The 55,774-nt window shown below is 69.3% G+C and carries 50 protein-coding genes (1 of these 50 cut by a window edge); 25 read left to right on the top strand and 25 right to left on the bottom strand.

Annotation, left to right across the window (positions count from 1 at the left end; genetic code table 11):
- On the top strand, positions 1–585 hold the 3' portion of the coding sequence (locus VKQ35_RS06890; RefSeq protein WP_324359891.1) for a nitronate monooxygenase family protein. 411 nt of this gene lie to the left of the window's left edge; 585 of the gene's 996 nt are visible here — the last part of the coding sequence; its start codon lies beyond the left edge, outside the window; its stop codon occupies positions 583–585.
- Positions 586–730: 145 nt separating this feature from the next.
- Here VKQ35_RS06890 and VKQ35_RS06885 read toward each other — a convergent pair whose 3' ends face one another.
- The 5 genes from VKQ35_RS06885 to VKQ35_RS06865 all read right to left on the bottom strand — a co-directional run bounded on the left by VKQ35_RS06885 (position 731) and on the right by VKQ35_RS06865 (position 8,052).
- Positions 731–3,862: a TonB-dependent receptor plug domain-containing protein gene (locus VKQ35_RS06885; protein WP_324359890.1), complete on the bottom strand. Its 3,132-nt coding sequence runs from the start codon at positions 3,860–3,862 to the stop codon at positions 731–733.
- 366 nt (positions 3,863–4,228) lie between these two features.
- Positions 4,229–5,236 (bottom strand): beta-eliminating lyase-related protein, encoded by a 1,008-nt coding sequence (locus VKQ35_RS06880; RefSeq protein ID WP_324359889.1) that lies wholly within the window; start codon positions 5,234–5,236, stop codon positions 4,229–4,231.
- Between the two features lie 8 nt (positions 5,237–5,244).
- Positions 5,245–6,228, bottom strand: a complete 984-nt coding sequence (locus tag VKQ35_RS06875; protein WP_324359887.1) for a threonine ammonia-lyase — start codon at positions 6,226–6,228, stop codon at positions 5,245–5,247.
- Positions 6,229–6,244: 16 nt separating this feature from the next.
- Positions 6,245–7,393: an epoxide hydrolase gene (locus VKQ35_RS06870; protein ID WP_324359885.1), complete on the bottom strand. Its 1,149-nt coding sequence runs from the start codon at positions 7,391–7,393 to the stop codon at positions 6,245–6,247.
- A gap of 59 nt (positions 7,394–7,452) precedes the next feature.
- Entirely contained in the window at positions 7,453–8,052 is a 600-nt protein-coding gene (locus VKQ35_RS06865; RefSeq protein WP_324359883.1) for a TetR/AcrR family transcriptional regulator, read from the bottom strand.
- A 100-nt stretch (positions 8,053–8,152) separates the two neighbouring features.
- On the opposite strand from VKQ35_RS06865, the gene VKQ35_RS06860 reads away from it, so the two are divergent.
- On the top strand, positions 8,153–9,544 hold the full coding sequence (locus VKQ35_RS06860) for a carotenoid oxygenase family protein (protein ID WP_324359881.1): 1,392 nt from the start codon (positions 8,153–8,155) through the stop codon (positions 9,542–9,544).
- Here the strand turns inward: VKQ35_RS06860 and VKQ35_RS06855 are convergent.
- The gene (locus VKQ35_RS06855; RefSeq protein ID WP_324359879.1) at positions 9,541–9,747 is read right to left on the bottom strand and encodes a hypothetical protein; all 207 of its coding nucleotides are present in this window, start codon (positions 9,745–9,747) and stop codon (positions 9,541–9,543) included. The genes VKQ35_RS06860 and VKQ35_RS06855 overlap by 4 nt on opposite strands.
- Positions 9,748–9,835: 88 nt before the next feature.
- Here VKQ35_RS06855 and VKQ35_RS06850 point away from each other — a divergent pair, with 88 nt between their 5' ends.
- On the top strand, positions 9,836–10,183 hold the full coding sequence (locus tag VKQ35_RS06850; protein ID WP_324359877.1) for a TfoX/Sxy family protein: 348 nt from the start codon (positions 9,836–9,838) through the stop codon (positions 10,181–10,183).
- 4 nt (positions 10,184–10,187) lie between these two features.
- Here VKQ35_RS06850 and VKQ35_RS06845 read toward each other — a convergent pair whose 3' ends face one another.
- The 3 genes from VKQ35_RS06845 to VKQ35_RS06835 all read right to left on the bottom strand — a co-directional run bounded on the left by VKQ35_RS06845 (position 10,188) and on the right by VKQ35_RS06835 (position 14,332).
- Entirely contained in the window at positions 10,188–10,580 is a 393-nt protein-coding gene (locus VKQ35_RS06845; protein ID WP_324359875.1) for a hypothetical protein, read from the bottom strand.
- Between the two features lie 98 nt (positions 10,581–10,678).
- Positions 10,679–13,381, bottom strand: coding sequence for a preprotein translocase subunit SecA (gene secA, locus VKQ35_RS06840; protein WP_414692322.1), 2,703 nt, complete (start codon positions 13,379–13,381; stop codon positions 10,679–10,681).
- Between the two features lie 207 nt (positions 13,382–13,588).
- Positions 13,589–14,332 carry a class I SAM-dependent methyltransferase gene (locus VKQ35_RS06835; RefSeq protein ID WP_324359869.1) on the bottom strand — a complete coding sequence of 248 codons (744 nt, stop codon included), beginning with the start codon at positions 14,330–14,332 and terminating at the stop codon, positions 13,589–13,591.
- A 222-nt stretch (positions 14,333–14,554) separates the two neighbouring features.
- Here VKQ35_RS06835 and VKQ35_RS06830 point away from each other — a divergent pair, with 222 nt between their 5' ends.
- Positions 14,555–15,619, top strand: a complete 1,065-nt coding sequence (locus tag VKQ35_RS06830; RefSeq protein WP_324359867.1) for a S41 family peptidase — start codon at positions 14,555–14,557, stop codon at positions 15,617–15,619.
- 69 nt (positions 15,620–15,688) lie between these two features.
- Here the strand turns inward: VKQ35_RS06830 and VKQ35_RS06825 are convergent, their stop codons facing one another.
- Positions 15,689–16,858, bottom strand: a complete 1,170-nt coding sequence (locus VKQ35_RS06825; RefSeq protein WP_324359865.1) for an acetyl-CoA C-acyltransferase — start codon at positions 16,856–16,858, stop codon at positions 15,689–15,691.
- A 219-nt stretch (positions 16,859–17,077) separates the two neighbouring features.
- Here VKQ35_RS06825 and VKQ35_RS06820 point away from each other — a divergent pair, with 219 nt between their 5' ends.
- Positions 17,078–18,013, top strand: coding sequence for a peptidylprolyl isomerase (locus VKQ35_RS06820; protein ID WP_414692321.1), 936 nt, complete (start codon positions 17,078–17,080; stop codon positions 18,011–18,013).
- Positions 18,010–19,404, top strand: a complete 1,395-nt coding sequence (gene argJ, locus VKQ35_RS06815; RefSeq protein ID WP_324359863.1) for a bifunctional glutamate N-acetyltransferase/amino-acid acetyltransferase ArgJ — start codon at positions 18,010–18,012, stop codon at positions 19,402–19,404. Before VKQ35_RS06820 ends, argJ begins: the two co-directional genes overlap by 4 nt.
- Positions 19,405–19,418: 14 nt before the next feature.
- Here argJ and VKQ35_RS06810 read toward each other — a convergent pair whose 3' ends face one another.
- Positions 19,419–20,303, bottom strand: a complete 885-nt coding sequence (locus VKQ35_RS06810) for a hypothetical protein (RefSeq protein WP_324359861.1) — start codon at positions 20,301–20,303, stop codon at positions 19,419–19,421.
- A gap of 195 nt (positions 20,304–20,498) precedes the next feature.
- Between VKQ35_RS06810 and VKQ35_RS06805 the strand changes: the two genes are divergently transcribed.
- Both VKQ35_RS06805 and VKQ35_RS06800 read left to right on the top strand, forming a co-directional pair.
- Positions 20,499–22,367 carry a PQQ-binding-like beta-propeller repeat protein gene (locus tag VKQ35_RS06805; RefSeq protein ID WP_324359860.1) on the top strand — a complete coding sequence of 623 codons (1,869 nt, stop codon included), beginning with the start codon at positions 20,499–20,501 and terminating at the stop codon, positions 22,365–22,367.
- Between the two features lie 260 nt (positions 22,368–22,627).
- Positions 22,628–23,404: a hypothetical protein gene (locus VKQ35_RS06800; RefSeq protein ID WP_324359858.1), complete on the top strand. Its 777-nt coding sequence runs from the start codon at positions 22,628–22,630 to the stop codon at positions 23,402–23,404.
- Between the two features lie 80 nt (positions 23,405–23,484).
- On the opposite strand, the gene VKQ35_RS06795 is transcribed toward VKQ35_RS06800, so the two are convergent.
- Positions 23,485–24,924, bottom strand: coding sequence for a DEAD/DEAH box helicase (locus tag VKQ35_RS06795; protein WP_324359856.1), 1,440 nt, complete (start codon positions 24,922–24,924; stop codon positions 23,485–23,487).
- 304 nt (positions 24,925–25,228) lie between these two features.
- Here VKQ35_RS06795 and VKQ35_RS06790 point away from each other — a divergent pair, with 304 nt between their 5' ends.
- Genes VKQ35_RS06790 through VKQ35_RS06780 form a run of 3 tightly spaced genes read left to right on the top strand, consistent with a single transcriptional unit; the run spans position 25,229 to position 28,508 of the window.
- Complete coding sequence (locus VKQ35_RS06790) at positions 25,229–26,461, top strand: serine hydrolase domain-containing protein (RefSeq protein ID WP_324359854.1); 1,233 nt, start codon at positions 25,229–25,231, stop codon at positions 26,459–26,461.
- A complete protein-coding gene (mutT, locus tag VKQ35_RS06785) occupies positions 26,458–26,862 on the top strand; it encodes an 8-oxo-dGTP diphosphatase MutT (RefSeq protein WP_324359851.1) in 405 nt (134 codons plus the stop codon). The genes VKQ35_RS06790 and mutT overlap by 4 nt, the downstream gene beginning before the upstream one ends.
- A gap of 38 nt (positions 26,863–26,900) precedes the next feature.
- Positions 26,901–28,508: a M28 family peptidase gene (locus tag VKQ35_RS06780; RefSeq protein ID WP_324359850.1), complete on the top strand. Its 1,608-nt coding sequence runs from the start codon at positions 26,901–26,903 to the stop codon at positions 28,506–28,508.
- Here the strand turns inward: VKQ35_RS06780 and VKQ35_RS06775 are convergent.
- The 3 genes from VKQ35_RS06775 to VKQ35_RS06765 all read right to left on the bottom strand — a co-directional run bounded on the left by VKQ35_RS06775 (position 28,505) and on the right by VKQ35_RS06765 (position 31,673).
- Positions 28,505–29,590: a hypothetical protein gene (locus VKQ35_RS06775; RefSeq protein ID WP_324359848.1), complete on the bottom strand. Its 1,086-nt coding sequence runs from the start codon at positions 29,588–29,590 to the stop codon at positions 28,505–28,507. The two genes, VKQ35_RS06780 and VKQ35_RS06775, sit on opposite strands and share 4 nt — an antisense overlap.
- Before the next feature lie 63 nt (positions 29,591–29,653).
- Positions 29,654–30,640: a hypothetical protein gene (locus VKQ35_RS06770; protein WP_324359846.1), complete on the bottom strand. Its 987-nt coding sequence runs from the start codon at positions 30,638–30,640 to the stop codon at positions 29,654–29,656.
- Between the two features lie 124 nt (positions 30,641–30,764).
- Positions 30,765–31,673: a methyltransferase domain-containing protein gene (locus tag VKQ35_RS06765; RefSeq protein WP_324359844.1), complete on the bottom strand. Its 909-nt coding sequence runs from the start codon at positions 31,671–31,673 to the stop codon at positions 30,765–30,767.
- A 60-nt stretch (positions 31,674–31,733) separates the two neighbouring features.
- Here VKQ35_RS06765 and VKQ35_RS06760 point away from each other — a divergent pair, with 60 nt between their 5' ends.
- From VKQ35_RS06760 to VKQ35_RS06735, 6 genes are all read left to right on the top strand, one after another.
- Positions 31,734–32,450 carry a ComF family protein gene (locus VKQ35_RS06760; RefSeq protein WP_324359842.1) on the top strand — a complete coding sequence of 239 codons (717 nt, stop codon included), beginning with the start codon at positions 31,734–31,736 and terminating at the stop codon, positions 32,448–32,450.
- A gap of 64 nt (positions 32,451–32,514) precedes the next feature.
- Complete coding sequence (gene grxC, locus VKQ35_RS06755) at positions 32,515–32,775, top strand: glutaredoxin 3 (protein ID WP_324359840.1); 261 nt, start codon at positions 32,515–32,517, stop codon at positions 32,773–32,775.
- 146 nt (positions 32,776–32,921) lie between these two features.
- The gene (locus VKQ35_RS06750; RefSeq protein ID WP_324359838.1) at positions 32,922–33,752 is read left to right on the top strand and encodes a carbon-nitrogen hydrolase family protein; all 831 of its coding nucleotides are present in this window, start codon (positions 32,922–32,924) and stop codon (positions 33,750–33,752) included.
- Between the two features lie 11 nt (positions 33,753–33,763).
- Complete coding sequence (locus tag VKQ35_RS06745; protein ID WP_324359836.1) at positions 33,764–34,195, top strand: DUF1178 family protein; 432 nt, start codon at positions 33,764–33,766, stop codon at positions 34,193–34,195.
- Between the two features lie 72 nt (positions 34,196–34,267).
- Positions 34,268–34,720 (top strand): VOC family protein, encoded by a 453-nt coding sequence (locus tag VKQ35_RS06740; protein WP_324359834.1) that lies wholly within the window; start codon positions 34,268–34,270, stop codon positions 34,718–34,720.
- 83 nt (positions 34,721–34,803) lie between these two features.
- Complete coding sequence (locus VKQ35_RS06735) at positions 34,804–36,711, top strand: S9 family peptidase (protein ID WP_324359831.1); 1,908 nt, start codon at positions 34,804–34,806, stop codon at positions 36,709–36,711.
- 7 nt (positions 36,712–36,718) lie between these two features.
- On the opposite strand, the gene VKQ35_RS06730 is transcribed toward VKQ35_RS06735, so the two are convergent.
- Entirely contained in the window at positions 36,719–37,102 is a 384-nt protein-coding gene (locus VKQ35_RS06730; RefSeq protein WP_324359829.1) for a VOC family protein, read from the bottom strand.
- Between the two features lie 145 nt (positions 37,103–37,247).
- On the opposite strand from VKQ35_RS06730, the gene clpB reads away from it, so the two are divergent.
- Positions 37,248–39,830: an ATP-dependent chaperone ClpB gene (gene clpB / locus VKQ35_RS06725; RefSeq protein WP_324359827.1), complete on the top strand. Its 2,583-nt coding sequence runs from the start codon at positions 37,248–37,250 to the stop codon at positions 39,828–39,830.
- Positions 39,831–39,871: 41 nt separating this feature from the next.
- Here the strand turns inward: clpB and VKQ35_RS06720 are convergent, their stop codons facing one another.
- The 5 genes from VKQ35_RS06720 to VKQ35_RS06700 all read right to left on the bottom strand — a co-directional run bounded on the left by VKQ35_RS06720 (position 39,872) and on the right by VKQ35_RS06700 (position 42,928).
- On the bottom strand, positions 39,872–40,237 hold the full coding sequence (locus VKQ35_RS06720) for a hypothetical protein (protein ID WP_324359824.1): 366 nt from the start codon (positions 40,235–40,237) through the stop codon (positions 39,872–39,874).
- 92 nt (positions 40,238–40,329) lie between these two features.
- Positions 40,330–40,893 (bottom strand): hypothetical protein, encoded by a 564-nt coding sequence (locus VKQ35_RS06715; RefSeq protein ID WP_324359822.1) that lies wholly within the window; start codon positions 40,891–40,893, stop codon positions 40,330–40,332.
- A gap of 69 nt (positions 40,894–40,962) precedes the next feature.
- On the bottom strand, positions 40,963–42,081 hold the full coding sequence (locus VKQ35_RS06710) for a DUF3667 domain-containing protein (RefSeq protein ID WP_324359820.1): 1,119 nt from the start codon (positions 42,079–42,081) through the stop codon (positions 40,963–40,965).
- Between the two features lie 45 nt (positions 42,082–42,126).
- Positions 42,127–42,549 (bottom strand): alternative ribosome rescue aminoacyl-tRNA hydrolase ArfB, encoded by a 423-nt coding sequence (gene arfB / locus VKQ35_RS06705; protein WP_324359818.1) that lies wholly within the window; start codon positions 42,547–42,549, stop codon positions 42,127–42,129.
- Positions 42,550–42,583: 34 nt separating this feature from the next.
- Entirely contained in the window at positions 42,584–42,928 is a 345-nt protein-coding gene (locus tag VKQ35_RS06700) for a hypothetical protein (protein ID WP_324359816.1), read from the bottom strand.
- 338 nt (positions 42,929–43,266) lie between these two features.
- Between VKQ35_RS06700 and VKQ35_RS06695 the strand changes: the two genes are divergently transcribed.
- From VKQ35_RS06695 to VKQ35_RS06675, 5 genes are all read left to right on the top strand, one after another.
- The gene (locus tag VKQ35_RS06695) at positions 43,267–43,821 is read left to right on the top strand and encodes a hypothetical protein (protein WP_324359815.1); all 555 of its coding nucleotides are present in this window, start codon (positions 43,267–43,269) and stop codon (positions 43,819–43,821) included.
- A gap of 238 nt (positions 43,822–44,059) precedes the next feature.
- Positions 44,060–44,563 carry a GNAT family N-acetyltransferase gene (locus tag VKQ35_RS06690; protein WP_324359813.1) on the top strand — a complete coding sequence of 168 codons (504 nt, stop codon included), beginning with the start codon at positions 44,060–44,062 and terminating at the stop codon, positions 44,561–44,563.
- A 120-nt stretch (positions 44,564–44,683) separates the two neighbouring features.
- Positions 44,684–45,703, top strand: coding sequence for a ketol-acid reductoisomerase (gene ilvC, locus VKQ35_RS06685; protein WP_324359811.1), 1,020 nt, complete (start codon positions 44,684–44,686; stop codon positions 45,701–45,703).
- A 271-nt stretch (positions 45,704–45,974) separates the two neighbouring features.
- The gene (locus VKQ35_RS06680; RefSeq protein ID WP_324359809.1) at positions 45,975–49,385 is read left to right on the top strand and encodes a S41 family peptidase; all 3,411 of its coding nucleotides are present in this window, start codon (positions 45,975–45,977) and stop codon (positions 49,383–49,385) included.
- 132 nt (positions 49,386–49,517) lie between these two features.
- Complete coding sequence (locus VKQ35_RS06675) at positions 49,518–50,396, top strand: DUF2189 domain-containing protein (protein ID WP_324359807.1); 879 nt, start codon at positions 49,518–49,520, stop codon at positions 50,394–50,396.
- Positions 50,397–50,400: 4 nt separating this feature from the next.
- Here VKQ35_RS06675 and rsgA read toward each other — a convergent pair whose 3' ends face one another.
- Complete coding sequence (gene rsgA / locus VKQ35_RS06670) at positions 50,401–51,516, bottom strand: ribosome small subunit-dependent GTPase A (protein ID WP_324359805.1); 1,116 nt, start codon at positions 51,514–51,516, stop codon at positions 50,401–50,403.
- Positions 51,517–51,720: 204 nt separating this feature from the next.
- Between rsgA and VKQ35_RS06665 the strand changes: the two genes are divergently transcribed.
- Positions 51,721–52,029 (top strand): GNAT family N-acetyltransferase, encoded by a 309-nt coding sequence (locus VKQ35_RS06665; RefSeq protein ID WP_324359803.1) that lies wholly within the window; start codon positions 51,721–51,723, stop codon positions 52,027–52,029.
- Positions 52,030–52,036: 7 nt separating this feature from the next.
- Here VKQ35_RS06665 and VKQ35_RS06660 read toward each other — a convergent pair whose 3' ends face one another.
- Positions 52,037–52,792, bottom strand: a complete 756-nt coding sequence (locus VKQ35_RS06660) for a tRNA1(Val) (adenine(37)-N6)-methyltransferase (protein WP_324359801.1) — start codon at positions 52,790–52,792, stop codon at positions 52,037–52,039.
- A 185-nt stretch (positions 52,793–52,977) separates the two neighbouring features.
- Between VKQ35_RS06660 and VKQ35_RS06655 the strand changes: the two genes are divergently transcribed.
- Positions 52,978–53,946, top strand: coding sequence for a polyprenyl synthetase family protein (locus VKQ35_RS06655; protein WP_324360011.1), 969 nt, complete (start codon positions 52,978–52,980; stop codon positions 53,944–53,946).
- Here the strand turns inward: VKQ35_RS06655 and VKQ35_RS06650 are convergent.
- Positions 53,943–54,191: a hypothetical protein gene (locus VKQ35_RS06650; protein WP_324359799.1), complete on the bottom strand. Its 249-nt coding sequence runs from the start codon at positions 54,189–54,191 to the stop codon at positions 53,943–53,945. The genes VKQ35_RS06655 and VKQ35_RS06650 overlap by 4 nt on opposite strands.
- Before the next feature lie 47 nt (positions 54,192–54,238).
- Entirely contained in the window at positions 54,239–55,630 is a 1,392-nt protein-coding gene (gene fumC, locus VKQ35_RS06645; protein ID WP_324359797.1) for a class II fumarate hydratase, read from the bottom strand.
- Positions 55,631–55,774 lie beyond the last annotated feature (144 nt).

Raw genomic sequence — 55,774 nt, 5'->3', positions numbered from 1 at the left:
GTCGACGCCATCTCCATCGACGGGTTCGAGTGCGCGGGCCACCCGGGCGAGGACGACGTGCCCGGCCTGATCCTGATCCCGGCGGCGGCCGACAAGATCAAGATCCCGATGATCGCGTCCGGCGGCTTTGGCGACGCGCGGGGCCTGGTCGCGGCGCTGGCGCTGGGCGCCGAGGGCATCAACATGGGCACCCGCTTCATGGCGACCGTGGAGAGCCCCATCCACCCGAACATCAAGCAGCAGATCGTCGACAACGACGAGCGCGCCACCGAGCTCATCTTCCGCACCATGCACAACACCAGCCGCGTGGCGAAGAACGTCATCTCGACCCAGGTCGTCCAGATGGAGCGCGAGGGCGCGAAGTTCGAGGACGTCCGCGAACTGGTGGCCGGCACGCGCGGGCGCAGCGTCTACGAGGTCGGCGACAACGACGCCGGCATCTGGTCGGCCGGCCAGATCCAGGGCCTGATCCACGACATCCCGACCTGCGCCGAGCTGATCCACCGCATCGTTCGAGAGGCCGAGGAGATCATCCACGGGCGGCTGGACCGCATGGCCGGGATGCGGGCGATGGCGGACGCGTAAACGGGATTTGGGGTCCTACTCCCACAAGGGGAGGAAGCCCGATGGCCGCGACGCGTTGAGCGACGGCGGTCTCAAAAGGCCAAAAGCAAGGGGGCCGCGGGCTGATCGCCCGCGGCCCCCAGTAACGCCGGCTCGGCGCCCGCCGCTACTGCTTCACCCGCAGGCTGATGAAGCCGGTGGTGCCGAAGATCTCGTACTCGGCGCTGGTCACATCGCCGTGCAGCGGGATCTGGGTGTTGAAGATGTTCTTGATACCGCCCTGGATCTCCATGTTGTAGCCGAAGGACTTCAGCTTATAGGTGACGTCGATGTCGCTGTAGTATTGCGCCGGGATCTGGCACGGCGAAATCGACTCGCAGAACTCGACCCGGGTTCCGTCGCGGACGAACAGCGCGGTGCGGCTGACGTAGCGGCCGCGATAGCCGACCGTCCAGTCGCCTTGGGCGTAGGTCAGGTTGAGCGTTCCCTTTTCCGACGGAATGCCCACCGTCCCTTCGAAGATGTTCTGGATGTTCGGGAATTCCTGGAACGGGATATTGCGGTTGGCCTGCACCCAGTCGACGACCACAGCGCCGCTCAGACGACCGTCAAGATGTTGCAGCACCGGCAGGTTCTGCGTCCAGTCGGCGACGTTGCGGCTGTAGGAGAGCTGGAAGTCCACGCCGTGGGTCCGCACCGCCGCGGCGTTGAGGAACTGCGAGTTGACCGTCGAGATGTTGAGGGGGCGCAGCGGGTCGGTGCTTGGGAGTCGGGTGATCAGGCCGCAGAACTGCTGGTTCAACGTCGGACCGTCGACGCAGTTGTTGATGATGGTCTGGATCGCCGGCAGGGTGATCGCGTCTAGGATGTTGATATTGTAGTAGTCTGCCGAGAAGACCAGCGAGGGAACCCACTGCGGCTGGTAGACGAGACCCAGGGTGTAGGTGTGGGCCGTCTCGTTACGCAGCGTCCCGGTTCCGTTGACCAGGCCACCCGACGTCACCGTGTTGATCGACGCATTGGTGTTCGAGTTGAAGACAGCCGGAAGGCCCAGAGCCGCACAGTTGGCCCGGCGGTTGACGTTCAACCCGATGTTCAGGGAGTCGCACGGGTCGGTGATGTTGGAGAAGCCCGGGCTGATCGGACGGAATGCCTCGTCGATGTTGGGCGCCCGCGTGGCGCTGGAGAGCGTGCCGCGCAGCCGGATGCCGGAGAACGCCGACTTCCAGCCCGACAGGTCCCTGGCGAACGGCTCGTAGAGGAAGTTCAGGTCCCAGGTGTTGACGTTGCCGAACGGGTTGTAGCTGGCCTGCCGCGTGGCGCCGCCGACGCTGAGTTCTTCGGCGAAGGCATAGTGCTTCAGCAGCGGGGCCTGGATTTCGATATAGCCTTCCGAGACGTTGAAGACGCCGGGCGCCGTCGGCGCGGCCGCGGCGAAGGTCAGGCCCTGAAGCGCGAGCGCATCGTTGGCGTTGATGCTCGTTTCACGCCGGTATTCCCCGCCGAAGGCGATGCTGAGCGGGCCGCCTTGCAGGTTGAAGAACCTCGATGTGTCGAACCGGAAGTTGGCGTTGGCCACCTGCTGGGTGATCCTCGCGGACTCGTTCAGGTCCGACTCGGCCCACTTGAAGAAGGCGGCGCTGTTCTGCTGGCCGAACGGGTTGAAGGGCACGCAGTTGGCGGGGTTCTGGGTGATGCCGGTGGGCGCGGCGAAGCCCGTCGGCTGGGCCGAGACGACGTTGATCCGGCAGGCGGCCTTGCCCGTGGCCGGGTCGATCACCGAGTCGAGCGAGGCGCGGAAATTGCCGTCCAGCAGTTCGCCGTGATCGGCGAAGCTGTTCTTGGTTTCGCCGTAGTTGAGCGCCGCGTCGTAGTGGAACTCCGCCAGCGGCAGGTCGAACTTGCCGTTCAGTCCGGTGACGAGACGATAGGTTTCGCGCGTCGTGGTGTCGCCCCGGGCCGGGCCGATGAAGGCCGAATAGGGCAGCGACGTATTGTTCAGGTTCTGGCCGGCGGCGGCGTTGATGAAGGCGTTCAGCGCCGGGGTCCGGAAGGCGTTGTCCGGCGCGATCTTGGTGGTGAAGGTCTTGTTGCTGCCGTCGTTGGGCGAAATGCTGCCCGCCACGAAGCTCGGCTGGAACAGCGTGGTGTCCTGAGTATTCACATACTTGGCGTCGACCGTCAGCTCGATGTTCGGCGTCACCTCGTATCGGAGGTTGGTGAAGAAGCCCTTGCGGGTGATCTCCGGCACGATGTCCTGGAAATCCTGGCCGAAGAAGCAGCTCGTGCAGTTGCTGGGCAGTTGGCCGAAGAGGGCGCTGTTGAAGCCCGTCCGCGCCGGTTGCACCACCGGGTTGCCCGCGCGGTCGAAGCCGATCAGGCTGTTGAGGTTGCCGACGCCGAACGGTGAAAGCACGCCGTTTGGGCTGATGACTTCGCTGCCGACGTTGCTGACGACAAAGGAGTCGGGAATCCCGTCGTTCGGCTTGGGCGTGCAGGACGTAAGGCTGCTTAGCGCCCGGGGCGTGGCGCAGTCGGCGAAGTTTACGATGGTGCCGCCGTTCCTCAGCGTCTTGATCTGGTCCCGCGACACCGCGTCGCTGTGGTCGTAGAGCACCGAGAACACCGCGTTTCCGCGGCCGTCCGCGAAGTTGTTCCCGACGCTGATCGAGATATTGTAGTCCTTGTCGTAGCCCGCAAAGGCGCTGCCCGCGGTGAAATCCGCCTCGACGCCTTGCAGGTTCTTCTTCGTGAGGATGTTCACCACGCCGCTGACGGCGTCGGAGCCGTAGATGGCCGACGAGCCGCCGGTGGTCACCTCGACGCGGTCCACCAGGCTGGGCGGGATCGATCCGAGGTCGACGCCGGCCTGGCCGGCTGTGCCCGCCACGTGTCGTTGGCCGTCCACCAGGGTCAGGGTGCGCTGGGCGCCCAGGTTGCGCAGGTTCGGGATGTCGAGGCCGGAGGCTTGGCCGCCGTTTTCGCTGCCGCGGATCGAGCCGATGAAGCCGAGCGCGGGAATCTGCGAGATGATGTCGCCCAGGTTGGTGACGCCGGAAGCCTGGATGTCGTCGCTGTTGACCAACTGCACCGGTGTAGGCTGGTCGTCGTTCGGCCGCGGGATGCGCGAGCCGGTGACCACCACCTCCCCGACGTCGACGGTCGCCGTCGCCGCCGCCGTGGCGGTCTTGGAGGCGGCCGATTGCGCAAGAGCGAAACCCGGCGCGGCCAGGCAGGCGGCCGTGGCCACGGACGTGAGCAGCACCGATCGAATCGTGGCGCGATTGTGAATTCTCATTCTTGAAGTTCCCCCCGGGGACCAAAGGTTCACACCCGCGCGGCTCTCACGCGGACAACAGCGTCTTCACGCGACCGACGCAGGACCGGCGGCAAAATGTTGCGCCCCCGGCCCGCGCCGCGCATGAAAACGGCGGAAACAGAAGCTGTCACGCGAGCAAAAACTCATCAACGGGGGGTGGCGGCACGAAACGTTTCGTACAACGTATTGTTGCAATCCCTTCGGGAGTGCGCCCTTGTGGTCACAGCGCCGAAATGTTTCGTGCGCTGTATTGCTGCGCTCCCTCCAGGAGTGCGCCTTTGCAGTCACACCCGCGTGGGTTTTAGTGCGGGGGTCGGGCCCCGGAGCCGTCCGTGCGCTGACGCTTCAGGCGATCGCCGCGAGGGCCTCGGCCAGGGAATCGACGCTCTCCGCCGTCGTCGCCCAGGAGCACATGAAGCGGACCGAGTTGTCGAAGACGCGGTTGGCCGCCCAGCCCGCCGCCGTCAGGCGCTGGTAAGTGGCCTCGTCCATCTCCACGAAGACCCCGTTGGCCTCCACCGGGTGGGCGAGCTTGAAGGGCATCTGGGCGGCGAGGCGCTGGGCCATGGCGTTGGCGTGGGCGGCGTGGCGCAGCACAGCGCCTTCGCGCAGCATGCCGATGAACGGCGCGGCGTAGAAGCGTCCCTTCGACGGGAGCTGGCCCGACTGTTTCAGGCGGGCATCCAGGCGCCGCGCGAGGCGCCGGTCGAAGATTGCCAGCGCCTCGGTGGGCGGCATGCCGGCCTTGGTCCCGCCGATCACCAGGATGTCGACGCCGAGCGGGCGGATCGCCACCAGGTCGAAGCCGGCGGCGGCGGCGTTGAAGATCCGCGCGCCATCCAGGTGGACGCCGCCGCCCGTCGCCTTCGCGGCGCCGATCAGGCCGGCCATCGCCTGGGTGGAGTAGACCCCGCCGTACTCCGTGGCGTTGGTCAGCGAGAGCGCGCCGGGCGACTGGACATGGCCGTTCTCGGGTTCGGCGAGCGCGGCCGCCATGGCCGCCGCGTCGATCTTCCCGTCCGCGCCGGGGAGCGGGGTCATCCCCAGGCCGTGGCCGAAGAAGCCCGGCGCGCCGGTCTCGTCCGTGGCGGCATGGGCATGCTCGTGGGCGAGCACGGCCTCGAAGGGTTTGCACAGCGCGGCCAGCGCGATCGCGTTAGCGGCCGTGCCGCTGGCCACGAACCGCACCTCGGCGTCGGCGTCCAGCAACTGGCGGATCAGGTCGGCGGCCTGGGCGGTGACAGTGTCTGCGCCATAGCTGGCGGCATAGCCGGCATTGGCCTCGAGCACGGCCTGCATGGCCTCCGGCGCGGCGCCGGCGGTGTTGTCGGAGACGAAGTCGTAGCGGGTCATGGTCGCGGTCAGCTCGCCGTCGCGGCCATGATTTCGCGGAAGGTCGAGATGTCGATATTGCCGCCGGAGACCACGCAGACGATGGGCCCCTTGAGGTCTTTGCCCTGATCCGACAAGGCCGCGGCCAGCGGCAGGCAGCCCGCGCCCTCGGCGATGATCCGCGCCTTCTCCGCCATCAGCCGCATGGCGCGCCGCGTCTCGTCGAGGGTGACGACGATGGCGCCGTCCACCAGCGGCTTCATCCGCTCGTACATGCGCGGAAAGACGCTCTGGCCGCCGGCGCCGTCGACGAAGGAGGCCTGCCACTCGGGGAACCGCTGCGGCGATCCGGCCGCCAGCGAGCGCGACAAGGGCGCGGCCGTGTCCGGCTCGGCGGCCCACAGCCTGATGGCGGGGTTCTTCGCCTTCACGGCGCTGCCGACCCCGGTGATCAGCCCGCCGCCGCCGACGCCGCAGATGACGGTGGCGGCGTCCGGGCAGTCTTCCAGGATCTCCAGGCCCATGGTCGCGTGGCCGGCGATGAAGTTGTCGTCGTCGAACGGGTGGATGAAGGTCCCCTCGACGCCGGGATAGGCGCGCTCGTCCAGCGCGTTCCAGGCGCCCTCGTAGGAGACCAGCACCAGCCTCGCGCCGAGCGCCCGCATCCGCTCCAGCTTGGCGGTCGGCGCGGTCTCGATGGCCACGACCGTGCAGGGAACGCCCGCCTTGCGCGCCGCATAGGCGACGCCCTGACCCGCATTGCCGGCGCTGATCGTCCAGACGCCCTTGGCGCGCTCGGCGTCGGAAAGCATGGCCACCGCGTTGGCGGCGCCGCGCAGCTTGTAGGCGTTGATCGGCTGCAGGTTCTCGAGCTTCAGCCGGATGTCCGGGAAGTCCGGGCCCAGCTCCAGGCGGATCAGCGGCGTTCGGACACAGGTCCCGGCGATGCGGCCGCGCGCGGCCTCGATTTCGGCGAGCGTGATGGGGCGGACGGGCGGGACGGCGGCAGGCATGGGGCTGTCTCTCACACTAGAGGCTGTTCGCCCAGGCCCGCACCTCGTCGACGAAGAGGTCGGGCTCCTCCATGGCCGCGAAGTGGCCGCCGCGCGGCATGTCGCTCCAGCGGACGATGTTGTAGGCGCGCTCGGCGAAGGACCTCGGCGGCGCCTGGTAGAGCGGCTCGCCGGGGAAATTGGCGAAGGCGGTGGGCGTCTCGCAGCGCTCGCCGGGCTCGAAGGCCAGGCCGCCTTCCTCCACCAGGCCGCGATAGTACCAGGCGCCGGTCGCGAAGCTGTCGGTCATCACATAGAGCATGATGTTGGTGATGAGCCGGTCCTTGCCGTAGGCGCCGTCGAGGTCCTTTTTCGACAGGTCCGACCAGTCGTGGAACCGCTCGCAGATCCAGGCGGCCTGGCCCACCGGATTGCCCGCGCCCATCCAGGCGATCGACTGCGGCTTGGAGACCTGCAGGCGGAAATAGGCGCCCATGATGTCCATCATGCCGGCCTGGCGTTGCGCCCAGGCCACTTCCGCCTCGCCCTGCGGCCCGCTGTGGGGCCGGAAGCCCAGCATGTTGAGATGGATGGCGCGGGCGTGGGCGCCGTGATCGCGGCCGAGCCACGAGGTGACCATCGCGCCCCAGTCGCCGCCCTGGGCGAGGTAGCTGTCGTAGCCCAGCACCTGCGTCATCAGGGCGTTGAACAGCCGCGCGGTGGTGCGCTGGCCGATGGGGCGCGTGGGCTTGGAGGAGAGGCCGAAGCCGGGCAGGGACGGGATCACCAGGTCGAAGGCGTCCGCCGCCTGGCCGCCGAAGCGGCTGGGGAAGGCCAGCTTCTCGATCGCCTGCCAGAACTCGTAGTGCGAGCCCGGCCAGCCGTGGGTGACGATCAGCGGCCGCTGGCCGCCCGCCTCGCCGACCACATGCAGGAAGTGGATATCGTAGTCCTCGACGCGGGCGGTGAACTGCGGGAAGCGGTTCAGGTCGGCGACCGCCGCGCGCCAGTCGTAGCCGTTCGTCCAGTGCGCGCAGAACCCCTGCAGCCAGCCGCCGTCGCAGCCGTAGGCCCAGCCATCCGGGACGTCGGGGATCGGCGGCCAGGGATAGGCGCGGACCTGGCCCAGCACGGCCTCGACCTGGGCCTCGCTCCAGCTCACCTCGAACGGCTTGATCTCGCTCATCGCGCGCCTCCCGGACGAGGAGGACACTTCGGACGCGCCGCGCAGGCGGTCAAGCCGCCTCAGTCCTGCGGCCGCAGTCCGCGTATCAGGGCGGTGTCGAAGCCGCGGAAGATCATCCGCGCGCCGCCGGGCGGCAGCATGCCGGCCAGCTCCAGGATCACCGCGCCGTGGATCGCGGCCCAGTTCATCAGGCCGATCTGCTCGGGATCGCCTTCCATCAGGCCCTCGGCCATGGCGTCCTTGATGTAGCCGGTCATGGTCTTCTGGGCGCGCTGCCCGGCGGCGACCAGCTCCGGGTACTTTTCAGCATGCGGCTGGTTGAAGTCGAACATCAGCTTGTAGGCGTGCGGGTTCTCGACGGCGAAGGTCACATAGGCCTCGCCCACCGCCGTGCCGATGGCCCGCGCGCCGCGGGCGCCGTCGCGCGCGGTCTCCAGCGCGATGGCGAACCGGGTGAAGCCGTTCGCTCGCACCGCCGCCAGTATGTCGTCCTTGTCCTCGAAATAGCGGTACGGCGTCATCGGCGAGACGCCGAGCTCGGCGGCCAGCTGCCGCATGGTCACCGCGTCGGGTCCGCGCTCGGCGAATAGCCGCTCGGCGGCTTCGCAAAGCCGCTCCCGGAAGTCCGCAACATCGGTGTCAGAGAGTACGCGAGGCATGTCCGACTCAGACTTGCACCAAAAGGCTTGCGTAACGCCACTTTTTACGTAATAAATTTACGTAGTAAGTTTCAACCAGAGTCGTCATCGGAGCGGGCCCATGGACGGAAACGTGCGCATCAACCCCTATCTCGCCGGCAATTTCGCGCCGGTCCGCAGCGAGGACGACTTCGACCTGAAGATCACCGGCGAGATGCCGGCGGGCCTGCGCGGCGCGCTCTTCCGCACCGGCCCCAACCCGCAGTTCGAGCCCCGGGACCCGGAGCACTACCACTGGTTCGGCGGCGACGGCATGGTGCACGGCTTCTATGTCGAGGACGGCAAGGTCCGCTACCGCAACCGCTACGTCCGCACGCCCAAGTGGGAGCTGGAGCACCGGCACGGCCGGGCCCTCTTCGGCTCGATGGGCAATCCGCTGACCAGCGATCCCCTGACCGCGGGCAACGAAGGCGGCGTCGCCAACACCAACATCCTGTTCCACGCCGGCAGGCTGCTGGCGCTGGAAGAGGCGCACCATCCCTTTGAGATGGATGTCCGCACGCTGGAGTCGAAGGGCTACGTCCGCCCGTACAGGGGCAACGTCACCGCCCACCCGAAAATCGATCCCGTCAGCGGCGAGATGGTCTGGTTCGGCTATGGCGTCGGCGCGCCGCTGTCGGCGGGCATGAGCTACGGCGTCACCGCCGCCGACGGGACGGTCGTGCGCCGCGATGACTTCCAGGCGCCCTTCGCTTCCATGGTCCATGACTTTATGACCACGGAGAACCACGTTTTATTCCCGATCCTGCCGCTGACCGGCAGCCTGGAGCGCGTCATGAAGGGCGGCCCGGCCTTCGCCTGGGAGCCGGACAAGGGCAGCCACGTCGGCGTGATGCGCCGCGACGCGGACGTCTCCACGATCCGCTGGTTCAACGCGCCGGCCTGCTACGTCTTCCACCCGCTGAATTCATGGGAAGACGGCGACAAGATCTACTGCGACGTCATGCGCTACAACGTGGCCCCGCTGTTCCCCAAGGCCGACGGCTCGCCCGGGGACAGGGCCTCCGCCAAATTGGTCCGCTGGACCTTCGACCTGGCCGGCGATTCCGACGCCATTCGGGAAGAGACGCTTGACGACCTGGCCGGCGAGTTCCCCCGCGTCGACCCGCGCGTCGAGACGCTCAGGCACCGGCATGGCTGGTACGCCGCCGATCCGACCGGCCAGGCCGGCGTGCGGCTGAACGCGATCGCCCACCTGGACCTGCAGACGGGCAAGCGGCAGGTCTATGCGCTGGACGCGGGCGACGCGACGTCGGAGCCGGTGTTCGTGCCGCGCTCGGCCGATGCGCCGGAGGGCGATGGCTGGGTGACGGCGGTGATCTACCGCGCCGGCGAGGATCGCAGCGACTTCGCGGTCTTCGAGGCGCAGGACGTCGCGCGCGGGCCGATCGCGGTGGCCGAGATGCCCCGGCGCGTGCCGTTCGGCTTCCACGGCAACTGGGTCAGCCTCTAGTCATCGCAGGGACAGTCGTCGTCCTCGGCGCAGTCGATCTGGTCGACCAGGCGGTTGGCCTGCCAAAGCTCGACGATGGGAGCGCCCTCTTCGCAGAGCGCCTCGGCCTGGTCGACGGCGGCGGCGTCGTTGGGCGCCTCCAGCCACTGGCCGTCCAGGATGTGGCGGCGCTGGTTGAGGCGATAGGCGCGGTAGGTGGTCATGTCCAAAAACCCGCATACTGAAGCCTGGAAAACGAGCGTCGCCGTGATCGGTTGCGTGGACCCGCCGCGGGCGTAGAACCGGGCACGCATGAGCGGTTTCCACGCCTTCGTCGAAGAACTGTTCGCCGGCTTCGGGCCGGTGCGCTTCAAGCGCATGTTCGGCGTCGAGGCCCTCTACGCCGGCGACCTGATCTTCGGCCTGATCGACGACGAGACGGTCTATCTGCAGGCCGACGAGGCGCTGCGCGCGGAGATGGAGGCGCAGGGCTCCGTCCGCTGGGTCTACCGCTTCAGCTCAAAGGCGGGCGGGAGCATGTCCTATTGGCGCCTGCCCGAGGCGGCGCTGGACGACCCCGACGAGGCCGCCGCCTGGGCGCGCAGGGCGCTGGCCGTGGCGCGGGCCAAGGCGGCCGCGAAACAGTCCAAACGCCGCTGAGCGCCTACCTTGCCGGCGGCCCGATGAGTTGGCGCAGCGGGCTGAGCGGGCCGAGCGGGGTCAGTTCGAACTTCATCAGGTGCGCCTGGCCCAGCGGCAGGGCTTCCAGCATGGCCTCGGCGGCCTTGGGGTCTGTGAGGTTGAGGATGAAGACCACGCCGCGCCTGTCCTGCTGCGAGTACCACTGGTCGATCTTGCCCTCGAGGTAGAGCTGGGCGGTGGCCCGCACCTCGGTCGGCAGGATGGCGGTCACCTTCGCCAGGTCCGCGCCGGGGACGATGGTCCCGACCGCGAGGATCCGGGTCGTCGGAACCGGCTGCGGCGGCTGGGCGAAGGCTGGCGCGGCAAGGGCCAGGGCCGAGGACGCGCCGGCCAGGTATCGTCCCAGGAATCTCATCGCCGCGTCCCCTCGATCCGCTGTTGAGGTGGGGCCGCGCGAGGCGCCGTTCAAGCCGGCGGGATGAAGGTCAGACCAGCGGCCCTATACCAGCGGCCCTAAACCAGCGCCCCGTGGCAGTGCTTGAACTTCTTGCCGGAGCCGCAGGGGCAGGGGGCGTTGCGGCCGGTGTTTTCCCAGTTTTCCGGCAGCGCGGAGACCGGCAGGGCCTGGCGCTGCTCGGTGTTCAGGCCGTCCGGCAGGCCGCCCATGGTCGCCGCGTTCTCGCCGGTGAGCGGGTCGAGATGCACCTCCTGGAAGCGGCCGGGCGGCGGGGACGGCGGCGCCTCGAACTGGAACTCCACGGTCATCAGCCAGCGGGTGACGTTCTGGCGCAGGTCGGTCAGCAGGGTCTCGAAGAGGGTGAAGGCCTCGGTCTTGTACTCGTTCAGCGGGTCGCGCTGGCCGTAGCCGCGCAGGCCGATGACGTTCCTCAGGTGGTCGAGGTGCATCAGGTGCTCGCGCCACTGCAGGTCGATCATCTGCAGGACGAAGCTCTTCTCCACCGTGCGCATGTGCTCGCCCACCTGGGCGTCGCGCTCGGCGGCCCGCGCCTCAGCGGCCTTGACGATGCGGTCTTCGATTTCCTCGTTGGCGATGCCGTCCTCGGCGGCCCAGGCCTTCAGCGGCAGCTCAAGGCCCAAGAACCCGCGGACGTGCTCGTCCAGGCCCTCGATGTCCCACTGCTCGGCATAGGCCTTGGGCGGCAGGAAGCGGCGGACGAAGTCCTCGATGGTGTCGCGGCGCATTTCGGCGACCACGTCGGAGATGTCGGTGGCGGCCATGAACTCGGCGCGCTGCTCGAACACCGCCTTGCGCTGGTCGTTCACGACGTCGTCGTACTTCAAGAGGTTCTTGCGGATCTCGTAGTTGCGCTGCTCGACGCGCTTCTGGGCCGTGGCGATGGCGCTGTTCAGCCACTTGTGGGTGATCGCCTCGCCTTCCTGCACGCCGAAGGTGCGCATGATCCCGTCCAGCCGCTCGCCGGCGAAGATGCGCAACAGGTCGTCCTCGCAGGAGAGGAAGAACTTCGAGTGGCCGGGGTCGCCCTGGCGGCCGGTGCGGCCGCGCAGCTGGTTGTCGATGCGCCGGCTCTCGTGGCGCTCGGTGCCCAGCACGAACAGGCCGCCGGCGGCCAGCGCCTGCTGCTTCAGGGTGGCGATCTCGCCCTCGATGCGGGCCTTGTGCTCCAGCGCCATCTCCGGCGTCACGACGACGCCCTGCGCCAGCTGCTCGTCGCGCCAGGTCAGGACCTTCATGTCGACGTTGCCGCCCAGCTGAATGTCGGTGCCGCGGCCGGCCATGTTGGTGGCGATGGTCACCGCGCCCGGCACGCCGGCGTCGGCGACGATCAGCGCCTCCTGCTCGTGGTAGCGGGCGTTCAGCACGTTGTGCGGGATGCCGGTCTGTTTCTTGCCGTCGATCTCGAACTTGTGGGCCTTGAGCATCTCGGAGAGCTGCTCGGATTTCTCGATGGAGACCGTGCCCACCAGGATCGGCTGGCCGCGGCGGTAGCAGTCCTCGATCAGCGCGATGATCGCCACGTGCTTTTCGGCGCTGGTCCGGTAGACCTCGTCGTCGTCGTCGATGCGGACCACCGGCCGGTTGGTCGGGATCTCGGCCACGTCCATCTTGTAGATGTCGAGGAATTCCTGGGCCTCGGTCGAGGCCGTGCCGGTCATGCCCGACAGCTTCGTATAGAGGCGGAAGTAGTTCTGGATGGTGACCGAGGCCAGCGTCTGGTTCTCCGGCTGGATCACCGCGCCTTCCTTGGCCTCGATCGCCTGGTGCAGGCCTTCCGAGAGCCGGCGGCCGTGCATCATGCGGCCGGTGAACTCGTCGATCAGGATCACTTCGCCGGCGCGGACGATGTAGTCCTTGTCCAGCTGGTAGAGCACGTTGGCGCGCAGCGCCTGGTTCACATGGTGCACGGTCGAGACGTTGACGGCGTCGTAGAGACCGGCGGAATCCGGCGCCAGGTGGCCGCCGGTCATCAGCACCTCTTCGATCTTCTCCGAGCCCTCCTCGGTCAGGATCACCTGCCGCTGCTTCTCGTCGAAGTCGTAGGTCGTGGGATCCTTGATCATCTCTTTGATGAGCAGGTCGATGGTCTTGTAGAACTCGCTGCGGTCCTCGGTGGGGCCGGAGATGATCAAGGGCGTGCGCGCCTCGTCGATCAGGATCGAGTCGACCTCGTCGACGATCGCGAAGTTGTGGCCGCGCTGGACCATCTCGCTGGCGTCATAGACCAGGTTGTCGCGCAGGTAGTCGAAGCCGAACTCGTTGTTGGTGCCGTAGGTGATGTCGCTCGCGTAGGCGTCCTGGCGCTGGGTGTTGGAAAGGCCGTGGACGATCACGCCGACGGTCATGCCGAGGAACCGGTAGATCTGGCCCATCCACTCGGAGTCGCGCTGCGCCAGGTAGTCGTTGACGGTGATCAGGTGCACGCCCTTGCCGGCGAGCGCGTTCAGATAGACGGGCGCGGTGGCGACCAGCGTCTTGCCCTCGCCGGTGCGCATCTCGGCGATGCCGCCCTGATGCAGCACCATGCCGCCGACCAGCTGCACGTCGTAGTGGCGCTGGCCCAGCACGCGGCGCGCCGCCTCGCGGACCACCGCGAAGGCCTCTTCCAGCAGGTCGTCCAGCGTCGCGCCCTTGGCCAGCCGCTCGCGGAATTCCACCGTCTTGGCGCGCAGGTCCGCGTCCGACAGGGCCTGGGTCTGGGGTTCCAGCGCGTTGATCTTCTGGACGCGCGCCAGCATCGACTTGACCTTGCGGTCATTGGAGGAGCCGAAGAACCGTTGGAAGATGCTCAAGGGGAAAGGTCCGGTTGGGTGCGGTGGGCGCGGCTCTCGCCCTTCGCCTGCCGGGAAAATTCGCTCATTTCAGGGCGCGCGAGACTTAAGCAGGCGACCCCTGCGTGTCAACGCGACCGGCCCGCGCAGGACCGCCCCTGTGTCTCCTTTAGCTCACCAGATCACCAGCCCCTGGCTGGTTGGGAGCTCCAGCACAGGGATGCCGCGCTTGCCGAACCACTCGGTCTCGGCGACGTGCTGGGCGCGGTAGGGGAGCGCCCCGAAGTCGTCCAGGAGGATCACGGCGCCGGGAACCAGGCGGTCCTCGATGGCGTCCAGCGCGCCGATCTCGGCCGGTGCGTTGTTCATGTCGATGTGGGCGAAGGCGATCTTCTCCGGCAGGCCCTGCGAGAAGCTCTCCGGCACCGCGCCCTGGATCACCTTCACATTCGGAAACGCCGCAAACCGCGCCTGGGTGGCCGAAAACAGGCCCGCGCCGTGATCGGGCATGGCGTTATGGTTCATCGAGGCGTCGTGGTCGAAGAGGTCGTAGAGGAAATAGCGGCGCTCGCCTAAGTCGGCGCTGTCGATCAGGATGCGTGCGGTCGTCCCCTTGTAGCAGCCGCACTCGACGAAATCGCCGTCGCGGCGCAGGGCCTGCCGCGCCGCCCAGACCACCGTCGCCGTGCGCCAGAGCACGCCGCGCTCATGGAGATCCTTGGCGTGCGCGCCCCAGGCGGCCATGAACCGCTTGTCGTTCAGGAAGCCCAGGTTGCGCCCAAAGGCGATCAGATTGTCGCCGGCGAACCAGCCCTTGTTGATCCGGGTGGTCGCGATCAACCCGTCCAGCGCCCGCTGAAACGCCTCCAGGTCTGGCACGCCCCAGAAGAATCGGCTGCGGAAAGAGGGATGCTCCATGCCGCAGCCTTTAGTCGGCGGCGGCGGTTTGACCAAGGGGCGGGCCCGCCGGGCGGCGCGGCCGAACGCTCGCCGCGGTTCGAGGCGGCGGGCGCAGCGGATATGCGCGCGGCGAGCGTGACGGCGGGCCCTGGGGCCTCGGCGCGGCGGCGTGCGGGCTCCATTCGCCGCCCGCGCGCGTCGGCCGCGTGGCATGACATCAGGGCAAGCTCCGGAGGTTGAATGCGTCGACTGTTGGCCTTCACCGCGATGATCCTGGCCTTTGCGCCCGGCGCCGAGGGCGTCGCCTACGCCCAGCCTGCGCCGGAGCCGTTGGTGGCCGCCGAAAAGCCCCTCGCGGCGGCCGAGCGCGAGCAGGCGGTCACCGAGCTCGCCAGGACTCTGGAGGCCAGTTTCGTGTTCCCCGAGGTGGGCGCGCGATACGCCGTGATGCTGCGCGCGAACCTCGCCAAGGGCGCCTATGACGGACTCAGCGACCCGGAGGACTTCGGCAAGAGGGTCACGGCGGACCTGCAGGCGGTGTCCCCCGATGGGCACCTGCGGCTGGCGCCTCGGGCCGTCTTTGCGGCGGCCCGTCCGGCGCGGGGGGACGCGCCGCAGAGCGCGTTGCCGAACGGCCCGCCTGGACTGGAAGAGGCCAGGATGATCGGCGATGTGGCCTATCTGCGCTTCAACGAGTTCCCCAACGGCCCTCTGACCGCGCACCAGGCGCTCTCTTTCCTGTTGGCGCATGCCGACGCCAAGGCGGTGATCATCGACGCGCGGCCTCACCGCGGCGGCGGCCTGGCGGTGATGGACGCGATCCTTCCGCTGTTCTACGCGCAGCAGACCGACCTGTTGCGCATGGACACCCGCGCCGGCGTGACCGGCCCCGGCGCGGCGCCGGACGGCCCGACCCTGGTGCGCCAGGTCTCGCCGCCTTCCATCGTCCGCCAGGACCACGTGGTGACGCCCGATCCCGGCGAGCGGCGGCTGCAGAACACGCCGGTCTACTACCTGACCTCGCGGCGCACGGCCTCGGCGGCGGAGCACCTGGCGCTGGCGTTCAAGCGCACGCACCGGGCCACCCTGATCGGCGAAACAACCTACGGCGCCGGCCACTACGGCGCGTTGTTGCCGATCGGCGCCCGGTTCGCGGCCTTCGTGCCGGTGGGGCGCACCTATGACCCGGACACCGGCTGGGACTGGGAAGGCAAGGGCGTCGCGCCCGACGTCGCGACCGGGGCCGACGAGGCGCTGGACGAGGCGCTGCGAAGGGCAAAGCAGGCGGGCGCTCACCCCGCCTGACGCAACTGCCAACGAAAAAGGCCCTCCCGCAAAGGGGAGGGCCCGCATTTTCGCGCTTCAGGTCTGGGCCTAGAAAACCTCGAACAAACCGGCCCCGCCCATGCCGCCGCCGATGCACATGGAGACCACGACGTTCTTGGCCCCGCGGCGCTTGCCTTCCTGCAGGACGTGGCCGGCCAGGCGCGCGCCGGTCATGCCGAAGGGGTGGCCGATGGCGATGGAGCCGCCGTTGACGTTGTACTTCTCCGGGTCGATGCCGAGCTTGTCGCGGCTGTAGAGGCACTGCGAGGCAAAGGCCTCGTTCAGTTCCCACAGATCGATGTCGTCGACCTTCAGGCCGTGGCGCTCCAAGAGGCGCGGGATCGCGAACACCGGGCCGATGCCCATCTCATCGGGCTCGCAGCCGGCGACGGCCCAGCCCTTGAAGACGCCCATGGGCTCCAGGCCGCGGCGGGCGGCCTCCTTGGCTTCCATGATCACCACCGCGGCCGAGCCGTCGGAGAGCTGGCTGGCGTTGCCGGCGGTGATGTACTTGTCGGGGCCCTTCACCGGCTCCAGCTTGGCCAGGCCCTCGGCGGTGGTGTCGGGGCGGTTGCACTCGTCCTTGGTGACCACGTAGTCGACGACGGATTCCTCCTTCGTCTCCTTGTTGACCACCTTCATCTTGGTCTTCATCGGGACGATCTCGTCGGCGAACTTGCCGGCCTGCTGGGCGGCGGCCATGCGCCGCTGGCTCTCCAGGGAATATTCGTCCTGGTATTCGCGGCTGAGCTTGTAGCGCTCGGCGACGATGTCGGCGGTGTCGATCATGGCCATGAAGATCGCCGGCGCGATCTTGGTCAGCTCCGGATCGAAATTGTCCTTGCCGACGCCCATGTTGGGCATGGAGATCGACTCCACGCCGCCGGCCACCACCACGTCGGCGCCGTCGTTGCGCACGTAGTTGGCGGCCATGCCGATGGTCTGCAGGCCCGAGGAGCAGAAGCGGTTGACGGTCACGCCGGCGGCGGTGATCGGCAGGCCGGCCAGCAGGCCCGACTGGCGCGCGATGTTGCCGGCGCCATGGGCGCAGTTGCCCATGAAGATGTCCTCGACCGCGCCGCCCTCGATCCCGGCCTTGGCCACGGCGTGCTTCACCGAGTGGGCGGCGATGGAGACGGTGGGCGTGATGTTGAATCCGCCGCGGCCGGATTTGGCGAGACCCGTGCGGGCATAGGAGACGATGACGGCTTCGCGCATTTGAAATGTTCCTCCGAAATATCTGGCCGCGGCCCCGGTCCTGTTTTGGGGGGACCTTGCGGGCGCATTCGGTCGCAACCTTTGCATCCCGGAATGTAAATGGCTAGGGACGGGCGGCGTCCCGCAAGCGCTTTGCGGGACGTGAAACTCCCCACCGTTTCGAGGGTGATCCGCATGGCCGCCAGCCGCGCCTCCCGATCCGCGCTCCTCGCCGGCCCCATGCTGGCGGCGGCTCTGGCCGTGGGCCTGGCACTGGCCGGCTGCGGGCGCGGCGGCGGGACCGAGCACGCGCCGGAACGCGGCGACCGGGCGGTGGCCAGGGTCGACGGCCAGACCGTCTGGTCTTCCGACGTCAAGCGCGAGGCGGTGAGCCAAGGTCTCATCGGGGAGGGCGAGCCGCTGGACGTCTCCTCCGACCTGTTCCGGCGCGTGCTGGACGAGGTGGTCGACCAGCGGCTGCTGGCCAGCGAGGCGGTGCGGCGCAAGCTCGACAAGGACCCGGTGGCCGGCCGGCGCCTGGTCGCCGCCCGAGACCGGGTGCTGGGCGACATGCTGGTGGAGAGCGTGGTCTCCGACGCGGTCAACGACAACGCCGTGCGCGGCCTCTACCAGGAGCAGCTGAAGCTCGCGAAGCGCTCCGAGGAGATCCACGCCCGCCAGATCGTCGTCGCCACGGCCGCCGAGGGCGAAGCGGTGAAGAAGCTCCTGGCGTCGGGCGCCTCCTTCGAGGCGCTGGCCATGGAGAAATCCACCGACGCGGCGACCCGCTTCAACGGCGGCGACCTGGGCTATTTCACCATCGACGTCATGCCGGAGACCTACGACGCGGCGCTGAAGGCCGCCAAGCCCGGCCAGATCGTCGGCCCCTTCCCGGTGGAGGGCGGCTTTGCCGTGGTCAAGGTCGAGGACCGCCGCGTCGAGCAGCCGATCACCCTGGAGGCCGCCCGGCCGCAGATCGTGCGCTTCCTGACCTACGATCAGATCCGCGACCTCTTGGAGAAGCTGCGGGGCCGCGCCAAGGTCGAGGTGATGGTCAAGACCGACACCCCGGCCCAGGCGGTCCCGCCCGCCGACGCACCGAAGACGGGCGTCTCCCCGGCGTTGATTCCGCCCGCCGCGCCTGCGCCCATGCCTGCCAAGGGGGTCAAGAAATGAGCAAGAAGCCAAGCCCGGTGTCCAAGGCTGCGAAGGCTCTGGAGGCCGCCTCTCGTCCGGTGGAGGCCGTCGGCCACAGCCTGGAGCGGGCCTTCAAACAAGCTGCTCAGCAGTTCGCCGCCCCCGTCCCGGATGCGCCTGCGCCCGCCAAGAGCGCCATGCCGATCTCGCCGCTGGCCGTGCCCTTCCCCAAGATGCCGCCGATCGCCGGGGTGCAGATGGCGACCGCCCGCGCCGGCTTCTACAAGCACGAACGCGACGACCTCCTGGTGATGAGCTTCCCGGACGGAGCGAGCTGCGCCGGCGTCTTCACCCGCCACGGCGTCGGCTCCGCGCCGGTCGACTGGTGCAAGCGCCACCTGGAGATGACCAAGGGTGAGGGCGTGCGCGCGCTGGTCGTCAACGCCGGCTGCGCCAACTCCTTCACCGGCCGCCCGGGCGCCGACGCCGTCCGCCGGGTCTGTTCCGCCGCGGGCAAGCGCTTCGACTGCCGCCAGCGCGACGTGATGGTGGCCTCGACCGGGGTGATCGGCGTCCTGCTGGACGACGCCAAGATCGTCCACAAGCTGCCGGACATCGAGCATCGCCTGACCGAGGACGGCTGGGTGGGCGCGGCGGCCGCGATCATGACCACCGACACCTTCCCCAAGGGCGCGCACGCGGTCGCCGACATCGACGGCGTGCAGGTCAGGATCAGCGGCGTCTGCAAGGGCTCCGGCATGATCGCGCCGGACATGGCCACCATGCTGGCCTTCGTGGTCACCGACGCGGCGATCTCGCCGGCCGCCCTGCAGAACCTGGTCAGCCTCTACACCCGCAGCACCTTCAATGCCGTGACGGTGGACGGCGACCGTTCGACCAACGACACGCTCCTGCTGTTCGCCACCGGCAAGTCCGGCGCGCCGAAGATCAGCCGCGCCGGCGACCGCCGCCTGGCCGACTTCCGCGACAAGCTGGAGCACGTCCTGATGGACCTCGCCCACCAGTTGGTCCGCGACGGCGAGGGCGCCACCAAGTTCATCAAGGTCACCGTCACCGGCGCCGAGAGCCACGCTTCGGCGCGCAAGATCGCCCGCACCGTCGCCGAGAGCCCGCTGGTCAAGACCGCCTTCGCCGGCGAGGACGCCAACTGGGGCCGCATCGTCATGGCCGTGGGCCGGGCCGACGAGCCGGTGGACCGTGACTCCATGAGTGTGAAGTTCGGCGATCTGGTCGCCGCCCAGGACGGCCTGGTCTCGCCCACCTACAGCGAGGCCAGGATGAGCGCCTACATGAAGAAGAAAGAGCTGGAGGTCACCATCGACGTCGGCATGGGTCGCGGATCCGCCAGCATCTGGACCTGCGACCTCACCAAACGCTACGTCGAGATCAACGGCGACTACCGCAGCTAGGCGGGGCCAGAAAATTAGGCGGGTTCCGCCGTGATTCCCTGGGCGATCACCCGGCAGACCTGGAACGTGCCGGCGAAATAGGCCTCCACCTCGTCGGAGAAGGCTTCCGAGAAGACCACCCGGTCGCGGCCCTCCAGGCGAAGCGCGCCGGCGTCCTGCGCGTCGCTCAGCAGGCGGTTCACGTGGGTGCGCGAGACGCCGTAGCGGCGCGAGAGCGCCGCACGGCTGAGCGGCGCGGCAGCCAGCAGCCGGCTGCGGACCTTCGGCTGGCGCAGCAAGAGGTGCTGCAGCATCCGCATGCCGCCATCGCGGGCGATGAAGATCTGGCGCAGCGGCCCGCCGGGATTTCGGTTGAGCTCCGGACGCACGGTCAGCAGCATCCCGGCGGCGACGCTGGCCTGCTGCACCACGCTGTCGGCGGCGAGCCGGGGCAGGGCCGCGGCGATCTCGGGCGCCAGCAGGGCGGCGGTCTGGAACTGCAGGATCATGCGCCGCCGCGACGCCGCCATGAAGGCCGCCGTCGGAGTCAGCCGCCGCCGCACCCAGGGCTCGGGGCCGGGGGTCAGTGCGAGCCGCCCGCTGTCCAGCGCGTAGTGGACGAAGGCCAGCACCCGGCCGCGGCTGCACACCTGGTTCTGGGCGGCCGTAGCGGCGAGCCCGCTGACCGTCAGGCCGCCGGGCATGCTGTCGAGGATCATCACCCCCAGCCACAGCGCAGCGCGGCCAAGGTCCTTGAGCAGCCAGCGGTCGTGGCCATCCTGGGCTTCGTATTCGGCCAGCACGCCGGCGGCGTGCGCCTCGACGGCCTCGCGGAAGCGCGGGTGGGCGCGCAGGCGCGCCACCGCGGCGTCGGACAATAGGTCCGCGCCGTCCGCCTCGATGAGGTCCGTGCCGTCCAATCGCGCCCCTTGGCTTTCCCCGGCCGATACCTAAGCCTCTCAAAGGCCAAGGTGCGAGCAAGTTCTTGCATCGGGCGAGGCGGCGGGGCGAACCGCTCAATTTCGGCGCGGAGCCCCGGCAGGCTCCGGCGCGCTTGACCTCGCCCAATCCGCTCCGGATACAGATTGTAACGATATGACCCTGGGAGGGGCGCGATGATGAGGCTTTGGACCGTGGCCGCTTTGGCGGCCAGGATTGGCGTGGTTGGGACGATCGCGCTGGGCGCCGGCCTGGCCATCGCGCAGGACGCGCCGCCGCTGAAGATGTTCCTGGGCGACCGCACCCACGGCATGCAGCTCTACCAGGCCCGCTGCGCCTCCTGCCACGACGCCGGCGGCGATCGGACGCCGCGCAAGGACGCGCTCATCGCCATGGGCCCCGACACCATCGTCAACGCGCTGAGCCGCGGCGTCATGCGCGCCAACGCGGCCGGCATGAGCGACGACGACATCGAGGCCGTCGCCATCTACATCACCGGCCATGCGCCGCTGCCCAAGGTGGCCGAGGGGCCCGAGCCGAACCTCTGCCCCAAAGCCGACCCGATCAGGCTGGAGGCCGGCGGCTGGAACGGCTGGAGCCCGGACAGCGCCAACACCCGCTTCCAGACAAAGCCGGGCCTCACGGCGGCGGATGTCCCGAAGCTGAAGGTGAAATGGACCTTCGCCTATCCGGGCTCGAAGAACACCCAGGTGACCGCCGTCGGCGACCGGCTGTTCCTCGGCAGCAACGCTGGCAAGGTCTATTCGCTGAACGCGAAGACCGGCTGCGCCTATTGGCGCTACGACGCCAAGGGCGGCGTGCGGACCGCGCCCGTGGTCGCCAGGCTCGCGGCCTCGCCCAGCGGCTATGCGGTGTTCCTCGGCGATGACCGGGCGACCGAGTTCGCGCTGGACGCCATGACCGGCAAGCTCCTGTGGTCGACCAAGCTGGAGACCCACGCGCGCTCGATGCTGACCGGCGCGTCGACGTTCCTGAACGGCGTGGTCTATGTGCCGGTCTCCTCCAGCGAGGAGATCGCCACCAACGAGGCCGACTATGTCTGCTGCAGCTTCCGCGGCAGCGTCGTGGCCCTGCAGGCCGCCACCGGCAAGGTGATCTGGAAGACCTACTCGGTGGACCAGCCGGCCAAGCCCTATCGGGACGCCGGCGGCAAGCACCTCACCGGTCCGGCCGGCGGCGCGATCTGGTCGGCGCCGACGCTCGACCCCAAGCGGGGCGTCCTCTACGCCACCACCGGCGACAGCTACACCGACGTCGACACCGACGGCGCCGACGCGGTCATGGCCATCGACCTGAAGACCGGCCAGGTGAAGTGGCGCAACCAGGTCACCGCCAAGGACAACTTCATGGTCGGCTGTCCCCCCAACGCCAAGGGGCCGGCCAATTGCCCCAGCCCCGTGGGGCCCGACGTGGACTTCGGCTCCTCGGTGATGCTGCGGACACTCCCGAACGGCCACGACATCCTGATCGCCGGCCAGAAGTCCGGCGTCGCCTATGGCCTGGATCCCGACAGCGGCAAGACGCTCTGGCAGGTGAAGCTTGGCCGCGGCGGCGCGGCGGGCGGCGTGGAATGGGGCATGGCGTCCGACAAGGCCAACGCCTACGTGGCCATCGCCGACGGCGGCCGCGGCGGCACGCCGGGCCTCAACGCCGTCAGCCTGGCGACCGGCGCGGTGGTCTGGAAGACCCCGACCCCGGTCCTGCCCTGCCCGACGGGCCAGCGCTGCACGGTCGCCCAGTCGGCGCCGGTCAGCGCTATCCCAGGCGTCGCTTTCTCCGGCGCCATCGACGGCCACCTGCGCGCCTACGACACCAAGACCGGCGCCATCGTCTGGGACTTTGACACCGCCGGCGGAGCTTACGACACGGTCAACGGCGTCAAGGCCGCCAAGGGCGGCGCGCTCGACGCCACCGGCCCGGTGATCGTGAACGGCATGGTCTTCCAGCACTCCGGCTATCCGGGCGTGATGATGGGCCCCGGCGGCAGGAACCTGCTGATCGCGTTCTCGGTCGACGGGAAGTGAACGCTCCTCTCCCGCGCAGCGCATTGGCGATCCTCCTCCCCTTGTGGGAGGAGGTGTCGGCCGACGGTTGACGGAGGTGGGGTCGCGCTCCGCCTTCCGTGCGACACGGCCGATCCGACCCAGCTGAGACGCAGAGAAACCCCACCTCCGACCGCTTCGCGGCCACCTCCTCCCACAAGGGGAGGAGGACGCATCGCTCCATTGCGGCGCCTCTGCGAGTCCGCCTACGGTCGCCCCCAGTAACCGCTGGGGGGCGCGGCATGGACATCCACAAACCCAAGCCCTGGCACGGCGTTCGCGAGTTCCTGAAGGAATACGCCATCATCGTGGTGGGCGTGCTGACCGCGCTGGGGGCGGAGCAGGCGGTCGAGATCCTGCACTGGAACCACCGGGTCGGGGAGACCCGCGCCCAGTTGAACCAGGAACTCGGCGGCGATGCGGGTTCCAGTCTGACCTGGCTCACCAACGCCCCATGCCTGGACGCCCAGCTCTCCGCGCTCCGCCAGGCGGTCGCCGAAGCCCGCCGCACGGGGACTTTCCGCGCGCCGGCGCAACGGTACACCCCGACGCTCGTCCAGTTCACCAGCGACTCCTGGCTGAACGCGCGCTCGCTGCAGGTTTCCGATCATATGGGGCCGGAAGCGGTGAAGCTCTATACGAAGGCCTTCTTCTACCCATCTGAACTGGCGACGAATATCACGACACTCCACAGTCTGGCCGGCGAGTTGGAGCCGCTGGATTCGGACCTTGACCACATGAGTCCCGCCGAGGCCGGCGAATGGGCCGCCAGGATTGGACGGCTGCAGGAACTGCAGTCGCGCACCGAACTCGCCATGGTCTTCACCATCTATTCGGCAGACCGGGTCCACGAGCCGATCGGCCTTGAGAGCCCGCAGCGCTTTGCGGCCGAGCGGCGACAGCTCCAGGGGCCCTGCGTCGCCGACCCGGTGACCGTGCTCTCCATCCTGCGGGACCGCTCGCTCGGCGTGCGGCGGAAGTTCGAGAAGCTTCGCCTGGTCCCTGCTCAGGGAGACTAGGACATGGACATCCACAAGCCCACGCCCAGCAAAAAGGCCCCGCATCGCTGCGGGGCCTTCTGTCTTGCTGTGATCTCGGTCTAGCGGTTCGACCAGACGCCGCTGCGGGGCGGTGAGGCGCTTCCGCCGCCGCCGCGCTGCGGGCCCTTGAAGGCCGGGCGCTGAGCGGGGCGGTTCTCGCCGCCGCCGTTGCCGCCGCCATTGCCGCGCGCCGGGGCGCCCCCTTCTTGATGTCCATGGGGACGGTGGCCGCCGCCGTTTCCGCCGCCGCCGTGATTGCGGTTGCGCTTGGGCTGGTGCTTGCCGCGGTGGCCGTTGGGGCCGCGGGTGTCGGCGCGGTCCGGCTTGCCGGCCGGCTCGGGCATGGCCGCGGTGGCCGCGCCCAGCTGCTTGTCGTTGCGGCGGTCGAAGGAGGGGATGGTCTGGCGCGTCACCTTCTGGATGTCGCGCAGCAGGGTCCGCTCGTCGTCCGAGCAGAAGGCCACGGCCGAGCCATCGGCCCCGGCCCGCGCGGTGCGGCCGATCCGGTGGACGTAGCTCTCCGGCACATTGGGCAGCTCGTATTGGACGACGTGGGTCACCGCGTCGATGTCGATGCCGCGGGCGGCGATGTCGGTGGCGACCAGGGCTCGGACCTTGCCGGCCTTGAAGTCGGCGAGCGCGCGTTCGCGCTGGCCCTGGCTCTTGTCGCCGTGGATCGAGGCCGCCTCGACGCCCACCTGCTCCAGGCCCCGCGCCACGCGGTCGGCGCCGCGCTTGGTGCGGGTGAAGACGATGACGCGCTTGAAGCCGGCGTCGTCGAACAGTTCGGCCAGCAGCGCGCGCTTGCGGCCCTGTTCCACGAACAGCACGCGCTGGTTCACCTTCTCGACGGTGGTCGCCTGCGGGGTCACCGCGACGCGCAGCGGATCGTTCAGCAGTTCGCTGGCCAGCTTGCCGATCTCGGTCGGCATGGTGGCGGAGAAGAACAGGTTCTGGCGGACCTTCGGGATATGGGCGACGATCTTGCGGATCGGCAGCACGAAGCCCAGGTCGAGCATCTGGTCGGCCTCGTCGAGGACGAAGATCTCGACGCCGCGCAGGTTGATGGTGCGTTCCTGCAGGTGGTCGAGCAGACGGCCGGGGGTCGCGACCAGCACGTCGACGCCATTGGCCATGGCCTTGTGCTGCGCGCCGTACTTCACGCCGCCGAAGATCACCGCGACGGTGACGCCCATGTGCTTGCCATAGGTGCGGAAGCTCTCGCCGATCTGGCTGGCGAGTTCGCGGGTGGGGGACAGCACCAGGACGCGGGCGCCCTTGGGTTCCGGCCGGCGCTTCTCGGCGGCCAGGCGGTGCAGGATCGGGAGCGCGAAGGCGGCGGTCTTGCCGGTGCCGGTCTGGGCGATGCCCTGCAGGTCGCGGCCGGCCATGACGCCGGGAATGGCCTGCGCCTGGATCGGGGTCGGGTGGGTGTAGCCTTCGCTGGCCAGCGCCTTCAGAAGCGGGGCGGCCAGGCCGAAGTCGGTAAATTGAGTCAAACTTAGTCTCACATATGCGCCGAACGCGCCGGCTCGATCCTATCGAGGGCGCGGAGGTCGCGGGTCTTTGGGGAAGCGCCCCGCGTGATGGGCGATCTATGGATCTTACGGCGCTCTACAGGCTGGGTCTCTAGAGGAGAGACCCCACGCGGCTGGAACACCGAGCACGTCGCAGTAACGTGACGCGGGCTGCACATCGGCGTTCGCTGTGGATAAGTCAACCCACGCGGTGGGGATTGGCGCAGGCCTGTGGCCTTTTCAGCGCAGGCCGCCATGCTGGGCCGCCCGTCGCCAGGAGGCCTTCATGAAGCTCGCCATCGCCGCCTTCACCGCGCTGCTCATGCTGACCAGCGCCGCCCGCGCGGCCGGTCCGTCGCCGGCCGATCAGGCGGCCATCACGGCGATCGAGACCCGCGTGGGCCGCACCGCGACCGCCGGGGAGACCCAGACCTACAAGACGTTGGCCGAGCGCATGGCCGAGCTGAAGGTCCCGGGCCTAAGCGTCGCGGTCTTCGAGCACGGCCATGTGGTCTGGGCCAAGGCCTATGGCGCGGCGACGGCGGGCGGCCCGTCGGCGACGCCCGACACGCTGTTTCAGGCGGCGTCGATGAGCAAGGCGCTGGCGGCGACGGCGGCGCTCAAGCTGGTGGAGCAGGGCCGGCTCGACCTCGACGAAGACGTGAACACGCGGCTGAAGGCCTGGAAGGTCCCGCCGAGCCCCTATACCGCCCAGAGCAAGGTCACCCTCCGCCGCCTGCTCAGCCACACCGCCGGCATGACGGTCAGCGGCTTCCCCGGCTATGCGGCCGGCGTCCCGATCCCCACCCTCCTGCAGATCCTGAACGGGACGCCGCCCTCCAACACGCCGGCGATCCAGTCCTACGAGGCGCCCGGCGGGCTCTACGCCTATTCCGGCGGCGGCTTCACGGTCGCCCAGCTCATGATCGTCGAGGCGGGCGGCAAGCCCTATCCGGATCTGTTGAAGACCCTGGTCCTGGGCCCCGCCGGGATGAAGCAGTCGACCTTCGCCCAGCCGCTGCCGCCGGCCCTGATCCCGCACGCCGCCAGCGGCCACAACCGCAAGGGCGAGGTGATCCCGGGCGGGAGGAACGTCTATCCGGAGTATGCGGCGGCGGGCCTGTGGACCACGCCCTCCGACTACGGCCGGTTCATGATCGCCCTGCAGGACGCCTACGCCGGCCGGCCCCACGCCATCCTCACCCAGGCCAGCGCGCGCGCCATGATGACCCCTGTCGACGCCGCCGCTGGCTATGGCTTCGGCGAGGGGCTCGGGCGGCGCGGCGGCCACCCCTACTTCTCGCACAGCGGCGGCAACGAGGGCTTCCAGTGCAACAGCCTGGCCTTCCTCGACGGCGCGGGGCAGGGCGTGGTGGTGATGACCAACAGCGACTCCGGCGGCATCGTCGCGGGCGAGATCTTCCGCGCGCTGGGCGAGGCCTACCACTGGGGCGATCCCGATCCCGCCAACGGCAAGTCCAGCCGCCGCGCGCCGGACAGGCCGCCGGCCGCTCAATGAGCAAGCCGACACTGCTGGTCGCCGCGGCGGCCCTGATCGACGCCGACGGGCGCGTGCTGATCTGCCAGCGGCCGGAGGGCAAGCAGCTCGCGGGCCTGTGGGAATTCCCGGGCGGCAAGGTCGAGGCGGGCGAGACGCCGGAGGCCTGCCTGATCCGCGAACTGGAGGAGGAGCTGGGGATCGCCGTGACCCACGCCTGCCTGGCGCCCTTCGTCTTCGCGAGCCACGAGTACGAGAGCTTCCACCTCCTGATGCCGCTCTACCTGGTCCGCCGCTGGACCGGCCAGATCGTGGCGAAGGAGCACAAGGCCATCGCCTGGGTGAAGCCATCGAAGCTCGGCGACTATCCTATGCCCCCGGCCGACGCCCCCCTCGTCGCCTGGCTGCGCGATCTGATTTGATAGGCTAGGCTGCCCACAAAGCAGGGCAGGGGACGCGCATGGGACATCTGGCGAGACTGGCCGCGGGCGCTGTGGCGCTGGCGCTGAGCGCGGGGACGGCGAGCGCGCAAGCCTGGTTCGGCGTGCCGACGCCGGGGCCCGTGAGCCCGCCCGACCAGCCGACCTTCCACACCGGCGGGGCAGCCTACGGACCGACACCTTTCCATGGTCGACCGAAGGACGATGCGCGCGGCGCGCTCTCGGGCGCCAAGCTGATGGCCGACGTGCATCGGATCGTCGACTTCTCACTGGAGAGCAAGGCGGCCGGCGATCTGCTCTACGGCCGGATCAGCGGCCTGCCGGCGGAGCAGAAGACGGTGGACTGGACTGTCGGCAAACTGAAGGCGTCCGGCCTGAAGGACGCCCACGCCGAGTCCTACGTCTCAACCGCGCCCCTGTGGCTGCCGGTCAGCTTCGAGCTGCGGGTGCTGGGCGATCCGGCGTTCGGGGCCGGGACCTCAGACGTGGTGCTGAAGTCCGCCATGCCGATCCGCAACGCCACGGTGAAGCCCGCCGCCGCCGAGGGGCCGCTGGTGTTCGTGGGCCGAGGCTCGGCCGCCGAACTCGCCAACCTCGACGTGAAGGGCAAGATCGCCGTGGTCAATGTTGTCCCCGACGACAGCCTGTTCGCGGCGCGCGAAAAGGGCGTCGCCCGCGAGCTGGAAAAGCGCGGCGCGGTGGGCGTGATCAACGCCGTCGAGAGCCCCGGAAACCTGCTCTACTACGACAACCGCTACGGGTGTGATGCAGCGCCCTGCTTCCTGGTCGGCGGCGACGACGGCGCCTTCCTGGAAAGCGTGATCGGCAAGGCGGCGAAAGCCGGCAAGCAGGTGCGGATGAAGCTCGCGCTGAAGGCCGAGGAGCGGCCGAACCTGACCGCCTGGAACGGCGTCGCCACCATCCCGGGCAAGTCGAAGGAGGTGGTGATCGTCAACGCCCATGCCGACGCCTGGTTCGACGGGGCCAACGACAACGCCGACGGGCTTTCGGTGATGCTGGGCCTCGCCGACTACTTCGCCCATCGCAAGCAGAAGCCGGCGCGGACGCTGGTGTTCATGGTCTCCGGCGGCCACCACACCGCGGTCGGCGCGGCCGCCTTCATCAAGGCCCATCCGGAGATCATCGCCAACACCGTCCTGGTGATGAACCTGGAGCACCTGGCGCAGATCAACGTCACCCAGGCGGCGCGGCTCGATCCAGCCGGCGGCGGCGCCGGGCCGACGGGGCAGGCGCAGCCTGGCGGATACGGCTCCGGCGTCTGGACCGCCAACACCACGGAGAGCACCAAACAGGCGGGCGCGGTCAACGCGACCCCGTATGTCTGGGAGCTGATGGGGAAGGCGTCCAAGAACTACGGTGTGGTCACCAGCTACGAGCCGACGCCCAGCGCGCCGGGCGACCTGGGCGCCTACATCCGCGCCGGTCTGCCCTCGGTGCAGCTGATCTCCAGCGAGGTCTACTACCATTCGTCCGGCGACACGCCCTCGACCATCTCGGTCCCGGGCCTGGAGCGGGCGGCGGCCTTCTACGCCGGCTTCATCGACGACGTCGCCAAGGCGCCGCGGGCGAAGCTCAAGGGGCCGCCACCGCCGCCGCCCGCCCGCTAGAGCGGCGGGAAGATCACCGGCAGCACGGCGTCGGTGGTGTAGACGCAGCGGTCGTTGTGGCCGCACTCCGGCACAATGATCACCTTCGCCTTGGCGTCCAGGTGCTCGTTGATGAACTTCACGAAGGCCTCGCCGCGGACGCGGCGCGTGGCGCCCTGGGCCATGGCGGGCGCGGAGTCGTCGAAGCCGCCGAGCGGCAGGGTGTCCACCTGGCTGAGCAGGTAGGTGGTCGGGCGGCCGGCGAGCTGCGACTTCAGCTGCGCGTCGCTGGCGCCCGCGGTGTAGCCGGCGGTGCGGGCCGCCAGGCCAAAGGGCCAGCGGTCATAGTTCGGGACCTTAGCGGCGTCGGCGAAGGGGCCGTAGCTGAAGTCGGTGTGCGGGGTCTCCTTGTTCCAGCCGGCGACCGCCGCGGCCGGGGCGCCGTCGCCGACCGGCAACGCGCGCGTCGCGTCGGGCCAGGCGTAGCTTGAGGGGTTGGCGACGACGTAGGCGACCGGGGTTCCCAGGGTCTCGTGGATGCGGTTGGCCATCTCGTAGCGATGCACGAACTGGCCGCCGGCCGAGTGACCGGCGACGACGATGACCTTGAGGTTTGGGAAGGTCTTCTTGTCCGCCAGCTCTTTGAGGATTTGGTCGATGAAGTCGAAGGAGGCGAGCTTGGGGTCGCTGGCCGCCATCCCGCCGGACCGCCAGCTGTCGCCGCCGCAGCTCCAACTCACCTCGTGGGGCGCCAGCTTGTCGTCGCACCGGCGGTCGGCGGAATGGAAGGCCGGCGAGATCACCAGGGTGTCGCCGAGCGCCCCGGCCAGGAAGGCCGCGCCGGTCGCCGTGGTGAAATAGTGGTCGGCGTTGCGGTTGGTGCCGTGGACCATGATCAGGGCGCGGCGGATGTGGCTGTTGCGGGCATTGAGCGGATAGGTCGCGTAGACCATCGAGCGCGCCGGTCCGCCGCTTAGCGTCACCCACTGCACGCACTTGGCCGTGGCGCTGATGCAGGGGCCGATTGAGGTCCTTGCCGGCGCGGCGTGAGCGAGGGCTGGCGCCAGGGTGAGCGCTAGGACGAAGGCGAGCAGGGAACGCATACGGCAGGGTCTTCCGCGAGAGCTTGGGTCGCGAAAAGCTCTAGCGTGAGGCGTCGGTGCGGCCTAGCGCCGATCGCTGATCCGGGTCATGGCCACCTGCCGCGCCGCCGGGGCCTTGGTCGCCTCGACCACGCACTGGCCGGGGTCGATCATGGCGTGCTGGCCCAGACAGAAGATGTCCTCGTAGTGCGGGCCGGCGCTGGCCAGGCACTGGTAGAGGTTGAGCTTGGCCATGTGCAGGCAGGAGCCGGTGCGGGGCTCGCTCATCAGGCTCTGGCCCTGCCGCTGTTCGCCCAGCACCGAAAGCGCCGCCAGGGCCACGCCGCGCGCCACCACCGGCGTCGGCGCGCCCGGGCGGTGCGTGGTCTGGGCCAACGCCATCTGCAGCTCGGCGGCGTCCTCGCGGGCCGGGCGATAGCTTTCGGCGGAGAGCCGCTTCACGCGGCTCAGGCGACCCGCCGCGTCCGGGACCTTGGCCTTCGACCAGTCCTGGTGCTGCACCGAATAGGCCGCGCGCTTGACCTTCTCGCCATCGCCCGCGAGACCCGCCCCTTGCGCGTAGAGCGCCCCGTTGGCCCGCGCGCCGGCGGCCTCGGCGCCCGGGAGCGCCAGCGCAGCCTGCGGATCGGCGGCCAGGCGCCGCGCCAGCTCGCCGGGCGAACTCTCGGCGCGCACGGCGGCGACAAAGCGCGGCTCCTGCAGGGCGGCGAGCGCCGCATAGGCGATCATCCCGGCTTCCAGTTCGTGCGGCTCGTGGCTCGCACCGGTCTGCAGGGCCTGGGCGACGTCGGCGGGACTGGCGAAGGCCGCGTCGATGCCGCGCGCATGGCGCATGAAGCTTTCGAAGGCGGCGGCCTGGACCTGCAGGCTGCGGTCGGCGGGCGCGGCTTCCACAGCCCGCGGTGTCGATTGACGCGGCGCGGCGGCATAGGGACGGGCCGGCAGGGGGCGAAGGGCGGCCGTGCGCGGGTGCGCCGGCTGCGTGGCGCAGCCCGCCAGGGCCAGGAGCCCGGCAGTCAGCGCCAGGCCCAGGTTTCTCGTCTTGGTCATCATGACCCCCGCGTTCAGGAGCCCCCCGATGCGCCAGCCTAGGCCGAGACCGTGGGCGACGCCGCCGTGGCCAGTTGTCGCTGCGCCGGCTTAGCGCGGGGTTACCAAGCGTGGCTGTCGGAATTCACTCGTCCCGAGGGAGCGGGTGCTCCACGACGCCCAGTGCGTCGGCAAGCCGCATCTTGGCCGAGCCGGGCTTGAGCGGCTGCGGCTGGCTGTCGTGCGGCGCCCAGCCGGTCAGGGTGACGATCTCGAAGGTGGCGCTGAACCGCCCGTCGGCGCCGGCGAACCGCTCGGCGTAGATTTCGGCGGCGCGAGCCAGCAACGTGCGGGTGAGCGCCCTTGGATGGCGATCCGCCAGCACATTGGTCTCGCCCATCTGGCGCAGGTCCGCCATGAGCCGCAGCGGGTGCTCGTAGCTGACGTTCACGCGGTCCACGTCGGCGACCGGCAGGGCGAAGCCGGCGCGTTGCAGGAGGCTCGCGGCGTCGCGGCTGTCGGCGAAGGGCGAGACGCGGCTGCCGGCGCCGCCGAGCAGTTCGCTCTCCGCGTCGGTCAGGGCCTGGCGGAGCTCGGTGAGGGTTGAGCCGCCGAAAAAGGCGCCCAGGAAGAGGCCGTCAGGCTTCAGGGCCCGACGAATCTGCACCAGGGCGCCGACGACGTCGTTGGTCCAGTGCAGGCCGAGCGTCGAGACGATCAGGTCGAGGCTCCCCGGCGCGAAGGGCAGGCGCTCCTCGTCCAGCACCACGCGTGGGCCGCCGCGGCCGGCCAGCATGGCGGGTGACAGGTCCGCCTCGACCAGCACGCCGACGCGCGAGGCGGCCTCGCTCTCGGCCAGTGCTTCGGCGAAGGCGCCCCTGCGCGCCGAAAGGTCGACGGCGCGGGGGAAGTCCCGCATGATCGCCTCCAGGCGCTCGACGAGGTCGAGGGCGGCGCGGCGCTGCAGGAAGTCGGCGGCGGCGAACCCGCCCGCGGCGCGGTTCAGGCGCTTGGCGTGCAAGGCGCGGTCGAAGAGGCGAGGGGGAGCGGACATTTGAGCGCGGAAGATGGCCTCTTCCCTCAGGTTTTGAAACCGGGTCCCCGCGCAAGGGCGATGTGGCGCGGGACGCTGGACCTGATCTTCCCGCCCCAGGCGCTGGACGGCGGCGCGGCCCAGGCGGGCGGCCTCTCGGCGACCGCCTGGAGCCGCATCCAGTTCCTTGACGGACCGGTCTGCGACGGCTGCGGCGTCCCCTTCGAGTTCGACATCGGCTCGCGCTGCGCCCAGTGCCTGGCCAGGCCCCGGGCCTTCGACGCCGCCCGCGCGGCCTGCCTCTACGACGAGCACTCCCGCGAGCCGATCCTGAAGCTGAAGCACGCCGACCGCACCGACCTCGCGCCGCTGTTCGCCCGCTGGCTCAGCCGCGCCGCCCGCGAGCTGGTCGAGGCGGCCGACGCCATCGCGCCCGTGCCGCTGCATCCCTCGCGCCTGCTCAGCCGCCGCTACAACCAGGCCGCCGAGATCGCCCGGCCGCTCTGCCGCCTCACAGGCGTCGCCTATCTGCCCGACGCGCTGGTGCGCCGCCGCGCCACGGACACCCAGGGCGGGAAATCGGGCATCGGCCGCAAGCGCAACGTCGCCGGCGCCTTCGAGGTCCCGGCGCGCCGCGCGGCCCGCGTCGCCGGCAAGCGCATCCTCCTGATCGACGACGTCATGACCACCGGCGCCACCGCCGAGGGCTGCGCACGCGCTCTCAAGGCCGCCGGCGCGCTGCGGGTGGATGTCGCAGTCGTCGCCCGGGTTAAAGAGATGACCAGAGCCACTACATGACGAGTCACCGTATGAAGGCTCCAAGACGGTTGTTACGTTAGAGCGCCCATCTTTCAGCAGGCCCATGTCCCACGTCACGATCTACACCAAGCCCTATTGCCCCTACTGCGTGCGCGCGCTGGAGCTGCTCGAGCGCAAGGGCGTCGATTTCACCGAGATCGAGGCGGCCTACGACCCGGCCAAGCGCCAGGAGATGGTGCAGCGCTCCGGTGGCCGGATGACCTTCCCGCAGATCTTCATCGGCGACCGCCACATCGGCGGCTGCGACGACATGGTGGCCCTGGAACGCGCGGGTGAGCTCGATCCGCTGCTTCAGGCGGCCTGAGCGCGCCATCCCTCCTCTTTAGGGGAGGGAACGACTCGCGGAACGCGAGCGGGGTGGGGGAATCTCGATCATTTTCTGCTTCAGCATTTGGCCCACCGTTCCCCACCCGTCTCGCTTCGCTCGCCACCCTCCCCTAAAGAGGAGGGATGACGCTGAAGGTCGCCTTGATTCAGACCCGCACGCCGGCCACGCCGGAGGCCGGGCTTGCGCACGTCCTGCCGCTCGTCCGCGAGGCAGCGGAGGCGGGCGCGAAGTTCATCGCCACGCCGGAAGGGACCAACGTCCTGCAAAAGGACCGCGACCTGCTGTTGCCGATGCTGAAGGACCAGGAGGAGGACGTGGTGGTCGCCGGCTTGCGCGCCGCGGCCCTGGATTTCGGGGTTTGGGTGCTGATCGGCTCGGCGCTGGTGAAGCGGCTGGACGGCAAGGCCGCCAACCGCTCCATCCTGGTCTCGCCGCAGGGGGCGATCCTCGCCACCTACGACAAGCTGCACATGTTCGACGTCGACCTGCCGACCGGGGAGACGGCGCGGGAGTCGGCGACCTACGAACCGGGGACCCAGGCGGTCACGGCGCGGGCCGGCGAGCTGAAGCTCGGCATGACCGTCTGCTACGATCTGCGCTTCCCGGCGCTCTACCGCGCGCTCGCGCTGGCCGGGGCCGAGGTGATGACCATTCCCGCCGCCTTCACCCGCCCGACCGGCGCGGCGCACTGGGAGGTGCTGATGCGGGCCCGCGCCATCGAGACCGGCGCCTTCGTGCTCGCCCCGGCCCAGGGCGGCCGCCATGAGGACGGACGCGGCACCTGGGGCCACTCGATCGCGGTGGCCCCCTGGGGCGAGGTGATAGCTCATCTTGATCATGACGAGCCCGGCGTGCTCATGGCGGACCTCGACCTGGCCGCCGCCGCCAAGGCCCGCGCGGCGATCCCAAACCTCGTCAACGCCCGGCCGTTCGCCGACCCCCAATCGCTGTAGAGGAGGGCCTGATGATCCGCTACGCCCTCCTCTGCGACCGCGACCATGAGTTCGAAGGCTGGTTCGGCGCCTCCGCCGACTTCGACGACCAGCAGGCGCGCGGCCTGATCGAATGCCCGGTCTGCGCCTCCAAGGCGGTGCGCAAGGCGATCATGGCCCCGGCGGTCAGCGGGACGAAGCGCCGCTCTCAGGACCAGACGCCCGCTCAGAACCATCAGATGATGATGGAGGCCATGGGCCGTGTGCGCCGCCACGTGGAGGAGAACTTCGACGACGTGGGCGACGCCTTCGCCAGCGAGGCTCGCGCCATCCACGAGGGCCGCTCCGAGGACCGCGGCATCTATGGGCAGGCGACCTCCCAGGAGGTCCGCGAGCTGGTCGAGGACGGCGTGCCGATCGCGCCCCTGCCGCCCGAGCCAGTCAAGAAGACCCAGCTCAACTAGCGCCTCGCGGTTAGACGCGGCCCGCGCCGGGCGGTAGCCTGAGCCACATCGGGCTTCGGAGGGGACTTAAGGATGGCGGCGCATCGCAAGGGCATAGGCTGGCTGGCGCTGGCCTTGGCGCTCAGTCTCGCCTCGGTGGTCCAGGCGCAGCCGCCCGGGCATATCACCGGCGTCGGCGGCATCTTTATCAAGAGCAAGGACCCCAAGGCGCTGGCGCGCTGGTATCGCGACGTGCTGGGCCTGCCGATCGAACTCTGGGGCGGCGCGATGCTGAAATACGACGCGGCCGGCCATCCGGGGGAAGTGGTCTGGAACGCCTTTCCGACCGCCAACGACTACATGGCGCCCTCGACGCGCGAGTTCATGATCGACTTCGCCGTCGACGACCTGGACGCCTTCCTGGCGCGGCTGAAGGACAAGGGCGTGACGGTGCTGGGCCGGCAGGCGGACGCCACCGGCGCCTTCGCCTGGATCCTCGACCCCGACGGCACGAAGATCGAGCTGCGGCAGGCCAAGGCGAAATAGCCGGACACCGGCGACGGTCGCCTTCGGCCTCTTGATCCGGCTTCGGGATCGCTACAACCTCCCGGTGTCTGGGGAGGCGCGTAATGTTCAAGGTCAAGGTGTGGCTGGCGAGCCTTGCGCTCGTGTCGGGCGCCAGCGCGCATGCGGCGCCGTTGGAGGCCTTCGGCCGGCTGCCGAGCCTCGAACAGGTGGCGATGTCGCCGGACGGCGCGCGCGTGGCGATCGTCTGGAGCGACGGCGTCCAGCGCAAACTGCTGTTGCAAAACACGGGCGACCACAAGGTCACCGCCGGGGTGAGCCTCGGCGTGGCGAAGGTCCGCAGCGTCCAGTGGGCCGGGCCGCAGCACCTCATCATCACCTCATCCAGAACCGGCACCATCCTGGGGGTCATGTCGCCGCGTGAGGAGTGGCGCGTCGCGGTCGATTACAACATTGAGGCGGGCAAGCTCAGGCCGATGCTGGGCGACGCGACGGACGCTCTCAACGTCGTTGTGGCGCCGCCAATCGTCCGCACCATCAACGGCAAGCCGGTGGTCTTCCTGCAAGGCATCCACTTCGTGCAGCACCAGGGCGTCGACACCCTCTACCGCTACAATCTTGACAGCGGAATTTCCCAGCAGATCGAGGTTGGCGACGAGAGCACCCGCGGGTGGGTCCTGGACTCAAGCGGAACGCCGGTGGGGCAGGTTCTGTATGCCGACAAATCCGGTAGGTGGTCCCTTAAACAGAAGGCCGGCTCCTACTGGCACGAGACCAAGCAACTCACCACGGACGATCCGCCCGAGACGCTGGGCGTGGGCAGGGACGGCCACAGCATCCTGATCCGAGAGGCGCGGGATGGCGGCGCGGCGCTGCGTGAGGTCGCCGCCGACGGCAGTTGGGGCGAGCCGCTGGCGCTGCAGGCCGCTGACGGCCCGATCTTCGACCCCGGGCGGCACAACCTGATCGGCTACTTCGCCCTGGTCGGAGACGACGCTCGCTACACCTTCTTCGATCCCGCCGACCAGAAGGTCTGGGACAGCATCCGGGCGGCCTACCCTGGGCAAGGCGTCAGCCTTTCGTCCTGGTCCGAGGACCGGCGCAAGGTTGTGGTCCGTGTGGATTCCCCCTCGGAGGGGGCCGCATACGCCCTGGTCAACTTCGACACGCGCGAAGCCCATTGGCTAGGCGGTGAGTTTGACAAGCTGACGCCCGCCGACATCGCGCCGGTCAAGGCGATCAAGTTCAAGGCCAAGGATGGTCTGGAGCTGCACGGCTACCTGACCGTCCCGCGCGGAAGGCCGGCGAAGGACCTCCCATTGGTCGTCTTCCCGCATGGCGGTCCTGCAGCTCGCGACGAGCTCGGTTTCGACTGGTGGGCCCAGGCCATGGCCTCGCGCGGCTATGCCGTGCTTCAGGTGAATTTCCGCGGTTCGGACGGCTACGGCTGGGACTTCCTCAAGGCCGGGTTCGGCGAGTGGGGTCGGAAGATGCAGACCGACCTCTCCGACGGCGTCCGTTTCCTCGCCGCCGAAGGCGCAATCGATCCAAAACGGGTGTGCATCGTCGGCGCCAGCTACGGCGGATATGCGGCCCTTGCGGGCACCGCGCTGGACGTCGGCGTCTATCGTTGCGCTGTGTCCTACGGCGGGATTTCCGACCTCAAACGGTTCAATACCTGGCTCGCCCGCAACAACAGCTTCGCCAGCCAGCGCTATTTCCTGCGCTTCATGGGCGCAGAGAGCACCAAGGATCCGACCCTGGCTGAGGTCTCGCCCGTCGCCCACATCGACCGGGTGGCGGTTCCGGTGATGCTGATCCACGGCAAGGACGACACGGTCGTGCCGCTGGAGCAGAGCCGCATCATGGCCGACGCGCTGAAGGCGGCCGGCAAACCTGTGGAACTGGTGACGCTCGACTCGACAGACCACTGGCTGACCAACGGGGACACGCGGCTCGCGATGCTCCAGGCGACCATGGCCTTCGTGGAGAAGAACAACCCGCCGAACTAAGGTCACATTACCGCGGCCGCCCGAAGAACAGCACATAGCCGTCCGGGTCGGTGACCTCGAAGCCGCGCAGGCCGTCGTGGGTGTCTTGCAGGGGCGAGGAGAAGGCCGCGCCGGCGGCCTGGAACTCGGCGGCCAACGCGTCGGGGTCGGGGGCGTGGACATAGGCGTCCCAGCGCGCCCAGCCGTAGCGCTGGGGGTTCGGCGCCGGCTCGCCGGCGCCCTTGAGGAAGAGCTGGGCGCCGTCGCGCACGACGATGGCGAAGAAGTCGTCCGGCGGCGGTGGCTGGAAGGTGACTTCGAAGCCCAGGCGGTCGCGGTAGAAGGCGACGCTGGCCGGCGCGTCGGCGACGATGAAGAAGGGCGAGATGCCCGGCGTTTCAGCCCGCGCCATCGGCGTGATCCTGTTTGTTCATACGCGCTGAGCATAGTTCGCGGGCGCGCATCCCTTGTGTGACCTATGCGCCACACTACATCCGGTTGGCCCGGACCGTGCTTGATGAGGCGGCCCCGGCAATTCGCCTATCCAAGGGGACCTGATGAACATCGACGTCTATTCCGACCGCGCCAAACAGGCGATCCAGTCGGCGCAGAGCCTGGCTCTGGCCCGCGGCCACCAGCAGCTCGCGCCCGAGCACCTCTTGAAGGTGCTGCTCGAAGAAAAGGACGGGCTGTCGCGCGCGCTGATCCAGAGCGCCGGCGGGCGGCCCGACGAGGCTGACCGGGCCGTCGACACCCTGCTCGGCAAGCTGCCCAAGGTCGAGGGCGGCTCGGGCCAGCTCTACATGAAGCCCGAGACGGCGCGGCTGTTCGCCGGCGCGGAGCTGGACGCCAAGGCGGCGGGCGACGCCTTCGTCACCACCGAGCGCCTGCTGATCGCCATCTCCAAGGACGGCGGCGACGCGGCCAAGATCCTGAAGGACGCCGGCGCTTCGACCAAGGCGCTGGAAGGGGCCGCCGCCGACGTGCGCAAGGGCAAGACCGCCGATAGCGCATCGGCCGAAGAGGGCTACGACGCGCTCAAGCGCTACGCCCGTGACCTCACCCAGGCCGCCCGCGACGGCAAGCTCGACCCGGTGATCGGCCGCGACGAGGAAATCCGCCGCACCATCCAGGTGCTGTCGCGCCGCACCAAGAACAACCCGGTGCTGATCGGCGAGCCCGGCGTCGGCAAGACCGCCATTGTCGAGGGCCTGGCCCTGCGTATCGTCAACGGCGACGTGCCGGAGAGCCTGAAGGACAAGAAGCTGCTGTCGCTCGACATGGGCAGCCTGATCGCCGGCGCGAAGTACCGCGGCGAGTTCGAGGAGCGGCTGAAAGCGGTGCTGAACGAGGTCACCGCCGCCGAGGGTTCGATCATCCTGTTCATCGACGAGATGCACACCCTGGTCGGCGCCGGGAAGTCGGAAGGCGCCATGGACGCCTCCAACCTGCTGAAGCCAGCGCTGGCCCGGGGCGAGCTGCATTGCGTCGGCGCGACCACGCTCGATGAGTACCGCAAGAACGTGGAGAAGGACGCCGCGCTGGCGCGTCGCTTCCAGCCGGTGTTCGTCAGCGAACCCACCGTCGAGGACACCATCTCGATCCTGCGCGGCCTGAAGGAGAAGTACGAGCTGCACCACGGGGTGCGGATCAGCGACAGCGCCATCGTCGCCGCCGCGACTCTCTCCAACCGCTACATCGCCGACCGCTTCCTGCCGGACAAGGCCATCGACCTGATGGACGAGGCGGGGAGCCGCGTGCGCATGGCGGTCGACAGCAAGCCGGAGGAGCTGGACGAGATCGACCGGCGCGTCGTGCAGCTGAAGATCGAGCGCGAGGCGCTGACCAAGGAAACCGACGCCGCCTCGAAGGCCCGGCTGGAGAAGCTCGAGGACGAGCTGATCGAGCTGGAGGCGCAATCTGAGGACATGACCGCCAAGTGGCGATTGGAGAAGGAGAAGGTCTCGCTGGCCGCCCAGACCCGCGAGGCGCTCGAGCGGCTGCGCGCCGAGCTGATCACCGCCCAGCGCAATGGCCAGCTGCAGCGCGCCTCGGAGATCGCCTATGGCGAAATCCCCACCCTCGAAAAGCGGCTGGCCGAGGAAGAGGCCAAGGCCGACCAGGACGCGGTCTCGCCGGAAGTCGTCGACGCCGAACAGATCGCCGCCGTGGTCTCCCGCTGGACCGGGGTTCCGGTGGAAAAGATGCTGGAGGGCGAGCGCGAGAAACTGCTCTCCATGGAAGACGCCCTGCGCGCCCGGGTCGTCGGCCAGGAGGAAGCCCTGCTGGCGGTCTCCGACGCCGTGCGCCGCGCCCGCGCCGGCCTGCAGGACCCCAACCGGCCGATCGGCTCGTTCCTGTTCCTGGGACCGACCGGCGTCGGCAAGACCGAGCTCACCAAGGCGCTGGCCGAATTCATGTTCTCCGACGAGCACGCGATCACGCGCCTCGACATGAGCGAATATATGGAAAAGCACTCGGTCAGCCGGATGATCGGCGCGCCTCCGGGCTACGTCGGCTACGACGAGGGCGGCGCGCTGACGGAAGCGGTGCGCCGCCGACCGTATCAGGTGCTGCTGTTCGACGAGGTGGAAAAGGCCCACCCGGACGTCTTCAACGTGCTCCTGCAGGTGCTGGACGACGGGAGGCTGACGGACGGCCAGGGCCGAACGGTCGACTTCCGCAACACGCTCATCGTCATGACCTCCAACATGGGCTCGGAATTCCTGGCCACCCTGGAGGAGGGCGAGGACGTGGAGGACGCCCGGCCCTCGGTGATGAACGTGGTGCGCCAGCACTTCCGGCCCGAGTTCATGAACCGGATCGACGAAATCATCCTCTTCAAGCGGCTGGGCCGCGGCGAGATGGACGGGATCGTCAGGATCCAGCTGCAGCGGGTGGAGAAGCTCCTGGCCGACCGCCGCATGTCCATCGCGCTGGACAATTCAGCGACCCACTGGCTGGCCGAGCGCGGCTATGACCCGGTCTATGGCGCGCGCCCGCTGAAGCGGGTGATCCAGAAGGAGCTGGTCGACCCCATCGCCCGCAAGCTGCTGGCGGGCGACCTGGAGGACGGCGCGGTGATTGACGTCACCGCCGACGCCGATGGTCTCATCATCGGCCGCGCCAAGGTGCACTAAGCGAAAGAACCTCCCCCGAAATCGGGGGAGGTTTTCGCGCATTAGTCGCAGACGCGGCGCGTGACGTAGCGGTCAAGCCGCGTGTCGTAGGTGTCGTCGAGCTTGCATTTGATGCGGTGGCCGTCGGGCGCGATCATGCCGTTCGGGTCGGGGCCGTAGCGGTCATAGGGCACGCTGGCGTAGCCGTTGACCATGGCCGGGCCGAGGACGGAGCCGGCCTGCGGCACATAGGCCGGGCCGCGGTAGCCGTCATCGAAGTAGGGGCGGCCATAGGCGTCGTAGCGGTAGCCGGGCTCCACGGCAGGCGCGGGATAGACCACATAGGGCTGGGCGCTGACCGTCTGGCTGATCATTGCGCCGCCGAGGAGCGTGGCGCCCGCCGCGGCGGCGAGAAGCAGTTTGCGCATAAGAACCTCCTTAGGAGGCATCCCTCAGGGCGGGGAAAACCCGCATCGCCGCGAGGGGTTCCCAGCGCCCAGCTTGCGCGTTCTCAGCTCGGCTAGAGTTCGAAGGCGATGACCTTGCCGCCCTTGGCGACCACGCGGCGCATCATCGCCAGGTTCGGTCCGCTCTGGCCGGCGGCGGGCTTGGCCAGCGTCACCAGATACCAGGCGCCGTCGGCCAGGCCCGGGAAGGCGAAGTGGTCGGTGGCGTCGCACTTGGCGCGCTTCACGTAGGGGTCGGAGTCGCCGGGCGGCGCGAGGTTCTGGCGGCTGCGCACGTCGTCGGCGGGGAGCGCGGCGCGCTGGTCGGACCTGTAGAGCGCCATCATCCGGCGGCGCGACCAGGGCGTCTCCGGCGTCGCGACGACCGTCAGGCCCGCGCAGGTGTAGCGGACCGGTCCGGGGGGATGCGAAAGCGCGCCCGAGAGCGTGTTCTTGCCGGGCGCCTGCGACCAGGCGAAGTCGCTGGCGTGGAAGGCGCCGTCGTCAAGCACCGGCGGCGGGGGCGGCGCGAACCGTCCGGGCGGCGGCGGTCCCAGCGAGGGGGCGCAGGCGGAAAGCGCGCCCAGGAGGACGCCCGTGAGGAGGGAAGCGGCGAGGAAGCGAACGCGGTCGGCCATGGGGCGCAGCTTATAGGCCATTGCGGCGAAATCGCGCCAGAGCCGGGACTGAACGTCGAATTCTGACGCTCAGACCTGCGCCACCGCCAGCACCAGGACGCCGGTCAGGAGGGCGAGGGACGAGACCACGGTGATCGTCCAGACGATCAGGGTCTTCAGGACCGCGCCCAGGATCGATGAGCCATAGGCCCCGCGAAGGGTTTGGAACAGGTTGATCGGCGTCCAGAGCGCCACCAGGCCGAACCAGTAGGGCATGGCGACGGTCGGCAGGATCAGGCCCGCGGCGTTGGTCAGGAAAGTGAAGGACAAGAGGTTCATCGCCACCAGCAGGTGGTCGTAGAGGAACACGTCCTTGCGGCGCCGGTAGACCAGCGCCAGGCTCAGGCCGACGATCGGCAGCAGGATCACCGCCAGCCGCTGCGCCCAGTTGAAGACGATGGTCCAATAGTAGTCCTGGTTGGCGACCGCCTTCTTGATGCCGGGCTTGAACCACGCGCCCTTGCCGTTCGAACCCAGCCCTTCCACCTCGACCGGTGGCGGCAAGCCCTGTTCGACCCGGTCGGCGCGGGCCAGCGCCCGGGCGTGGCGGTCCTGGGCGCTCTTCAGGTGGCGCGCATAAGCAGCCTCGACCCTGGCGGGCTTCTCGTCAGGGTCCTTCAGGCTTTCGGCGCGGTCGCCCGCGGCTTCCTTCAGGTCGTCGGCCAGGTTCTTTTCCGCCGCGGCGCGGATGCGGGTCACCTCGGCGGCGCGGCCGGCCGGCGTGGCCAGCAGGGCCTCGTGCGCGGCCTTCTGGCGTTGCTGCTGCAGGGTCTGCTCGTGGGTCGCGTGCTCGGCGGCGAAAATGAAGATCAACAGCGCGACAAGGAACGTCCGGAACGGCGGCACGTGGCGCACGATGCGGCCGTCGATGTAGTCGCGCGCCAGGGTTCCGGGCCGGAAGAACAGCGCCGGCACGGTGCGGAAGAGGCGCCCGTCCAGCTCGAAGGTGGTCTCGATCGCCTCCCAGATCAGGTGCAGGATCGAGCGCTTGTGGGTGTCGGAATTCTGGCCGCAGACGTGGCAGAAATGGCCCTGCAGCTCGGCGCCGCAGTTGTGGCAGGGCCCGGACGGCGGCGGCGCTCTCTTGCGGCGGCGCGCGCTCAGGTGCGGCAGGGAGTCCGCCACCGCGATTTCAAGCTCTGACGTCACCACGACCCCGCGACCCGCCTCGACGCAACCTAGCCCACACCTCGCCTAGTCGTCACGACCCGGTCTGCCGCGCATGGCCTTGACGCCCGCGCGCTTCGACTTGCCCTCCAGCCGCTTCAGCTTCGACGCATAGGTCGGCCGGGTCTTCTTGCGGGGCTTGGGCCGATGCGTCGCCTGCTCGATCAGGTCGACGAGGCGGGCCCGGGCGTCCTGGCGGTTCATCTCCTGGCTGCGGTGGCTCTGGGCAAAGATCACGATGACGCCCTCCTGGTTCATCCGCCCGCCCGCGATCCGCTCCAGCCGGTGTTTCACGTCGTCGGGGAGCGAGGGCGAGTTGCGCGCGTCGAAGCGCAGCTCCACCGCCGAACTGGACGTGTTGACGTGCTGCCCGCCCGGCCCCGAGGCGCGGACGAACTTCTCGGAGATCTCGTCGTCCTCGATGGACAGGCTGTCGGTGACCGGGATCATCGCGCCGCCCCGTCGTGTCTCAGCATTGGACTGCTCAGGAAATCCATTGGGCGCCGTCTCCGACCGGGTTCCACCGGCCATCGGCCTCGCGCCGATAGAGCAGGGTGCTGCCGTTCCCGCAGAGTGGGCCGCATGCGAGGCCGATGGAGACCAGGGCATAGCGGCCGTCCTGACTGACCACGGGCAGTGAAATGCTCAGGATTGTGGCGCTGTAGGCCGGGGTCCATTGTCCGTTCTTGTGGGTCACCTTGTCGGCGGCGTCGGCGCCGAAGGACATATCCGTCCGCGCGAAGCGGCCAGGCAGATCGGGGCACTCCGAGACGGCGCCGCCCTTGGGCCGCGCCAGGAAGGCCTTAACCAGCGTGCGAGAAGGCGCCACCCGCCTCCAACCCTCCAGGAACCCTCCTACCGACACCCCCTGGTCCATGCTCCCACCATCGACCACGACCCACGGCCGTCCCTCGATCGGCTTGTCGGTCCAATCGCCTACGATTTGGGCCGCGAGTGCGCAGGGTGCGCCCGATACGGGCTCGGCCGCGTGAGCGCCTGCAGTCGCGGCAGCCAGCCACAGCCCGGCGCAGGCCGGGGCCCATCTCAAATTTCTTTGGGCGCGAATGGACATGGCGCCTTTCCCTCGCAAGCGACCCGCAATGACATGCCACGCTTCGGGCGCTTTCGCGACGTAGCGGTGCGCCGGGTCCAAGCCGGGAGTCGCCTTTGTTCTTGAAGTCCTGCGTCGCCGCCGCCGTCCTGGCCTGCGCGACGGCCGCCGGCGCGCAGCCGACCGGCGCCCACGCGCCCACGACGGTCCAGGCCGTCGACACCTATCTGGCGCTGCGCGAAGTGGCCTTCTCCACCAAGCCGGAGGACGTCGAGGTCCAGGCGGTCGCCGGCCGGGAGCAGGTCTATGGCGTGATCGTCGAATTCCAGGCCGATGACGCGCTCGTCACCGCCGTGGGGTTCGCCTCGGGCGACGCCAGCGTCTATCGCTCCACCGGCGGCGGCGACATCGGTGGCCGGCGCGACCCCGTCGTCGCCGACGCAGCGCGCGCGCTGGTGGGGCTGGCGCAGGTGCAACTCGCCGACCTGCCGCGGGCGACCGCCTATCCGACGCCGGAGCCGGGCCATGTGCGGGTCTATCTGCTCACCACCGCGGGCCTGCGCAGCGTCGAGGAGGACCGCGCCCAGATCGCCGATACGCAGGACCGTCTCGCGGCCCTGTTCGCCGGCGGCCAGAAGATCGTCAGCGCCTTCAGGGCGGCCAAGCAGTAGCCGGCGGACTTTTTGCCAAGCTGCGCCGGACGGGTTATGAACGGCCCATGCGCACGATGCTCATCAGCCTCGTACTTACCACCCAGACCGCCGCTGGCGGGCCGGACCGGAGAGTCGTGCGCTAGGAGAGCCCCCAAAAGCGACAGACCACCCACCCAGCCCCGCCGGATCCGGACGGGGCTTTTTCTTGGCCCTCGTCCCTCCAGCCAAATTTGGCCCGCCCTTCGGAGACGAGACCATGCCAGAACCCCCTGACCAAATATCGATCCGCGCCATGGAAGCCGGCGACGTCCCCGACATCGCCGAGGCGTGGAACCAGCCCAACGCCTACGCCGACACCTTGCAGCTGCCCTACACCTCGGTGGAGTCGCGCCAGGCGCGCTTCGCCGCCAGGTCCGCGAACCAGGCCAACCTGGTCGCGGTGGTCGCAGGCAAGGCGGTCGGCATGATCTTCCTCGGCCGCGAGGAGGCCCGGCGCGCACATGTGGGATCGATCGGCATGGCGGTGCATGACGCCCACGCCGGCCGGGGCGTCGGCACGGCCTTGATGGCGGCGGCCATCGACCTGGCCGACAACTGGCTGCAGCTCAAGCGGATCGAACTCAGCGTCTATGCCGACAATCCGCGCGCCATCGCGCTCTACGAACGGTTCGGGTTCGAGCGCGAGGGTCTTTGCCGGGCGTTTGCCTGGCGCGATGGGGCCTACGCCGACGCGCTGGCCATGGCGAGGCTGCGCCTGTGACGCTTTGTCGACAGATGGGGCAACCCTTGACCTTTGGGCAAAAAAACGCTGGAAAGCGCCCGCTTTGCTGCATGTGCGTTGCGCACGCGCAGCGCTTCTTGACCTCCCAGGAGAACAATCATGCGCGTCTACTATGACCGCGACGCCGACCTTTCCCGCATCCTGGACAAGAAGATCGCCATCGTAGGCTATGGCTCCCAGGGCCGGGCGCATGCGCTCAACCTCAAGGACTCCGGGGTGAAGAACGTCGTGGTCGCGCTGAAGCCCGGCTCGGCCACCGCCAAGAAGGTCGAGGCCGATGGCCTGAAGGTCATGTCGGTCGCCGAGGCCGCCAAATGGGCCGACGCGCTGATGGTGCTGGCGCCCGACGAGCTGCAGCGCGGTATCTACAATGCCGAGATCGCGCCGAACCTGAAGGATGGCGCGGCGCTCCTGTTCGCCCATGGCCTGAACGTCCACTTCAACCTGATCGAGCCGGCGCCCGGCGTCGACGTGCTGATGGTGGCGCCCAAGGGCCCCGGCCACACGGTGCGCGGCGAATACCAGAAGGGCGGCGGCGTCCCCTGCCTGATCGCCATCCACCAGAACCCGACCGGCAATGCGCTGGACTTCGGCCTGGCCTATGCCTCGGCCATCGGAGGCGGCCGCTCGGGCGTCATCGAGACGACCTTCCGCGAGGAATGCGAGACCGACCTGTTCGGCGAGCAGGCCGTGCTCTGCGGCGGCCTGGTCGAGCTGATCCGCGCGGGTTTCGAAACGCTCGTCGAGGCGGGGTATGCGCCGGAGATGGCCTATTTCGAGTGCCTGCACGAGGTGAAGCTGATCGTCGACCTGATCTACGAGGGCGGCATCGCCAACATGAACTACTCGATCTCCAACACCGCCGAGTACGGGGAGTATGTGACCGGCCCCCGCATCGTGACGCCGGAGACCAAGGCCGAGATGAAGCGCGTGCTGGAAGACATCCAGTCCGGCCGCTTCGTGCGCGACTTCATGCAGGAAAACGCCGTCGGCGCCCCGAGCTTCAAGGCCACCCGACGCCGCGGCGCCGAGCACCAGATCGAGGAAGTCGGCCAGCGCCTGCGCGCCATGATGCCCTGGATCACCAAGAACAAGCTGGTGGACACGGCGAGAAATTAGCGCCCGCGGCACGCACCCACTCATCCCAGCGAAAGCGGGTATCCAGCCCCCTTTCCCCTCGATGGGGAAAGGGTTGGGGATTGGGGTGCGCCATGTGACGCTGGGGCGACGGTCGCGTTCGGCGCCGGTCGATGGCCTATCTCGAGCTCGGCGGTCACACCCCATCCCAACCCTTCCCCATCGAGGGGAAGGGCTCTTGCACCGGGAACCCGATTGCCAAACGCCCGAGCGCGGCGGAAAGCTGGGCGGTCGTTTTCCGGGGGGATCGTCCGTGCGCTTCACATCCATTCTCGCCTTTGCGGCCGCGGGCCTGCTCGCCCAACCCGCCGCCGCGCTGGCTGAAGCCGCGCCGCACATCCTGCAGCAGCCGGCGATCAGCCATGACCTGATCGCCTTCAGCTACGCCGGCGACATCTGGACCGTGCCGCGGGCCGGGGGGAAGGCGACGCGGATCACCATCGGAGTCGGGGTCGAGAGCGCGCCGATCTTCTCGCCGGACGGCAGGACGCTGGCCTTCACCGGTGACTACGACGGCAACACCGACGTCTTCACCGTGCCGGCCGCCGGCGGCGTGCCGCATCGGGTGACCTACCATCCGGCGGTGGACTCCGCGGTCGGCTGGTCGGCAGACGGCAAGAGGATTCTCTTCCGCTCCAACCGCAGCGCCGCCAGCCGCTACACCCAGATCTTCGAGGTGGACGCGCAGGGCGGTCCCGCGACGCCGCTGCCGCTGCCGATGGCCTATTCGGGGACCCTGTCGCCGGACGGGGCGAAGATCGCCTACAACCCGATGGCGCCGGCCTTCTCGTTCAGCTTCACCGCCTACGTCTCCTGGGGGAACTACCGGGGCGGCCAGGCGAGCACGATCAAGATCACCACGCTGAACGGGCTCGATACGACGGAAGTCCCGCACGAGGGCGCCGCTGACATCTCGCCGGTCTGGGCGCGGGGCAAACTCTACTTCCTGTCGGCGCGCGGCGGGCCGATGTCGGTCTACAGCTACGATCCGGCCAGCAAGGCGGTGGCGCTGGTCTACAAGAACACCGGCCCGGAGATCCGCTCGCTCGCCAGCGACGGCCAGAGCCTCATCTTCGACCGTCTGGGCGAGCTCTACACGCTTGAACCCGGCGGCGAGCCGAAGCTGCTCAGCGTCGACGTCACCGGCGACATGCCGGACGTGCGCGACCGCATCCGCAAGGTCGGCGACGAGGTGGTCAATGTGGCGGTCTCGCCCACCGGCCTGCGCGCCGTGGTCGAGGCGCATGGCGAAATCCTCACCGTGCCGGTCAAGAGGGGCCCGGTCCGCAACCTGACCAATACGCCGGGCGTCATGGAGCGCGAGCCGGCGTGGAGCCCCGACGGCCAGTCGGTGGCCTTCTTCTCTGACGCGGCCGGCCTCTACGCCCTGCACGTCGTCGCCCAGACGGGCGAGGGCAAGGCCCGCGTCTATCCGCTCTCCAACGAGCCGACCTACTATTTCCACCCGGTCTGGTCGCCGGACTCCAAGAAGATCGCCTTCTTCGACAACCGCCTGCGCTCGCAGGTCCTGGATCTGGCCACCGGCAAGGTCACTCAGCTTGGCGAGGCCGACGCCTGGGGCGGCTTCACCGACCAGACCCACGGGATGAGCTGGTCGCCGGATTCCAAGTGGCTGGCCTGGGTGCGCTATCAACCCAACCACCTGCATGGGGTGATGCTGTTCTCGGTGGAGAAGGGGACCTCGATCCCGGTCACCGACCCGATGGGCGATGCGCGCGATCCGGCCTTCGACCGCAACGGCAAGTACCTCTACTTCCTGGCCAGCAACAACGCCGGCATGGCGCAGCACCAGCTGGACATGTCGAGCGACCTCTACCGCCCGACCCGCGCGGTCTACGCCATCGCGCTGGCGGCGGCGACGGCGTCACCGGTCGCCCCGGAGAGCGACGACGAGAAGTCGGTGTCGGAGGCCCGAGAGACCGCCAAGGAGAACGCCGACAAGACGCCTGCCGGTCAGGCGGGCGAGGCCAAGGCCGACGCCAAGGCCAAGCCGCAGGCGCCGCCGACGCCACCCGCGCCGAAGGCCACGGTGGTCGACCTGTGGAGCCTCAGCCAGGCGGCGATCGACGCACGGACCATCGCCATGCCGATCCCGGCCGGACCGCTGACCGCGCTGCAGACCGGCAAGCCCGGGACGCTGTATTTCCTGACCGATCCGGGCGCGACCGACCCCAACGCCACCGGCCCCGACGGGACCCTGAAGCGTTTCACGCTCGAAGACCGCAAGGTCGAGACCGTGGCCGAGCACCTGGCCGACTACCAGATCACCGCCGACGGCGAGAAGGTGCTGCTGGCCGAGGTGAAGCCGCCTTCGCCGGACGGCGGCGGCGGGCCGCCGCATCCGCACTACAGCGTCGTCCCCGCGACGCCGAGGCCGCCGGGCGCGCCGCCGCCAAAGGCCGAAGACACGCAGCTCGCCTTCGACAGCCTGCAGGTGCGCGTCGACCCGCCCGCGGAGTGGGCGCAGATGTACCACGAGATCTGGCGCATCGAGCGGGCGAGCTTCTACGATCCGAACTTCCACGGCTACGACACCGTCGCCGCCGAAAAGCGCCTGGCGCCCTATGTGGCGGCGGTGCAGTCGCGCTCCGACCTCAACTACATCTTCCAGGAGATGCTGACCGGCTTCTCGGTCGGCCACCTGCGCGGCTCCGGCGGCGACATTCCGGCGGCGCAGAAGGTGGCGGGCGGCCTGCTGGGCGCCGACTACAAGATCGTCGGCGGCAAGTGGTGCATCGCCAAGATCTACACCGGCGGCTCCTGGTCGCCGGACGCCAAGGCGCCCCTGGCCCAGCCAGGGCTCAACATCCACGAAGGCGACTGCATCGCCGCCATCAACGGCCAGGCGGTGAGCGCGGCCATGGACATCCAGCAGCCGCTGGAAGGCACGGTCGGCAAGGCGGTGAGCCTCAGCCTCACCAGCGCCTCCGGACCGCCGCGCGACGTCACCGTCCTGCCGATCGCCAGCGAGGCGCGGCTGCGCAACCTCGACTGGATCGACGGCAACCGGAAGAAGGTCGACCAGCTCTCCGGCGGCAAGCTCGCCTACGTCTACCTGCCCGACACCGGCGGCGGCGGCTTCACCAGCTTCAACCGCTACTACTTCGCCCAGAGCGACAAGCAGGGCGTGGTGGTCGACGAACGCTTCAACGGCGGCGGCCAGATGGCCGACTACATCATCGAGGTTCTGAGCCGCCACCTGCAGGGCTATTGGCAGCCGCGCTATGGCGCCATCGAACGCACGCCGGCGGCCTCGATCCTCGGGCCCAAGGTGATGATCGCCAACGAGGCCTCCGGGTCCGGCGGCGACGCGCTTCCCTGGATGTTCAAGGCCAACAAGCTGGGCCCCCTGGTGGGAAAACGCACCTGGGGCGGCCTCGTGGGCATCAGCGCCATGCCGCCTCTGATGGACGGCGGCCAGGTGACCTCGCCCGACGTCGGCTTCTTCTCGCCGTCGGGCCAATGGGACGTGGAGAACCACGGCGTCGACCCCGACGTGCCGGTGGAGCAGGACCCCAAGGCGGTCGCCGCCGGCCACGATCCGCAGCTGGAGACCGCGGTGTCGCTGGCGATGCAGAAGCTCGGTCCGGTCGCCGCGCCGCCCCGGCCGCCGTTCCCGGTCTATCCGCTGAAGCCGAAGTAACGATCGGGTGAGCCGGAACCTTCAGGCCGCCTCGCGTGCTACTAATGAGCCTCTGGGGAGTGGTTTCAGCCGCGGACCCTGTAGGCCCTTGGCTGCGACCCACCCCGGATCACAAAGACCGGGAGGTCACGCATGGCGTCTGAAAAACCCGCCGACCATCACGTCGAGAACCCCTTCGAATACGTCACCGAAAAGCTCAGTTGGGCGGTCTCTGATGGCCTGCGCACCTTCCGCTTCGACCCGGCGCGCCACGCCGGCCAGGCGGTTCCGGTGGCCCGCAAGCTGGCGGTCGCAGACCTGTGGGACGCCCTGAAGAAGGGCATGGCCGACGTCGGCGCGACCCGCGACGACATCCTGTTCATCGGCCTGATCTATCCGGTCGCCGGCCTGATGCTGGCCCGGCTGATGTTCAGCTATGACCTGCTGCCGCTGGTCTTCCCGCTGGCCTCGGGCTTTGCGCTGATCGGCCCCTTCGCGGCGGTCGGCCTCTACGAGATGAGCAAGCGCCGCGAGGAAGGCAAACACGTCAGCTGGTTCGACGCTTTTGAGGTGGTCAATTCGCGCGCCTGGGGCTCGATCCTGGGCCTCGGCTTCGTGCTCTTGGCGCTGTTCAGCCTGTGGCTGGCGGTGTCTTGGGAGATCTATCTGGCGACGCTCGGCGGCGCCGCGCCGCAGACCTTCGCCGGCTTCGAGCAAAGCGTTTTCCAGACCGCCGGCGGCTGGAGCCTGATCGTCGCCGGCGTCGGTGTCGGCGCCTTGTTCGCCGTCGCGGCGTTCGCGGTGGGCGTGGTGTCGTTCCCGCTGCTGCTCGACCGCGACGTCGGCATGGTGACGGCGGTGAAGACCTCGTTCCGCGTGGTCGCGGCCAACCCCGGCGTGATGGCGCTGTGGGGCGCGATCGTCGCCGGGGCCCTGGTGCTGGGGTCGATCCCGGCGCTCGTCGGCCTGATCTTCGTCATGCCGATGCTGGGCCACGCCACCTGGCACCTCTACCGCAAGGCGGTCGGGTAGAGCCCTAGTCGTCGATCTCGCGCTTGGTCTTCGTCCAGGCGCGGGCCGACTTGTGGACCGCCGCCCAGCGCTTGCGCTCGGCCTGAGCGGCCAGCGGGTCTTCCTTGCGCTCGGCGTGGGCCAGTTCGCGCTGCAGCTTCTGGAAGCTTTGCCAGCGGTCGGGGTCGAGCGTCCCGTCGGCCAGCGCCGCGCGGACCGCGCAGCCGGGCTCGCGGTCGTGGGCGCAATCGCGGAAGCGGCACCCCTGCGCGATCTCCTCAATCTGAACGGTGGTCTCGGCGAAGGCGGCGGCCAGACCCGCTTCGGCGTCCCACAGCGCCAGCTCCCGCATCCCGGGCGTATCCAGGATCAGCGCGCCCGAGGGCAGCAGGATCAGCTCGCGGTGCGTGGTGGTGTGGCGGCCGTGGGCGTCGTCCTCGCGGATCGCCTTGGTGGCCATCTTCTCGACGCCCGCCAGGGCGTTGACGAGGGTGGACTTGCCGACGCCCGATGATCCCAGCAGCACCGCGGTCTTGCCGGGCGCCAGCAGAGCCGACAGCGCGTCGAGCCCCTGACCGGTGCGCACCGAAACACTGAGCACCGGCACGCCGAAAGCGATCGCCTCGACCTGCGCGATCAAGGGCTCCGGGTCGTCGCAGGCGTCGGCCTTGGTGAGCAGGATCACGGGCGCGGCCCCGCTCTCGTAGGCGGTGGCCAGGTAACGCTCGAGCCGGCGCAGGTTGAGGTCGGCGTTCAAGGAGGCGGCGAGTAGCGCCATATCGACGTTGGCCGCAACGACCTGCCGGTCCTTGGCCGTGCCGGCCGCCATCCGCGTGAAGGCCGTCGCGCGCGGCAGAACCTGGGCGATCACCGCGGCGTCGCCCTTCAGCTCCACCGCCACCCAGTCGCCGGTGACCGGATAGGCCCCAAGATCGAAGGCGGCCGCCGCCTCATGGCGGAACAGGCCGGAGATGCGCCCCTCCGTTTCGCCCGCGTCGGTGACGAGGCGATAGAGATTGCGCTGCTGGACGATGACGCGCGCGGGGACGAGGCCGCGCGCCGCATAGGGTTCGAAGTCGTGCTGGAGCGCCGGGCTCCAGCCATATGAGCTGAGCAATGTCAGGGTTTCCTTTTGGGTCATGAGCCGTTCAGGCGTCGACCGCGGGAATCCTGTCTCTTGCAGAAAGGATCGGCTGCTCTAGGCAACCCGCACGGCGACGCGGTGAAGGGCGGCGGCAATGGGTTTCATCACGAAGGCTCCTTCTCGAAGGGTTGGCGTCGGTGCGTGGCGGACCTTGGCCCCGAGCCCAGCCTGGGTCAAGAAGAGCCAGCAGGGGAGCAAGCCATGGCCGACACGCCCACCGTCGTGATGAACGAGGCGACCAGCCGCTTCGAGGCCTATCTCGATGGCGAGACGGCCTTCACCGAATATGTGCTGCACAACGGCGCGATGGTTCTGCCGCACACCGTGGTGCCGCCGGCCTTCGAGGGGCGCGGCGTGGGATCCGCGCTCGCCAAGGCGGCCCTGGGTTATGCCCGGGAGCATGGCCTGAGCGTCAAGCCAAGCTGCCCCTTCATCGCCGGCTACATCCAGAAACACCCGGAATGGGCCGACATCGTCGACCCGAAGTTCCGCGAAAGGCTGGGTCTCTAGAGGCGCCCTAACCCCAGTCGAGCGCCGCGTCGCCGCGCAGGATGGCCTCGGTCTCCGGGGTGTGCTTGCCGCCTTCACCGCGCTCATTTGGCCGATCGTGCAGCACCAGCGGCGGCAACAGCCGCAGCGGCGCCTTGCCGGTCTTGATGGCGCGCACCAGCACCCGCTTGGCCGGCTGGTCGGCGAAGGGCAGCACGGGACGCACCTGGGCCGAGCCCGCCTTGGGCGCCAAGAGGGCCAGGATGTCGGCCAGGCGGTCGGCGCGGTGGATGAGCGTGATGGTCCCGCCCTCGCGCACCGCCTTCGACAGAAAGCCGATCCAGGCCTCCAGCCCGTCGTCGGCCATCCAGGCGCCGCGCCGCTCGGCGGCGGGACCGCGCAGCGCGTCCGGGTCGTCGAAGAACGGCGGATTGGCCAGGGCCGCGTCGAAAACCGGCAGGCCGAGCCCCGAGAACCGCAGGGCCACATCGCCGGCCACCGCCCCGACCCGGTCCGCCATGCCGTTCAGCGCGATGTTCTCCAGCGCCAGCGCCAGCGCCTTGGGATCGCGCTCCACGCCGGTGAAGCGCGCGCCCGGCCGTCTGGCCGCCGCCGCCAGCAGCGCGCCGCCGGCCCCGCAGCCGGCCTCGATCACCCGCTGGCCGGCCTTCGCGTCGCAGGCCGCCGCCAGCAGCGCCGCGTCCAGGCCCGCGCGATAGCCGCGGATCGGCTGGCGCAGGCGAACCTTGCCGTCCAGGACGCCGTCTTCGGTGGTTTCGTCCATCATCCGTGAACTGCGATAACCTGTTCTGACAGCGTATAGCGGCGGGTGCGCTTGACCGTGCCCTATCGCGTCACCATTGTCCCTCGCAACGGCGGAGCCTCCCCCTTTTCGCCGTTTCAACGCCGCTAACTGAGGTGAGTTTGGCCGTCGCCACCCATCCCGCCGTCGCCGAAAAGCCGCCGTCACTGGACGCGCTGCTGGCGCTCGCGCGCCCCGACATGGCCGCCGTCGACGCGCTCATCAAGCGGCATATGGATAGCCCCGTGCCGGTGATTCCGGCGCTGGCCGACCATCTGATCGCCGGCTCCGCCAAGCGGTTGCGGCCGCTGCTGACCGTCGCCGCCGCGCGTCTGGCCGGCGCCCGCGACGACGCCTGCCTGAAGCTCGCCGCCGCCGTCGAGTTCATCCACACCGCCACCCTGCTGCACGACGATGTGGTGGATTCCTCGCAGCTGCGCCGCGGCCGGGTGGCCGCCCACCTGATCTGGGGCGCGCCGTCGAGCGTGCTGGTCGGCGATTTCCTGTTCGCGCGCGCCTTCGAGCTGATGGTGGGCGCGGGCTCCATGCCGGCGCTGGAGATCCTGGCGCGCGCATCCCGCGTGATCGCCGAGGGCGAGGTGCTGCAGCTTACCCGCGCCCACGACCTGGACCTCTCCCAGGAGGTCTATCTCGACATCATCAAGGCCAAGACCGCCGAGCTGTTCGCCGCCGCCGCCGAGTCCGGCGCGGTCAGCGCCGGCGCCACGAGCGAACGCTGCCGGGCGCTGCGCAAATACGGCGAGGACCTGGGGATCGCCTTCCAGCTGGTGGACGACGCGCTGGATTATTCCGGCGACAGCGCCGATCTCGGCAAGAACCCCGGCGACGACTTCCGCGAAGGCAAGGCGACGCTGCCGCTGCTGCTGGTCATGGCGCGGTCCGGCCCGGCCGAGCGCGAGTTCTGGATCCGCACCGTGGACCGGCGCGAACAGACCGATGCCGACTTCACCCGCACCTGCGAGCTGATGCGCGCCACCGGCGCCCTGCAGTCGACCCTGGACCTGGCCGCCGACTATGCCGCGAGCGCCAAGGCGGCGCTCGCCGACTTCGGCGCCAACCCCTGGCGCCCGGCGCTGGAAGACCTGGCCGATTTCGCGGTGGCGCGTCGGGCCTAGGCCTCGGAAAACGGGTGCGGCAGGCGGCCGGACTTGAACAGGATCACCGGGTTTTCGTCATAGTCGCCGAGTTCGGTGTCAGCGGTGGCCGAGAACGCCACCACGCCCTCGCGCAAGGGCGCCAGCCGCTCGGCCTTCCGCCTCGCCTCTTCGGCGGTCTTGCAGCCCACCTGCTGCTCGGCTTTGAGCGACTTGCCGCGCCCGGCGACATAGGTCTGCAGGATGTAGACGGTTTCACTGGCCATGACGCAGCCACGCGCCCCGCAGCGAGTCCCGTCAATGGCGCAAGGCCCTAGCCCGGCCCGATCATGTCCTCGGGCCGCACCCAGGCGTCGAATTCCTCGCTGGTGACGTAGCCGCCGCCGACCGCCTCTTCGCGCAGCGTCGTGCCATTGTGGTGCGCGGTCTTGGCGATCTTGGCGGCCTTGTCGTAGCCGATGTGCTCCTTGAGCGAGGTGACCAGCATCAGGCTGCGCTCCAGGTTGGCCTTGATGTTGTCCTCGCGGGCCTCGATGCCGGCCACCATGTTGTCGGTGAAGCTGATCGAGGCGTCGGCCAACAGCCTGCAGGACTGCAGGAAGTTGTAGGCCATCACCGGGTTGTAGACGTTGAGCTCGAACTGGCCCTGCGAGCCGGCAAAGCCCATCGCCGTCTGGTTTCCCATCACATGCGCGCAGACCATGGTCAGCGCCTCGGCCTGGGTCGGGTTGACCTTCCCCGGCATGATCGAGCTTCCCGGCTCGTTCTCCGGCAGCGACAGCTCGCCAAGGCCCGCGCGGGGGCCTGAGCCCAGGTAGCGGATGTCGTTGGCGATTTTGAACAGCGCCGCGGCGGTGGCCGTCAGCGCCCCGTGGCTGAACACCATGGCGTCATGCGCCGCCAGCGCCTCGAACTTGTTGGGGGCGGTGACGAAGGGCAGCCGGGTGATGGCCGCGATCCGCTCGGCGACCTTTTCGGCAAACCCGATCGGCGCGGTGAGGCCCGTGCCCACCGCGGTGCCGCCCTGCGCCAGCTCATAGAGGCCGTAGAGCGTCTCCTTCAGCCGGCGCACGGACATCGCCGTCTGGTGGGCGTAGCCGCCGAACTCCTGTCCCAGCGTCAGCGGGGTGGCGTCCTGGGTGTGGGTGCGGCCGATCTTGATGATGTGGTCGAACTGGGCGCTCTTGGCCTTCAGCGCCTGGTGCAGGTGCTCCAGCGCCGGCATGACGCTGCGGGCCACCTCCTCGGCGCAGGCGATGTGCATGGCCGTCGGATAGGTGTCGTTCGACGACTGGCTCATATTGACGTGGTCGTTGGGGTGCACGGGCGTCTTGGAGCCCATCACGCCCCCCAGCATCTCGATGGCGCGGTTCGAGATCACCTCGTTGGCGTTCATGTTCGACTGGGTGCCGCTTCCGGTCTGCCAGACGACGAGCGGGAAATGGTCGTCGAGCTTGCCGTCGATGACCTCCTGGGCCGCGGCGACGATCGCCTCGGCGATCTTGGGGTCGAGCTTGCCCAGCGCCAGGTTGGCCTCCGCGGCGGCGCGTTTGACGACGCCGAGCGCCCTGACCACCGGGATCGGCTGCTTCTCCCAGCCGATCCTGAAGTGCTGCAGGGACCGCTGGGTCTGGGCGCCCCAGTAGCGGTCGGCGGCCACTTCGATGGGGCCAAAGGTGTCGGTCTCGGTGCGAGTGGCGGTCATCGCGGGGGTCCCAGCTTGCAATCTCGCGGGTCTAACCGCCCCCGCGGCCAGCGGCAACGGGCGTGGCGCAGCTCCGGAGCGAACGGTATAGGTGGGCGTCCAGCTCGGAGCCCTGACCCATGCTCGTCGCGACCACCAACGACC

The organism is Phenylobacterium sp. (assembly GCF_035309685.1).
In the GTDB taxonomy this organism is placed as follows: domain Bacteria; phylum Pseudomonadota; class Alphaproteobacteria; order Caulobacterales; family Caulobacteraceae; genus Phenylobacterium.
This window is presented reverse-complemented; position numbering and strand designations above follow the sequence as displayed.

What these genes read in the sequence shown, in the direction of transcription:
- VKQ35_RS06650 (WP_324359799.1), bottom strand. Translation starts at nt 54,191, where the DNA reads ATGGCCAGTGAAACCGTCTACATCCTGCAGACCTATGTCGCCGGGCGC.
- argJ (WP_324359863.1), top strand. Translation starts at nt 18,010, where the DNA reads ATGAGCAAGAAGCCAAGCCCGGTGTCCAAGGCTGCGAAGGCTCTGGAG.
- VKQ35_RS06765 (WP_324359844.1), bottom strand. Translation starts at nt 31,673, where the DNA reads ATGTCCGCTCCCCCTCGCCTCTTCGACCGCGCCTTGCACGCCAAGCGC.
- secA (WP_414692322.1), bottom strand. Translation starts at nt 13,381, where the DNA reads ATGCTGGCGCGCGTCCAGAAGATCAACGCGCTGGAACCCCAGACCCAG.
- VKQ35_RS06790 (WP_324359854.1), top strand. Translation starts at nt 25,229, where the DNA reads ATGAAGCTCGCCATCGCCGCCTTCACCGCGCTGCTCATGCTGACCAGC.
- VKQ35_RS06715 (WP_324359822.1), bottom strand. Translation starts at nt 40,893, where the DNA reads ATGGCCGACCGCGTTCGCTTCCTCGCCGCTTCCCTCCTCACGGGCGTC.
- VKQ35_RS06850 (WP_324359877.1), top strand. Translation starts at nt 9,836, where the DNA reads ATGAGCGGTTTCCACGCCTTCGTCGAAGAACTGTTCGCCGGCTTCGGG.
- VKQ35_RS06775 (WP_324359848.1), bottom strand. Translation starts at nt 29,590, where the DNA reads ATGCGTTCCCTGCTCGCCTTCGTCCTAGCGCTCACCCTGGCGCCAGCC.
- VKQ35_RS06745 (WP_324359836.1), top strand. Translation starts at nt 33,764, where the DNA reads ATGATCCGCTACGCCCTCCTCTGCGACCGCGACCATGAGTTCGAAGGC.
- VKQ35_RS06870 (WP_324359885.1), bottom strand. Translation starts at nt 7,393, where the DNA reads ATGAGCGAGATCAAGCCGTTCGAGGTGAGCTGGAGCGAGGCCCAGGTC.
- VKQ35_RS06760 (WP_324359842.1), top strand. Translation starts at nt 31,734, where the DNA reads ATGTGGCGCGGGACGCTGGACCTGATCTTCCCGCCCCAGGCGCTGGAC.
- VKQ35_RS06865 (WP_324359883.1), bottom strand. Translation starts at nt 8,052, where the DNA reads ATGCCTCGCGTACTCTCTGACACCGATGTTGCGGACTTCCGGGAGCGG.
- VKQ35_RS06885 (WP_324359890.1), bottom strand. Translation starts at nt 3,862, where the DNA reads ATGAGAATTCACAATCGCGCCACGATTCGATCGGTGCTGCTCACGTCC.
- VKQ35_RS06770 (WP_324359846.1), bottom strand. Translation starts at nt 30,640, where the DNA reads ATGACCAAGACGAGAAACCTGGGCCTGGCGCTGACTGCCGGGCTCCTG.
- mutT (WP_324359851.1), top strand. Translation starts at nt 26,458, where the DNA reads ATGAGCAAGCCGACACTGCTGGTCGCCGCGGCGGCCCTGATCGACGCC.
- VKQ35_RS06690 (WP_324359813.1), top strand. Translation starts at nt 44,060, where the DNA reads ATGCCAGAACCCCCTGACCAAATATCGATCCGCGCCATGGAAGCCGGC.
- VKQ35_RS06665 (WP_324359803.1), top strand. Translation starts at nt 51,721, where the DNA reads ATGGCCGACACGCCCACCGTCGTGATGAACGAGGCGACCAGCCGCTTC.
- VKQ35_RS06740 (WP_324359834.1), top strand. Translation starts at nt 34,268, where the DNA reads ATGGCGGCGCATCGCAAGGGCATAGGCTGGCTGGCGCTGGCCTTGGCG.
- VKQ35_RS06820 (WP_414692321.1), top strand. Translation starts at nt 17,078, where the DNA reads ATGCTGGCGGCGGCTCTGGCCGTGGGCCTGGCACTGGCCGGCTGCGGG.
- VKQ35_RS06830 (WP_324359867.1), top strand. Translation starts at nt 14,555, where the DNA reads ATGCGTCGACTGTTGGCCTTCACCGCGATGATCCTGGCCTTTGCGCCC.
- grxC (WP_324359840.1), top strand. Translation starts at nt 32,515, where the DNA reads ATGTCCCACGTCACGATCTACACCAAGCCCTATTGCCCCTACTGCGTG.
- VKQ35_RS06720 (WP_324359824.1), bottom strand. Translation starts at nt 40,237, where the DNA reads ATGCGCAAACTGCTTCTCGCCGCCGCGGCGGGCGCCACGCTCCTCGGC.
- VKQ35_RS06805 (WP_324359860.1), top strand. Translation starts at nt 20,499, where the DNA reads ATGATGAGGCTTTGGACCGTGGCCGCTTTGGCGGCCAGGATTGGCGTG.
- rsgA (WP_324359805.1), bottom strand. Translation starts at nt 51,516, where the DNA reads ATGACCCAAAAGGAAACCCTGACATTGCTCAGCTCATATGGCTGGAGC.
- VKQ35_RS06675 (WP_324359807.1), top strand. Translation starts at nt 49,518, where the DNA reads ATGGCGTCTGAAAAACCCGCCGACCATCACGTCGAGAACCCCTTCGAA.
- VKQ35_RS06835 (WP_324359869.1), bottom strand. Translation starts at nt 14,332, where the DNA reads ATGGAGCATCCCTCTTTCCGCAGCCGATTCTTCTGGGGCGTGCCAGAC.
- clpB (WP_324359827.1), top strand. Translation starts at nt 37,248, where the DNA reads ATGAACATCGACGTCTATTCCGACCGCGCCAAACAGGCGATCCAGTCG.
- VKQ35_RS06735 (WP_324359831.1), top strand. Translation starts at nt 34,804, where the DNA reads ATGTTCAAGGTCAAGGTGTGGCTGGCGAGCCTTGCGCTCGTGTCGGGC.
- VKQ35_RS06825 (WP_324359865.1), bottom strand. Translation starts at nt 16,858, where the DNA reads ATGCGCGAAGCCGTCATCGTCTCCTATGCCCGCACGGGTCTCGCCAAA.
- VKQ35_RS06660 (WP_324359801.1), bottom strand. Translation starts at nt 52,792, where the DNA reads ATGGACGAAACCACCGAAGACGGCGTCCTGGACGGCAAGGTTCGCCTG.
- fumC (WP_324359797.1), bottom strand. Translation starts at nt 55,630, where the DNA reads ATGACCGCCACTCGCACCGAGACCGACACCTTTGGCCCCATCGAAGTG.
- ilvC (WP_324359811.1), top strand. Translation starts at nt 44,684, where the DNA reads ATGCGCGTCTACTATGACCGCGACGCCGACCTTTCCCGCATCCTGGAC.
- VKQ35_RS06855 (WP_324359879.1), bottom strand. Translation starts at nt 9,747, where the DNA reads ATGACCACCTACCGCGCCTATCGCCTCAACCAGCGCCGCCACATCCTG.
- VKQ35_RS06860 (WP_324359881.1), top strand. Translation starts at nt 8,153, where the DNA reads ATGGACGGAAACGTGCGCATCAACCCCTATCTCGCCGGCAATTTCGCG.
- VKQ35_RS06800 (WP_324359858.1), top strand. Translation starts at nt 22,628, where the DNA reads ATGGACATCCACAAACCCAAGCCCTGGCACGGCGTTCGCGAGTTCCTG.
- VKQ35_RS06880 (WP_324359889.1), bottom strand. Translation starts at nt 5,236, where the DNA reads ATGACCCGCTACGACTTCGTCTCCGACAACACCGCCGGCGCCGCGCCG.
- arfB (WP_324359818.1), bottom strand. Translation starts at nt 42,549, where the DNA reads ATGATCCCGGTCACCGACAGCCTGTCCATCGAGGACGACGAGATCTCC.
- VKQ35_RS06750 (WP_324359838.1), top strand. Translation starts at nt 32,922, where the DNA reads ATGACGCTGAAGGTCGCCTTGATTCAGACCCGCACGCCGGCCACGCCG.
- VKQ35_RS06845 (WP_324359875.1), bottom strand. Translation starts at nt 10,580, where the DNA reads ATGAGATTCCTGGGACGATACCTGGCCGGCGCGTCCTCGGCCCTGGCC.
- VKQ35_RS06730 (WP_324359829.1), bottom strand. Translation starts at nt 37,102, where the DNA reads ATGGCGCGGGCTGAAACGCCGGGCATCTCGCCCTTCTTCATCGTCGCC.
- VKQ35_RS06875 (WP_324359887.1), bottom strand. Translation starts at nt 6,228, where the DNA reads ATGCCTGCCGCCGTCCCGCCCGTCCGCCCCATCACGCTCGCCGAAATC.
- VKQ35_RS06780 (WP_324359850.1), top strand. Translation starts at nt 26,901, where the DNA reads ATGGGACATCTGGCGAGACTGGCCGCGGGCGCTGTGGCGCTGGCGCTG.